The organism is Bremerella sp. TYQ1, from assembly GCF_020150455.1.
Taxonomy (GTDB): domain Bacteria; phylum Planctomycetota; class Planctomycetia; order Pirellulales; family Pirellulaceae; genus Bremerella; species Bremerella volcania_A.
In genome coordinates this window covers 922747-980417 of sequence record NZ_CP083740.1, presented here as the reverse complement: position 1 = coordinate 980417, position 57671 = coordinate 922747, and the positions used below count along the sequence as shown (strand labels likewise).

At 52.0% G+C, this 57671-nt stretch carries 48 protein-coding genes and 1 pseudogene (2 of these 49 only partly in view); 15 read left to right on the top strand and 34 right to left on the bottom strand.

Annotated elements, in window-relative coordinates:
* Positions 1-47, bottom strand: the beginning of a protein-coding gene (locus LA756_RS03620; protein ID WP_224438521.1) for a hydrolase. 592 nt of this gene lie to the left of the window's left edge; 47 of the gene's 639 nt are visible here — the first part of the coding sequence; its start codon is at positions 45-47; the stop codon falls past the left edge of the window.
* An 85-nt stretch (positions 48-132) separates the two neighbouring features.
* Here LA756_RS03620 and LA756_RS03615 point away from each other — a divergent pair, with 85 nt between their 5' ends.
* The 5 genes from LA756_RS03615 to LA756_RS03595 all read left to right on the top strand — a co-directional run bounded on the left by LA756_RS03615 (position 133) and on the right by LA756_RS03595 (position 7330).
* The gene (locus LA756_RS03615; RefSeq protein ID WP_224438520.1) at positions 133-777 is read left to right on the top strand and encodes a sigma-70 family RNA polymerase sigma factor; all 645 of its coding nucleotides are present in this window, start codon (positions 133-135) and stop codon (positions 775-777) included.
* 12 nt (positions 778-789) lie between these two features.
* Entirely contained in the window at positions 790-3681 is a 2892-nt protein-coding gene (locus LA756_RS03610; RefSeq protein ID WP_224438519.1) for a protein kinase, read from the top strand.
* Between the two features lie 540 nt (positions 3682-4221).
* Positions 4222-4800, top strand: a complete 579-nt coding sequence (locus LA756_RS03605; protein WP_224438518.1) for an integrase core domain-containing protein — start codon at positions 4222-4224, stop codon at positions 4798-4800.
* 788 nt (positions 4801-5588) lie between these two features.
* A complete protein-coding gene (locus LA756_RS03600) occupies positions 5589-6389 on the top strand; it encodes a hypothetical protein (protein ID WP_224438517.1) in 801 nt (266 codons plus the stop codon).
* An 89-nt stretch (positions 6390-6478) separates the two neighbouring features.
* Positions 6479-7330 carry a sensor histidine kinase KdpD gene (locus tag LA756_RS03595; RefSeq protein WP_224438516.1) on the top strand — a complete coding sequence of 284 codons (852 nt, stop codon included), beginning with the start codon at positions 6479-6481 and terminating at the stop codon, positions 7328-7330.
* Positions 7331-7488: 158 nt separating this feature from the next.
* On the opposite strand, the gene LA756_RS03590 is transcribed toward LA756_RS03595, so the two are convergent.
* From LA756_RS03590 to LA756_RS03565, 6 genes are all read right to left on the bottom strand, one after another.
* Positions 7489-8415, bottom strand: coding sequence for a bestrophin family protein (locus tag LA756_RS03590; RefSeq protein ID WP_224438515.1), 927 nt, complete (start codon positions 8413-8415; stop codon positions 7489-7491).
* A 123-nt stretch (positions 8416-8538) separates the two neighbouring features.
* Entirely contained in the window at positions 8539-10290 is a 1752-nt protein-coding gene (ptsP, locus tag LA756_RS03585; protein ID WP_224438514.1) for a phosphoenolpyruvate--protein phosphotransferase, read from the bottom strand.
* Positions 10291-10410: 120 nt separating this feature from the next.
* Positions 10411-10767 (bottom strand): hypothetical protein, encoded by a 357-nt coding sequence (locus LA756_RS03580; RefSeq protein ID WP_224438513.1) that lies wholly within the window; start codon positions 10765-10767, stop codon positions 10411-10413.
* A gap of 86 nt (positions 10768-10853) precedes the next feature.
* Positions 10854-11858 carry a flotillin-like FloA family protein gene (locus LA756_RS03575; RefSeq protein WP_224438512.1) on the bottom strand — a complete coding sequence of 335 codons (1005 nt, stop codon included), beginning with the start codon at positions 11856-11858 and terminating at the stop codon, positions 10854-10856.
* Between the two features lie 373 nt (positions 11859-12231).
* Positions 12232-12567 carry a hypothetical protein gene (locus LA756_RS03570; RefSeq protein ID WP_224438511.1) on the bottom strand — a complete coding sequence of 112 codons (336 nt, stop codon included), beginning with the start codon at positions 12565-12567 and terminating at the stop codon, positions 12232-12234.
* The gene (locus LA756_RS03565; protein WP_224438510.1) at positions 12567-13109 is read right to left on the bottom strand and encodes a hypothetical protein; all 543 of its coding nucleotides are present in this window, start codon (positions 13107-13109) and stop codon (positions 12567-12569) included. Before LA756_RS03565 ends, LA756_RS03570 begins: the two co-directional genes overlap by 1 nt.
* Positions 13110-13629: 520 nt before the next feature.
* Here LA756_RS03565 and LA756_RS03560 point away from each other — a divergent pair.
* Entirely contained in the window at positions 13630-13950 is a 321-nt protein-coding gene (locus LA756_RS03560) for an RNA-binding protein (protein ID WP_224438509.1), read from the top strand.
* A gap of 747 nt (positions 13951-14697) precedes the next feature.
* Here LA756_RS03560 and LA756_RS03555 read toward each other — a convergent pair.
* Positions 14698-16284 carry a terminase large subunit gene (locus LA756_RS03555; RefSeq protein ID WP_224438508.1) on the bottom strand — a complete coding sequence of 529 codons (1587 nt, stop codon included), beginning with the start codon at positions 16282-16284 and terminating at the stop codon, positions 14698-14700.
* Positions 16285-16384: 100 nt separating this feature from the next.
* Here LA756_RS03555 and LA756_RS03550 point away from each other — a divergent pair, with 100 nt between their 5' ends.
* Positions 16385-16924, top strand: coding sequence for a hypothetical protein (locus tag LA756_RS03550; RefSeq protein ID WP_224438507.1), 540 nt, complete (start codon positions 16385-16387; stop codon positions 16922-16924).
* Between the two features lie 24 nt (positions 16925-16948).
* Here the strand turns inward: LA756_RS03550 and LA756_RS03545 are convergent, their stop codons facing one another.
* The gene (locus LA756_RS03545; protein ID WP_224438506.1) at positions 16949-17413 is read right to left on the bottom strand and encodes a phage terminase small subunit P27 family; all 465 of its coding nucleotides are present in this window, start codon (positions 17411-17413) and stop codon (positions 16949-16951) included.
* On the bottom strand, positions 17400-17696 hold the full coding sequence (locus LA756_RS27295; protein ID WP_369123659.1) for a hypothetical protein: 297 nt from the start codon (positions 17694-17696) through the stop codon (positions 17400-17402). The genes LA756_RS03545 and LA756_RS27295 overlap by 14 nt, the downstream gene beginning before the upstream one ends.
* Between LA756_RS27295 and LA756_RS27110 the strand changes: the two genes are divergently transcribed.
* The 3 genes from LA756_RS27110 (at position 17607) to LA756_RS03530 (ending at position 18859) form a co-directional block, all read left to right on the top strand.
* Positions 17607-18038, top strand: a complete 432-nt coding sequence (locus LA756_RS27110; RefSeq protein WP_261362083.1) for a hypothetical protein — start codon at positions 17607-17609, stop codon at positions 18036-18038. The genes LA756_RS27295 and LA756_RS27110 overlap by 90 nt on opposite strands.
* Positions 18035-18394 (top strand): HTH domain-containing protein, encoded by a 360-nt coding sequence (locus LA756_RS03535; RefSeq protein WP_224438504.1) that lies wholly within the window; start codon positions 18035-18037, stop codon positions 18392-18394. The genes LA756_RS27110 and LA756_RS03535 overlap by 4 nt, the downstream gene beginning before the upstream one ends.
* Before the next feature lie 219 nt (positions 18395-18613).
* A complete protein-coding gene (locus tag LA756_RS03530; RefSeq protein ID WP_224438503.1) occupies positions 18614-18859 on the top strand; it encodes a hypothetical protein in 246 nt (81 codons plus the stop codon).
* Positions 18860-18864: 5 nt separating this feature from the next.
* Here the strand turns inward: LA756_RS03530 and LA756_RS03525 are convergent, their stop codons facing one another.
* From LA756_RS03525 to LA756_RS03500, 7 genes are all read right to left on the bottom strand, one after another.
* Entirely contained in the window at positions 18865-20145 is a 1281-nt protein-coding gene (locus LA756_RS03525; protein WP_224438502.1) for a DNA modification methylase, read from the bottom strand.
* Positions 20146-20161: 16 nt separating this feature from the next.
* Positions 20162-20296 carry a hypothetical protein gene (locus tag LA756_RS27105; protein ID WP_261362082.1) on the bottom strand — a complete coding sequence of 45 codons (135 nt, stop codon included), beginning with the start codon at positions 20294-20296 and terminating at the stop codon, positions 20162-20164.
* A gap of 388 nt (positions 20297-20684) precedes the next feature.
* The gene (locus LA756_RS03520) at positions 20685-23345 is read right to left on the bottom strand and encodes a hypothetical protein (RefSeq protein ID WP_224438501.1); all 2661 of its coding nucleotides are present in this window, start codon (positions 23343-23345) and stop codon (positions 20685-20687) included.
* 48 nt (positions 23346-23393) lie between these two features.
* Complete coding sequence (locus tag LA756_RS03515) at positions 23394-23687, bottom strand: hypothetical protein (RefSeq protein WP_224438500.1); 294 nt, start codon at positions 23685-23687, stop codon at positions 23394-23396.
* 60 nt (positions 23688-23747) lie between these two features.
* Entirely contained in the window at positions 23748-24380 is a 633-nt protein-coding gene (locus LA756_RS03510) for a hypothetical protein (RefSeq protein WP_224438499.1), read from the bottom strand.
* Between the two features lie 180 nt (positions 24381-24560).
* Positions 24561-25463, bottom strand: a complete 903-nt coding sequence (locus LA756_RS03505) for a hypothetical protein (RefSeq protein ID WP_224438498.1) — start codon at positions 25461-25463, stop codon at positions 24561-24563.
* A complete protein-coding gene (locus LA756_RS03500; protein ID WP_224438497.1) occupies positions 25426-26679 on the bottom strand; it encodes a hypothetical protein in 1254 nt (417 codons plus the stop codon). Before LA756_RS03500 ends, LA756_RS03505 begins: the two co-directional genes overlap by 38 nt.
* A gap of 633 nt (positions 26680-27312) precedes the next feature.
* Here LA756_RS03500 and LA756_RS03495 point away from each other — a divergent pair.
* From LA756_RS03495 to LA756_RS03485, 3 genes are read left to right on the top strand one after another with little or no spacing between them, the layout of a single operon-like run.
* Positions 27313-27804 (top strand): DUF2924 domain-containing protein, encoded by a 492-nt coding sequence (locus LA756_RS03495; RefSeq protein ID WP_224438496.1) that lies wholly within the window; start codon positions 27313-27315, stop codon positions 27802-27804.
* Positions 27801-29360, top strand: a complete 1560-nt coding sequence (locus LA756_RS03490) for a recombinase family protein (RefSeq protein WP_224438495.1) — start codon at positions 27801-27803, stop codon at positions 29358-29360. Before LA756_RS03495 ends, LA756_RS03490 begins: the two co-directional genes overlap by 4 nt.
* The gene (locus tag LA756_RS03485; RefSeq protein WP_224438494.1) at positions 29354-29746 is read left to right on the top strand and encodes a hypothetical protein; all 393 of its coding nucleotides are present in this window, start codon (positions 29354-29356) and stop codon (positions 29744-29746) included. Before LA756_RS03490 ends, LA756_RS03485 begins: the two co-directional genes overlap by 7 nt.
* A gap of 265 nt (positions 29747-30011) precedes the next feature.
* Here the strand turns inward: LA756_RS03485 and LA756_RS03480 are convergent, their stop codons facing one another.
* The 17 genes and pseudogenes from LA756_RS03480 to LA756_RS03400 all read right to left on the bottom strand — a co-directional run bounded on the left by LA756_RS03480 (position 30012) and on the right by LA756_RS03400 (position 55524).
* Entirely contained in the window at positions 30012-30470 is a 459-nt protein-coding gene (locus tag LA756_RS03480; RefSeq protein ID WP_224438493.1) for a hypothetical protein, read from the bottom strand.
* Between the two features lie 353 nt (positions 30471-30823).
* Positions 30824-32086, bottom strand: a complete 1263-nt coding sequence (locus LA756_RS03475; RefSeq protein WP_224438492.1) for a hypothetical protein — start codon at positions 32084-32086, stop codon at positions 30824-30826.
* Between the two features lie 386 nt (positions 32087-32472).
* Entirely contained in the window at positions 32473-34116 is a 1644-nt protein-coding gene (locus tag LA756_RS03470; RefSeq protein WP_224438491.1) for a DUF262 domain-containing protein, read from the bottom strand.
* An 885-nt stretch (positions 34117-35001) separates the two neighbouring features.
* The gene (locus tag LA756_RS03465) at positions 35002-36435 is read right to left on the bottom strand and encodes a sulfatase (protein WP_224438490.1); all 1434 of its coding nucleotides are present in this window, start codon (positions 36433-36435) and stop codon (positions 35002-35004) included.
* A gap of 97 nt (positions 36436-36532) precedes the next feature.
* Complete coding sequence (locus LA756_RS03460) at positions 36533-37285, bottom strand: DUF1080 domain-containing protein (RefSeq protein WP_369123639.1); 753 nt, start codon at positions 37283-37285, stop codon at positions 36533-36535.
* Positions 37286-37439: 154 nt separating this feature from the next.
* Positions 37440-40898 (bottom strand): PVC-type heme-binding CxxCH protein, encoded by a 3459-nt coding sequence (locus LA756_RS03455; RefSeq protein ID WP_224438489.1) that lies wholly within the window; start codon positions 40896-40898, stop codon positions 37440-37442.
* Between the two features lie 130 nt (positions 40899-41028).
* The gene (locus LA756_RS03450) at positions 41029-42438 is read right to left on the bottom strand and encodes a sulfatase (RefSeq protein WP_224438488.1); all 1410 of its coding nucleotides are present in this window, start codon (positions 42436-42438) and stop codon (positions 41029-41031) included.
* Positions 42439-42495: 57 nt separating this feature from the next.
* Positions 42496-43971 carry a sulfatase gene (locus LA756_RS03445; RefSeq protein WP_224438487.1) on the bottom strand — a complete coding sequence of 492 codons (1476 nt, stop codon included), beginning with the start codon at positions 43969-43971 and terminating at the stop codon, positions 42496-42498.
* Between the two features lie 24 nt (positions 43972-43995).
* Positions 43996-44934 carry a hypothetical protein gene (locus tag LA756_RS03440; protein ID WP_224438486.1) on the bottom strand — a complete coding sequence of 313 codons (939 nt, stop codon included), beginning with the start codon at positions 44932-44934 and terminating at the stop codon, positions 43996-43998.
* Positions 44935-44946: 12 nt separating this feature from the next.
* Positions 44947-45972, bottom strand: coding sequence for an aldo/keto reductase (locus LA756_RS03435; RefSeq protein WP_224438485.1), 1026 nt, complete (start codon positions 45970-45972; stop codon positions 44947-44949).
* Between the two features lie 108 nt (positions 45973-46080).
* A pseudogene (locus LA756_RS03430) lies at positions 46081-46695 on the bottom strand (DUF1501 domain-containing protein); the annotation flags it as partial.
* Positions 46696-46754: 59 nt separating this feature from the next.
* Complete coding sequence (locus tag LA756_RS03425; protein WP_224438484.1) at positions 46755-49823, bottom strand: PSD1 and planctomycete cytochrome C domain-containing protein; 3069 nt, start codon at positions 49821-49823, stop codon at positions 46755-46757.
* A gap of 211 nt (positions 49824-50034) precedes the next feature.
* The gene (locus LA756_RS03420) at positions 50035-50427 is read right to left on the bottom strand and encodes a hypothetical protein (RefSeq protein WP_224438483.1); all 393 of its coding nucleotides are present in this window, start codon (positions 50425-50427) and stop codon (positions 50035-50037) included.
* Positions 50428-50558: 131 nt separating this feature from the next.
* Positions 50559-51542, bottom strand: coding sequence for a DUF1559 domain-containing protein (locus LA756_RS03415; protein WP_224438482.1), 984 nt, complete (start codon positions 51540-51542; stop codon positions 50559-50561).
* Positions 51543-51640: 98 nt separating this feature from the next.
* Complete coding sequence (locus tag LA756_RS03410; protein ID WP_224438481.1) at positions 51641-53344, bottom strand: LamG-like jellyroll fold domain-containing protein; 1704 nt, start codon at positions 53342-53344, stop codon at positions 51641-51643.
* Positions 53345-53402: 58 nt separating this feature from the next.
* Entirely contained in the window at positions 53403-53939 is a 537-nt protein-coding gene (locus LA756_RS03405; RefSeq protein ID WP_224438480.1) for a sigma-70 family RNA polymerase sigma factor, read from the bottom strand.
* 319 nt (positions 53940-54258) lie between these two features.
* Positions 54259-55524, bottom strand: a complete 1266-nt coding sequence (locus LA756_RS03400; protein WP_224438479.1) for a substrate-binding domain-containing protein — start codon at positions 55522-55524, stop codon at positions 54259-54261.
* Positions 55525-55619: 95 nt separating this feature from the next.
* On the opposite strand from LA756_RS03400, the gene LA756_RS03395 reads away from it, so the two are divergent.
* Positions 55620-57239, top strand: a complete 1620-nt coding sequence (locus LA756_RS03395; RefSeq protein ID WP_224438478.1) for an arylsulfatase — start codon at positions 55620-55622, stop codon at positions 57237-57239.
* A 410-nt stretch (positions 57240-57649) separates the two neighbouring features.
* A protein-coding gene (locus tag LA756_RS03390) for a DUF1559 domain-containing protein (protein WP_224438477.1) crosses the window boundary here: on the top strand, positions 57650-57671 show its 5' portion. It continues 905 nt past the right edge of the window; only the first 22 of its 927 coding nucleotides appear in the window; it begins with the start codon at positions 57650-57652; the stop codon falls past the right edge of the window.

Genomic DNA, 57671 nt, shown 5'->3' with positions numbered 1-57671 from the left:
ACGCTTTCTTCGGGAGTCAGGAGGGCTTGAAGTCCAGTCTTGGTCATGGCGAGATTCCTTCGAGTAGGTGAGTTGCCGGGTCACTCGACTCCAGCTACTTATCCTGAGCGTGAGAGGTGGACATCCCTGGATTTGACACTCGCTCAGCAGCAATGGCAGGCCTATAATCCAGGCATGGACCAGGGAAACACGACGATCGAAGTTCAGAAATACTTGCGGGAACTCGGTGGAGATGCCCCGTCCGAACCGATCGTACGTGCCTTGCTAGAAAGGTCGGCCGCTCGTTTGCAAACACTATGCACTACGATGCTGGTTCGCCGGTATCCTCGCCTCATGCGCCCCCCGGTGAGTCTCCAGTCGGAAGAAATGCTGAGCGCGATCGTGGAGCGACTCCTCAAAGCCATGCAGAGCGTGCACCCGGAAACCCCCAGGCAGTTCTTCGCACTCGCGAATCGCCATATGCGATGGGAACTTAATGACCTGGCCCGACGCTTAGATCAACAGGCACAAATGCCTGTGCACTACGAGGATGCCATTGCCTCTCCGGAAACCTCAGGATCGATCCTCGGGGCAAATGCGGTCAGGATGCTGGAAGCGATCGAGAATCTCCCGGACGAAGAGCGTGAAGTTTTCGAGTTGGTTCGTATCCAAGGCATCACGCAGAGTGAGACCGCTGAGATCCTTCAGGTTTCGAGCAAGACCGTGCAGCGCCGCCTGAATCGCGGTCTCGTGATCTTGAGTGAGCAGCTTAGCGATCTTCGTCCCCCTGATGCCTAAAGGAGTGAGCCAGTGGGTGAATCGACGCCCCGTAACGATGGTCCCGCCGACAAGCCCTCGCCACGTGATGAGACTCAAATCCGTGCGCTACTTGAGGAGATACTTGAGACGAACAAATTACCTCGTGAGGCGAGTGGCGGCGACATCGAACTTGAGCGGATACTTGAAGAACGGCTGCACCGATTACGCGGAGTTCATGCCGAGATGGAGGCGATGTTTCCCACACCTGTTGCAGGCACGAGTCCGACCCGACGTTTGCTGCGGGACAGTTTCCATAGCAATGATCGCCTTCCCGAGATCCCCGGATACGAAGTTCTCGATGTCATTGGCACCGGCGGAATGGGGGTCGTATACCGCGCTCGACACCTCAAGCTAAACCGTTTGGTCGCGATCAAGATGGTGTTGCTTGGCGCATATGCATCTCGTGAGGAATTAGAATGCTTGCTGCGCGAAGCTCAGAATGTCGCGGCATTGCGTCATCCCAACATCGTACAGGTATATGACGTCGCGGAGCATGATGGCTTTCCGTTCTACGCCATGGAACTTCTCGAAGGGGGCGATCTCGCCCAAACACTTAAGGGGAAACCACGCTCAGCAACAGAGGCGGCAGAACTCGTCCGTGTGCTGGCAGATGCGATCCATGCCGCACACCTCATAGGCATCGTGCATCGCGACCTGAAGCCTGGGAACATTCTTCTCGACTCAGACCAGACCCCAAAAATCGGAGACTTCAGCCTGTCGAGATGGATTGAACTTGACTCTACGACTTTGACGAATGAACCACGCGCCGGCACCCCCAGTTATATGGCACCCGAGCAAGCCGCCGGCGGTCACAACGCGATTCAGCCAACGGTTGATATCTACTCGATAGGAGCCGTCCTATATGAGCTACTTACTGGACGCCCTCCCTTCAAGGCCGAGACTTCCACCGAAACCCTTCAGCAGGTTATCAATGATGAGCCTGTGGCACCTTCACAGTTGAACTCTCGTGTGCCATTCGATTTGCAAACCATCTGTCTCAAGTGTCTCCAGAAGGATCCTGCGAGACGATACGTAAGCGCGGCAAATCTTGCAGCCGATCTCGAACGCTTCCTGGGTGGTGAGCCAGTCCAAGCACGACCCATTAGTTTCGCAGAGCGGACACTCAAATGGTGTAGGCGCCGGCCGGCCAGTTCCGTAGCCATAGTCGTATCCGTCCTTGCTCTGACCGGAGCAATTACTGGGGGATTTTGGATTCAACAAGTTGAGCACGCGCGACAGACCGAAGAACTTGTTCGGCGTGAGGGTGCGCGAAAATTCATTGCATCTTCTTTGCCGTTGCTCTCGCAATTGGTAAAGAGCCAACAATGGTCGGACGCTAACGGCATTCTACGAACGGCGAGGACGCGTATTGAAGACGCTCAATCACCGGAACTCGAATTTCAATTGGCTGACGCGGCAGAGGAACTCGAGATAGCTGAAGAACTTGATCGTATTCGCCAGAGTTTTCCTGAACCCAATGATGCGGGTTACAACTACTTGCCCGCCCGTGACGCCTACGCAAGAGTTTTTCAGCGTATTGGTATTGGAAGCGATGTTGGAGTAAAAACAGCTGCTGTACGTGTTAGGGAGTCAGCGCTTTGCGAAGAACTCTTGATGGCTTTGGACTACGCTGCCTTTACGGAAAAATATAATGCTGACGACTCCGAACTTCAAAGGTTATTGGCCGTGGGTCGCACTGCATCGCCAAGCCCATGGCAGGACCGCTTTCGGGACTCAGCCACCTGGAAGGATCTCCTTAGTCTCAAGCGACTTGTCAACGATGCGGCAACCGCCGAACCACCTCCGTTGACTCACCAGATGGTCATGGTCGGATTTCTGCTCAGTTCGCTTGATCACAACCAGGCAGCGATCGAGATCTTGCTAGAGGCCCATCTCCGTGATCCCTCAAACTTCTGGGTAAATGTCGAGCTTGGTCATGTTCTATCACGTCAGAACAGAAGCGCCGAAGCAATCCAGTACTTTCGGGCGGCGGTTGCCCTGAAACCATCCCATTTCGTCGCATGGTGTTGGTTGGGGCACGCCCAGCTTTCAAATGGAAATGCGGAGGCGGCGATTGTGTCCCTTCGTAGAGCCATCTCTCTCCGCCCGGAGTATCCGACGAGTCGGCAGATTCTGATTAGCGCACAGGCGGCCTCTGAACGCTGGGATGAGGCACTTGCTGCAGAGCGCGATGCCCTGGCGGCAAACTCCCCAATTATGAAGCACGAGGGAACAGCCGCCGTGCTTGGCCTGTGCCGCGCCCGTTCAGCAGCCGCTAAGCAACAGTGGCCACTCGCGGTCGAGTCCTACACTGAGGTGATCGCTGGAGACTACGCCATCAATACGGAAGTGTGGTTTGAATACGCTGCGGTTCGCATTCTGGCAGGCGATGCCTCAGGCTATCGCGAGGTCTGCTCGGCGATGCTTGAGCGGTTCGAGAAAGACAACCTACGAAGATTTCTGGTCGCGCGAGCGTGTACGCTGGTGAGAGGTACAGATCAAGAGTTGGCTCGAGCCACGGAACTGGGCATGCCGGAACTGGATCTGCACGCCGAGGCCTTTTGGTCGCTAACTCAGCGGGGCGCATTGCTTTGTCGACAAAAAAAGCATCCGGAAGCAATTATCGTTCTGCAGCAGAGCCTCCAGACCAACTCGCGCCCGGAGGACTGCATCGTCACATGGGGATGGCTTTCGCGGGCGAACCTAAGCCTGGGGCAGAAGGATGCCGCGAGGATGTGGCTTGGCAAAGTCAATAATTTGCTGGATCAGAGTGCCACCAAGCCGGACGGGATTCACTTACATAATTGGCTTGAAGCACTGACACTTCGTCGCGAACTTGAAGCCACACTCGCGGACTCGGCCACGGTAATCAAATCCAATTGAGAATCGTTCGCATAAACGCGATGTTCATGGTTGCGAGCTTTCGCGTTTCATGAACACCAGGACGAATCATCTTGACTCATGTAGCCAATCAGAAATCGGGCTTCGCGATTGGCACCGGATGAAACACGACTGTTAACTCAAAATCCGATTCTAACCAGATAGCGCGAGAGTCATCGACGAGAACGGCCGATCTAGCGCACCAAGCGTTCGCTTAGTGTTAGCCCGAGAGCATCCGCAAAATCGCAACTCCTTACCAGATAACCCCAAACGAAAACACGCCCAGAGAATTCACTCTCAGCATTTATCGTTAACTGGTTAATCAGCGGAAAATCCGCTGCAACGAAAGGCTCCCCGTGCAGAACTCTCTTCGTGAATGTTCTCCGTTTTGGTTTTCGCGTTATCTGATTGCGGAGACAAGACTTAGCGATTCAGCGTCCCTTTCGGTCTACCCCTGAGCGAACCGAACCCTTTCCTGCATTGCGGAACGGACTCGACCCTGGACCCAAACGTGGCGAAGGTACCTGGGATGAATTCTTGGAGATGCACGCCGCGACGCTTTGGCAGTGTGATTTCTACTCTAAGCGAGTTCTCACCCTGAAAGGTTGGCGGGATCTGTATGTGCTGGTGTTTCTCCACGTCGATTCGCGACGAGTCTTTATCACGCCATCGACGTTTCATCCCAACGAAGAATGGACCACGCTGCAAGTCGAAACGTTTCTGGAGCACGCGAGGTTGAAAGAACTATCTATTGAAACGCTGATGCACGATCGAGATAAGAAGTTCACGGCCAGGGTTGATGAAACGTTTCAGGCCGTGGACATCCGGGTTTTGAAGTCAGTCTACCGGTCTCCGAACATGAACGCTTTTGTCGAGCGTTTCATCCAGACGCTGCAGCAGGAATGCCTGGATCACTTTGTTGTGTTTGGCCAGGAACATATGGATTATCTCGTGAGCGAATTCGTGGACTTCTATCACGAAGATCGACCGCATCAAGGAAAAGAGAACGAACTGCTCACGTCAAACGGTGAGACGACACCGGAGGTTCTATCGATCGATTCGGTTAAGTGCCACGAACGGCTCGGTGGTGTGCTGAAACACCATCATCACCAAGCCGCGTGATTGGCTTCTCCGAAATTCTTCTCTCGTTCCACGACAGGCTACAAGAAGCTGACATGCTTGTGCTGCGCTCGTGGTTGAAAGGTACTCCCGAAAGACCGACTCGCTGTCGGCAGCTCCGATTCGTGTTGCTTTAACCGATGTTTAACCAACCAAGCTTGATCGCTTTTTGTTGTATGTAAAGCGACATCTGACTTTTTGCACGGGACGGGGGCTTATTGGCTATTCTCACTTTTACCTTGCACTGAATCTCCCCATCATGCTTCTACGAAACAAAGGCGTGGCTTCTACAAATGCCATCGTTCTTCGGAGTTCCACGAATTGTTTTCCATTGTCTATATCAAGTTCACAGGTCGAGTGGTAGAATTGCGCAGAGACTAAGAAATCCAAGATGATTTCCAACCAAATTTACTTCTGTTGACTAGATAGCGGGCAAGTTAGATTCTTCAATAGGCCCAATGAAGAGTAAGCCGATGAGGTAGGTTACCTTTGGACAAATGTCCATATCGGTGTTTCCATGCGTTTCAAGGTAGTTAGCGCATGCTGGGCGTCGACTTTTCTGGCCATTGCCTTTGCCCATAGTGTAATGAGCGACCTTTGCCGAGTCTGAAAGTAAAGAGCAAAGGTCCACGCCACTTGGTGGAACACAACTCTGTTTCCAATGCCTGGGCCCGTGAGTTCAGAATCGAAAAGGATTCTCTTCACTGCTCTGGGACGTAGTCGCCATGCTTTGAGAGCACAACTCACTGCAGGAAGGTACTTCCGTCCAGCGATCATTGAGAATCGCAATCGTGCGACTGGCAAGAACTTCTCTGCCATACTTTGCAATAAAAGGCAAAACCATGACCCAAGTTTCTCACGAACCTAAAATCAGCCCCGAATGGATCAAGAGTCCTGAAAGGCCCGTGGGTGTTAGTAACAACCTGATTGGCCGACTTCAAATGGAAGTGGATGGCGCCAATGCCCGCGTTGAGTCCATAAGAGCTTCCGCTCGAAAGGCGTTCGACGTTCAACAAGCCAAATGCAAAGACCTCCGTGATGTTGCTGGCAGATTGCAACATCTTCTTCGCCAACAACTGGATGCCTTCGTGAGTGTTGAGGCATTCCAAGATTTCCATATAAACGAAAAATGGGGCGGCCAGCAGGAAACGAGACCCTGTGAATTTAGAAGAACGGTCACCCTTACGGTTCCGAATTCGGAACGCTTCCATGCGAACGTCGTGCTCGAATTTAATATTGATGCAGACCAAGACTTCGACAATTTGATCTTAGATTTCAAACTGGAAGTCATTCCGGTCTACGTCAAATTCAAAGCTCATGATCGGCTGACCATTTCAGCTGAAGGTTGTTCGCAACAATTGATTGCCGAGTGGATTGACAACAAGCTAGTAGAGTTTGCTCAAATCTACTTCGAGATTTACTTTTCGGAGTATTACCAAATCGATTCGCTGGTCCACGATCCTGTCATGAACAAAGAGTTTCCAAAGGCATTTGCCTACGGAACCAAGCAATTCAACGGAAAGACTTATTACTCGTTGACAGCCGAGTCGTACCAGGCGTTTGCGGCCCAGCCAGGGTTGTATGTCAGATGACTCGGCTAGATACGTGTTCGTTTTAGGCAAACAGAGAAATAGTTTCCGAGGCATACATTATTGTCGGATGAAGGAGAATTGTTGCATTGATGGACCTTCTTCTGCGTCATCCAGCGGAAACAAACGAGAGCTGCAATGCCCAAATAAATTTCATGCCTATTTCCAATACAAGGAATGGTGATTTCATGCTGACAACGAGTTTCAAAGATGGGGAGCAGGGTCCTTTTCTATTGAGCTATGTAGCGGAGCTAGAATTAGAAATCGATCGACTGCGTCGCCGCGACCAGTTTCTACAACACATTGCCCGCGAATACATTGAACAAACCCTTGGGCTCTGTAGCGATGAATCCGAGCCTACAAGTCTTTCAGGACGTCTGACATCTATTGAGAAAGCGTGCTCCCACTTCCGTGAGATCCTCTACGATGTCACCGAACCACCAGGTTATCATCCTGCATTTGACCAAGTGGTCGCAATCGCTATTCGTCCGCTGATTAAGCAAGTCTTTCGGTGGCAACAACGGATCAGTGGAGCCCCTAAAGCAGTCCTTCGTCTTGATTTGGATCACGAATACATCGAATGGTTCCCAGCAAGATTTCGAAATATCGTCGATAATCTTATCGTACATGCCCTCCGGCTTCGAAATGACGAAAAAGGGGAAGTACGACTCGGCATAGAGCTTACCACACTGACCAACGCCTACGAGCTTCGGTTTACTGACAATGGCAGCGGTACCCCGGCTTCCAGATGGTCAGGTGAAGATGAACTTTTCTACCGATCCGCCTCGACCAGGGCAGCGGGACTCGGTGGCGGACTAGCGGTCGTCAGATATATGGTTGAACAATGCTGCGGATCAGTTGCCGTATCCAGCGGCGAGAGCCAAGGAACCAGCGTTGTCGTCACTCTACCACGCTATGGTTTGGATGACCACTTGGAGGCTTAATCTCTTCATGGAGCTTCGAGACCAGGTCGGAGTTTCAATTTTCATGGACAGACTCAGTTTCCCTCAAACTGTGTACCGTGGTATCAGGCATAGAAATAGGGACATGACTGATCATGCCGACGGGGAGCCTGAATAGCTGAAAGTTGGCAAAGCCATCATTAGTCACGAATCTTGTTAGCGCTGTCGTCCCGTGGCATTGTCTTTAATAGCCCGAGCAAATGCTCTTCAATCCCTTCTGAGATCTCATCAAGTGGCAGATGACTGAGATTACTTTTCGAGAAGGGGTTTTCGAGTTCCACACCAATCTGATCAAGCGCTAGAAGTGGGTATGCAAGTAGCATCGTGATGATAGGAGTAAGCCACCCAGCGTCGAGTTGATGAAAGAGAGCAATCGGCAACATGAGAATAAAGAGAAGGATAAATCTCCTGATTGTTATTGAGTAAATTCTAGGAAGCGGAGTCGCTAGAATCCGCTCGCAGCCGCCCAAATGGTCGATCAATGAAGCCCTTTCTTTGTCAATCTGTAAGAAGGCAAAACGATCCATTTCAAACCGATCTTTGGCCTCAACGAGTAGTTCTGCGATTCGCAATGCTACGAAACTGGGCATATGCTCTGCAGCCATCAGGAGTGCCGCGTTATGCTGGCCGATTAATTTGGATGCTTCGTCCGAGGACACTTCATGACGTAGACTGCTGCGAACGGCATGGGGAAACACGGCGGTCCATCGCACAATGCGATCTCTCCATACCGTGTCGGATGGGCCATAGGCTAAAGCGCTAATCACTAAATTCCGTGTTTGATTGACGATGCCTCCCCAAAGTATGCGAGCCTCCCACCAGCGGTCGTATCCTGCGTTCAGCCGGATTACGAGTAATAGTCCCAAGACGACGCCTGCAAACGCAAATGGACTTATGTCAATCGAGACTGAAAGCCCCCACAAATCCTCGAGGTACCAAGTCAAGATACATGCGGCACTAGCGAAAATCCCACAGTAGACAATCGAAGGCATTACCTGAAAGGTAACGGATCCGTGAAGTGCGATCGCCTCTCGCCAAAAACCTTCTCGTGCTTGGAAGCTCGTCATGTTATGTTCCATGCCCTCAGTATTGAGCAAATCGTTTCGTGCATGCTGCTTTGAAAAACTCGTTAAAGCAACGGAATGGTCGTCAATCTACTACTTTGACCAATGTGAATTCCCATTGCTGTATTACCGTGTTATGTTTTTCGCTTGGAAACTTAGGGTTTGGGCTTCGGCGCCTTGATGGAATAATTCACGTACTTCTTGTGGTGTACGACACTTAAGAGCCAAACCCGCGATCACCTGTAAGTCACCAAGACACACCTGACGAATCGCGTGGCGCACGGCCGCAGCTCGGTTAGGAGTTACACTCAATTCGCGAACCCCTAGCCCAACAAGCAAGCGTGCAAAATCAACATCCCCAGCCTCCTCTCCGCATACACATATGGGGCACTTGTGCTCTTCAGAGGCATCGATAATCAGTTTTATTGCTCGGATCACTGCCGGGTGCATCGCGGAACAATCATCGTTGCTATCAATGAGGCTCCGGTCCACTGCTAACATGTATTGTGTTAAGTCGTTTGTGCCGATCGCCACGAAATCAGCCAGTTCTAGAATTTCATCTAAGGCAAATAACGCCGCCGGCGTCTCAATCATTGCGCCAATTCTTGGTCTTTGCTGGATCCCAACGTAGCCGGTCGCTCGTTCAACAGCACGGATTGCCAGTGAGAAATCTTCTGGCCCAATAACCATAGGAAAGAGGATACGAACGTTGGCAGTCCTAGCTACATGTAGGATGGCCCTCAATTGAGTATCCAACAGTTCAACTTCCTGAAGTGAAAACCGCAAGCCTCGCAAGTCGAGGCTGGCATTGGCATGTGATTTTTCTGAAAGAAGGAAAGGTGGCAATTTGTCGCCGCCGAGATCGAATGTCCGAATCGTTAGGGGGAGGTTACCCAAGCCGCTCGACATGCTGCTGTATATTTCGACCTGCTCCTCCAGACTGGGACGGTTGCGTGATTCAAGGAAGAGAAACTCAGTTCGAAAGAGTCCAACGCCAGAAAGGTTATGCTCGACTACATCCTTGGCTTCCATTGGCAATCCCATATTGCCAAACAACCTGATAAATACGCCATCATTAGTCACGCAAGGGAGTTCCTCTTCTCGCGCGATCTTACGCCTATGACTCTCCCGCTCTCTTGCGTGTGCGAAGTACAACGACTCCGCTTCCTTAGTCGGCGTGATTTCGGCACGTCCGGACTCGCCGTCAACGAGTATTCGAGTTCCTGGTTGAACTCTTGATACAAGTTCTGGAATTCCAGAAATCGCTGGAATTCCGAGAGATCGGGCAACGATCGCTGTATGGCTAAGAGTTCCTCCACGTTCGGTAAGGATGGCAACGACTCCGGACTTGACCAGTTCCACGGCTTCGGATGGCATTAGCTCACGCGTGATGACAACGGAGCCTGGGGGCAATGGTTCACGCGAGCAAGGAGAGGGAGTGATGAGATGTTTTAGAATTCGACGTCCAACGTCACGAACATCCTGCTCACGTTCGCGGATATAGTTGTTCTCAAGTTTCTCGAAACGTCCTACGAACTCCTGAACGACCCCATCTAAGGCCTCTTCAGCATTTATTCGATCCGTCGTAATTCTCTTACGTACAAGAGCCGCGATCTCTTGAGCTATCGACGCGTGAACTGACAGGAGTTCGGCTGAGCCCATCAGTCTTGGTTCGTTTAGGGCAAACGTTTCGGCGGACTTCAGTTCCTGTGTTGATTGAGCTAGAGCATCATCGAGTCTGGTTTCCTGATTTTCAACGTCCGTATCAGAAATTGGCCGATTGGGTAGTTCGAGTCTTCGTTCGACTTCATAGTCGTAGATGATAGCAAGTCCGTCCGCCATACCTGGTGACAAGGGAATTCCCTGTAAAGTGATCATAGTAATTAGCCACCTTCCGTTGTAATATTTTGTCGATCAAGTTCTTGGGCATTGCGACAATCCTTCATTCCCACTCCACGAGAAATCCTTCGCAAAAAAAGTATCTCACGTCCAGAAAAACTAGCCTTCTCCACCAATCTCAAACTCGAATGAGTTGGAAGAATCGAGGTGGTCGGTCAAATCTTCTAGATCTTCTGCCGACTCACCATGATCTCGCTTTGCCTCATTGAACATTGCTTTGAGCCCGTCTAGATCGAGGATGCTGTGTGCCAAGAGCGCACATTGAATGAATCCAATCCAGCGATGCAGTTTCGTTGCGGGCGTATCTTCGGAGTGCTCTTCGATTTGATTGCACATCCAGACTAAATGCGCCGGTTGTAGTGCGGAAGGAAGCGAGGACTGCGTAGCATTTCTTTGTTGAATCAATTGCTTACACTGCCGCGCCATCGCACCAATTAAGAGATATGAGTTGTCCATAAGACGACTCCTTCGATTAAGTTCGCTTAGTAAAAAACGTTAGCGACGTTTCCGACCGTCTTGGCTGAAATGTCACGTACCCAATCTCAATTGGGTACGATTGCCGTGTTCGATGTGGCTAGATTCGCTATCAAGGGGAATCGGTGACTTGTCCGTTGCTGTGAGACCGGTACGTTCTGTGTCTGAATATTTCCGTCACGAAAAGCCTGACCTAAGGAAGCGGGAATCTCGGCTTCGGCGTGTACGACGTTCGCACGACTCTTGGCATGCTTTGCCCGCATCTCTTGATGTTTTGCGATCGCCATTGCACGTCGTTTTTCGGCCAATGCCAGAGCAATGCGAAAATCTGCGCTGGCCTGGTCTATCTGCAACTTCGCACCAATGTTTCGGCCCACATCGATGTCGGCAATGTCGATGGAGACAATTGCATAGGCAGTATCCGCATCCAATCCCTTATCTAGAACCTTGCGAGTAATGAGCATCGGATCACGAAGTGCTTCCTGGTAACAATTGCAAGAACCAATTGCCGAGATAACCCCCTGGCCAACACGCGCCACGACAGTCGATTCCGTTGCACCTCCAATAAGCTGCAGCAGATTTGTTCGGACGGTTACTCGTACCATGACCTTAAGTTGGACACCATCTTTCGCGACACCGTATAACACGTCGCTTCGAGCATCGTCGGGATCGGGGATAAGGATGACCTTGGGAAGGATGCTCGTCTTGACCGCATCCAGAATATCTCGTCCGGCAAGATCAATCGCGGCTGCCGTATCCCAATCCAAGCGAATGCCTGCCCGATCGGCCGCGATCACAGCTAGTGTCACGCGACGGATATCACCTCGGGCCAGGTATAATGCTTCGATAACGCGAGTCTCCACGATGGCCAATCTTGACTGAACCGCCATGATCTTGCATTCAACCACGGCGTGGGGATTGACTCCTCGCAATGACATGAAAATTAGATTGACAAAGCCAATACTTGTTCCGGTTGAATAGGCCTGCAACCATAGTCGGAAGTACCAGATCAAGAGCATGGCTACAACGGCCAGGATGCCCCCGGCTAGAACTAAGCTCAAATATGCGATCATGTTCGTTCGCTTTCGCACATCGTTGACGTGCATGCAATTGCATCGCTGCACGCTTCGATGAGACAAGAAATCCGTGCAAGGAAGCAGAACTCGAATAGCTTGAGTCACGCGTGCCAGCATCACGGAAAGTGTTGCCCACGTGAGAAATGACCGGTCTCGTGCTTCAAGCTCGATACATCAGCCTAGCGTACGACTCAGGATCGGTTCTTCTAGAGATCTGCCTACCCGCCAATGAGGCTAAGTCAGACCCAAACGCGATAGCACTCAGAAGTGGATATTTCCAAGTCACCACCGTTGTGGTTTGTACGCGGGCATTCTAGTCAAATACGCAAATGCTTCCGATCTTATGAGCCGACTTCGGATACCTGTGAAATTAAGCAATCCGCTTGCTTTTTCGAGCTTTAATCCGACTAAGCTTCCTCTCTGCGGCTGTTCTTACATTTGGCGCAACTTCGTCCATCGCCAATACCGCGTTCAAGTCATCGGCTCCCTCAGCGGCCATTCCTGCAGCGACATGGACAAGTCCACGATTGTAAAGAATCATGGCCCTCATTTCGGACGGCGTGTCCGGTACACCAAGGGCCATTGTATAGTCCTCAATTGCCCCTTGATGATTGTGCTTGTTGGCCTTGCTCATACCTCTTCGGTACAAAGAATTTGCTTTGTTGCGGTCCGATAAGTAACTGATCATCCATTCCAATAGTGTCACTAGGCCGTCCTTTCTGTGACGCGTTTGCGTCCTTTTGACGAACGTTTGCGGGCGACTGTCGCCGGAAACTCCAAGCAACGTTCCTGCACCGTAAGGAATCGTTTGCCATCGGTGCGCTCGTATCGCTCGGCTCGAACGAACCAAAATGCCAGACCTCCGCTATTATGCTTCGGAGTTTCGTCAGAGGTCGCAGCGCGAACACCTAACGAACCTTTCTTTCCCGTTTTCTGCCAGCCTCGACGCTCCATGATCATTCGAACGATGACCCCAATCGCTTGGCGCAAACGCGTTGTACGTTTCACATGAACCCCGGCCAGAAATTGATTGATCTCTGGTTGCGCTTCAAGTTCACGCACGACACCGGCAAGCGGTGCTCGATCGTGATGGGTTTCCGACTCTTCCATTCGTCGCTGCCGATCCGCATCGCTAAAGAACTTGAGCACCGCATCGAAAGGTTGTTCTCGATCGTTCACGACATCGGCAAACTTATTACCTTGCCGGTCAGCCAAGAATGCATTGCGTGTGATTTGTATACGCGACATTTGGTTCTCCTGTGCCTCTTCTTCCGAGACCTTTTATTAGATCCCCTTTCTTAACGTACAAATATTGTATCTCTTATTTCGTGCTGCGGAAATGGAAAAACTTTGAACAAGGTCGACTATTCATGCTATCGGTTCTGCTATCACATCTTGCACGTCGGAATGAGCGTGACTGGATCTGATGGTTAGCACAGTGGTTACATCACTTAGAGCAGAGTTTCGAGGGCCACATTTTGCGTCCGAAATAGATGCTGGACGAGCGTCCGCACTGAGGCGAATGCCCAATGCCGCTGCGTTGTTTGCCGATAACTTTGTGATTTGCCCTATCCTGTTCCATGAATGGGGCGTAGACTACTTGCGGTTGGTCAGTCGATCGTGACTACGCTTTCACCCCTTCTCTGAGGGTTGGTCCCCGACGCTCTTTCGCCCGTCCCGCCTGGTAGGTCGTATTATCGATCACCCTCATTCTTCTTTTGGGACACGGCTGTTTGCCATTCCCTCCTACTCAATTGGGAGATCTGTGTTGAGTAAAAAACTGTATTGCGGCAATCTTAATTACGATGTTACCACATTCGACCTGGAACAATTGTTCAGTGCTTTCGGCCAGGTCGAAAACGCCCAGGTTGTTATCGATCGCGACACAGGCCGCAGCAAGGGCTTTGGTTTCGTGGAAATGAATTCCGATTCCGAAGCGGAAGCAGCCATAAATGGCCTGAACGAATCGATACAAGGAGGCAGAAGTCTGACGGTCAATGAAGCCAAGCCGCGTGAAAGTCGTAGTGGCAGTGGCGGCGGATATGGCGGTGGACGTGGTCACGGCGGCGATCGTGGACGTCGTTATTAATCGCGACAAACGTGATTTCTAAATCTGGATCCAAGGGTTCAATTAGGTAACGCGTGTGCATATGTATCAGCACGTGCGCATGCGCTATCTTTTCTTCTACTGCCACGGGGAAGTCATGGCCAAGAATACGAACACGATTGAAAAGCATCGCCGCGAGGTAGAAAAGAAACGGAAAGCCGAAGAAAAACGCAAACGGAAACGCATCCGTAAGGAATCAACCTAGCAATTCTTCGTGATCAACGATGACGCCCCAACGCGCGTTAACTTGGGAATAGATTCTACCGCGCGTCGTTTCCCAATTCTATCGCGAGCCACAAATCATGCTCTCCTCTACCGAGATAACCGTCCTGCAATCATTTCGCAAGTTTTATATGGAACCTGGCGAAATGCTCTGCTTCAACGGCGCGGACTTGATTGCCAAGACGCCCGCCTTGAACAGTTTGGTCACCAAACGATTCCTCGTTCGGGAAAAATTCGCTGGTGCATTCTCGTTAACTCGTAGCGGATATGCTGAAATGCGAAGCTCTACCTGAATCGGGTCGTCTTCAAGTATGTCGTCCTAATGGCATAGATCCGCATATTTGGGCCAATGGTAAACACCATGAACAGCCTGAAGACAGCGTCTCAGGTTTCGGAGTCAGATCGTCCGTCTCGATATTTCGTGCATGCGCGACTCCAAGAATATGTCCATTTGCGTCTGACGTGTCTGGTGGCAGAGTGAAAAAGGAACGGCAAGTTCTTGTGCAACTACAAAAACAACATCCCCCGCTCCGAGTAAATACTCTTGTACTCCACATGCCGAGTCGCCAAATCCACCGCCATCACTAGTGCAACGATCCCATCAATCCGCTCCTGACTCTTCTTCTTAGACGGCTTCCAGTTATCGGCCGCGTCCTGTTCGATCGCCACGTTCCCAGCCATCCAGCGCAGAACCGGGTGCCCGGCGTGACGCAGCTTTCGTGAGAGCACGAGTTCTTCCAACTTTTTCGTCGGCGCCGACATACTCGCGTAGCCCTGGCCAAACGACACAATCTCAAAACCATCATCGTCGAGTTGCGTAGCCAACTGCGTCGCGTTCCAACGGTCGATCGCGATCTGCTCGATCTTAAATCGCTTTCCCAGCTCGTTGATTCGCGCCCGGATGCGTTCGTAGTCGACGACTTCCCCTGGTGACGCTTCGATGTACCGTTGCTGAATCCACGGCACGTAGGGAGCGTGATCCCGCTTCTCACGTCGCTTAGCACCTTCCTCCGGCACCCAAAAGAACGGCAGCACGTCGTACTGGTCATCTTGTTCGAATACGAGTACCAGAGCGGAGATGTCCGTAGTGGATGATAGATCGAGACCGGCGAAGCACGTGCGACCATCCAGATCCGCAAGAGCATCATCACACGCATCCCACTTCTCCATGTTCAGCCAACGCGATTCTTGCTGCGTCCACTGGTTCAGCCGATACCGACGGAATGAGTTTTCCTTGGCAGGCGATTCCTGCGCTTCGCGGCAGTCTTCCGCGAACTGTTCCGCGTCGATTGTGATACCGAAACTTGGGTTCGCCTTCTGCCACACCTCGGGCGTGGTCCAGTCTTCGTCGAAATCGGCTGCTGAGATGTAAGGGAAGAACGCTGTGTCCTCAACGGTCCCCTCCAGCACCTGGCGAGCGTATTCGTGCTGTTCCCAACAGATGCTCAGTCGATCGAACCCCGCGGTCGTAATCGCCAGCATGAGTGGTTGTCTACGCGAGGCACCGGCGTACCGGAGCGTGTCCCACAGTTCCCGTGACTTCTGGGCGTGCAGTTCATCCATGAGCACCGCATGGGCATTGAGGCCTTCTTTCGTGGGCACCTCAGCTGATAGAGCTCGGTAGATGGAACGGCTACGATGGTCCACGATCCGCTTGGTCGAACGAACGACTTTCAGACGCGACGCCAGGTGCGGGGAGTAGTCCACCATATTGGCCGCTTCGTTGAACACGATGGAAGCTTGGTCGCGGTCCGACGCCGCACTGTATATTTCGGCACCAGGTTCCCCATCACACGTCAGCAGATACAAGCTCAGTCCCGCAAAAAGCGTACTCTTACCATTCTTCTTGGGCACTTCGATGTAGCCGCGGCGAAAGCGACGAGTCCCGTCAGCCCGCTTCCAACCGAACAGAGGAGCCACCACATCCGTCCATTGCCAATCTAACAGCTCGAACCGTTTACCGGCCCATTGACCTTTGGAGTGCTTTAGGAAACGCAAGAAGAATTCACGCACGCGCCGGGCCGCTTCTTCATCGAACCAACAGCCATTCTCTACGGCACGCTCGTCGTTGGTATTTTGAATCCACTGGTCCACTACCTGGCTCCCATTTACAAAGCAGACTCACTCAGTGATAGTACGATCGAAGTTCGCCGAGACGATGCGTATATAATCGTCCCGTAGGAGAAGTGACGAGATGCCGTTTACAGCCACTATCGATGCAGAACGATTTGTCCTGAATGGTCAATGCTTCAGAGAGGCAGTTCCGCCAGAGCGACTCTACAGTGTTTTGGGACTCCCCGACCGCATTGAAGCCACTAGCCAACCTGCCCCTATTGGCCATCGAAACAATCAGATTCATTTGTATGACGATCTTGGGCTTTATTTGATCGAGCACCATTTCACCTTCCTCGTTGAGGGAATTGTTTTCGTTCTGTGGCGAGAGGAAGCAGCGTTTCGGCCTAAGGCTGAGATTGAAGGTGAGTTGCGGGTTGGAGACATCGTTCTGTCACCGGGGATAGCTGAATCCGACATGGGAGAATCGAATCTTCCTTTCGTCAGCCAACTTCGCGGAAGCTGGCATTTCAAAACCGATGACATGTGGGTTGGTTTTGACAGCAAAGGAGAACGGAACTCAACTGGCCGACGGTCGCAACGACGAAGGGTTGTCTCAGTGGCCGTGTGCCTAAAACATGATCCTTGGGACGCTCGCTTTCGCCAAGAACCTGTTGGTTGAGTAGTCCCCATGTAATCTTGCACACTACCCTGCCCCCACAAATGCGTCGAACTCATCCTCGGCAGACTTCTTTGTTTCCACGCGGATGCGACTGCGGCTCGATGGCGTCAGACCAAATTCCACCAGAAACTTCCGCATCGATTCCATCGCTTGGTCGGCCACCGTCAAATACGGTGACTTCATCGGGAAGCCTTTTTCGGGCGACTTCACGATGGTGCCGAACTTTTTGACTTGTTCTTCGGCATGAACCCAGCGGCTGTACACCGTGCAATATGCGGACAGCGCGGCTCGATCGGCAGTGCTGAGTAGGCCCATTTCTGTGAGAATAACTGAGATGCGATCCCACTCGTCTTGGGCTACTTCGTCCAGGAATTCAGGGCATTTGGGCACATCGCTAGGCGCATTCGGTTCCGCTTTGTTCAGCGAACGCTTGCCAGGATTGCCCTCGCGAATCTTAAGTACGGTTGGCTTTGGTTTACGACCTCTCATCTGTCACCCCCCGGGTTCTAAATTCGCGGGCGCAAGTGTGTTTGGGGGCACGCGTTCCAGGTTGGCACCTCGTCACTATCAGACCGCCCCCCGCCCCTCTCGGTGGCTCCTGGAGCCTTCTAGCGGCATCTCTGCGGGTTTGCTGAATGGCACTCACATTCCCCTCCGTACTCGACCCGAAAAGCTGATTATCTTGTTCTGTTTTAGTTCGATGATGCATGCGGCAGAGCACCTGTGTGTTACCTATCTCGAGTCGCCAATCGATCCGGACGTGAAGCGGAATGATGTGGTCGACGTCCTTGGCCGAGGTGGTCAGCCCACGCTTCAAACACTCCTGGCACAAGTAGTAATCCAGTTGGCGCCGACGCTTGGCGATCCGTTCCCAGTCGGTGTCGTAGCCTTGCGAAGAAGACGAACCGCGCCGTACCTCGTAGATGTTCCGACCGACTCGTCGCTTCGTATCGCTCCGCCGTTTCAAACGCTTAGGCATGGCACGACCTCCATCGAAAAAGAATCTTCCGAATTGGTGCTGGCCGCGCTTGATGTGTTCCCCATTGCATGGCTCATGTGTGTCAACGCGACACGGTTCGCGACCAACCAATTACCATTTGGAGACGACCCATGACCACGAAGAAGACCACTCGCAAGACCACCGCTACGAAGAAGGCCAGCACCAAGGGTACGACGAAAGGACGATCCGCAAAGGCATCGAAGCCAGCCGAAGCCAAGCCCGCTAAACAACCTGCCACCAAACGCCTGTCCGCCCTCGACGCCGCAGCCAAGGTACTGACCGAATCGAAGGAGCCGCTCAACACCAAGCAGATGATCGACGCGATGGCCGATAAGAAGTACTGGTCCAGCCCAGGCAGGAAGACGCCACACGCCACGCTCTACTCGGCGATCCTGCGGGAAATCAACACCAAGGGCAAAGACGCCCGATTCAAGAAGACCGAACGAGGCAAGTTCACGACCAACGGCTAGGCCAACCGGCAACTCGCCACACAACGCCCGACGTTCGCCACGCTTGGGCGTTTTTTCGTTCTGGGCGTCGTTAGGCCAGTTGTCTGTTCCTATGTCACACGGCCCAACCTCGCGGCCTGATGAAAAGCTGCTGAATTGTGCCGAACCAAGCTTGATGTTTTCAGCTTTCAATGGCTCATGTGTGTCATACGAAACGCAACCCAAACCGGAGACCGAACCATGTCCGCCGATGCCCACGAAACCAAACTTCGCGACGCCTTCCAGAAGATGGAGCCACACCAGTACCAGGAGATTCGCGACGCCTACTACAAGGCGGTCGAAGGCCTGCAGACCTTGGCCCAGTCGCTCGAGTTCGCCGACATCGGGGTGGGAGAGGCCAACGACCACGTACTGATTCAGGAGCACCTGACTGCGGTCGAGGCGATCCACGTGATGAACAAGAGCTTGCTGGGCAAGATTCTGTAGAACGCTCACGCCACTACCTCCGCCGAGACACGTTCAGCCTTCTTCCCAGTGAACGATTCCCATCTTTCAACAATGACGTCCGCGTAGGCCTGATCCAGTTCCATCAAATACGCCCTACGACCAGTCTGCTCACAGGCAATCAACGTTGAGCCGCTCCCACCAAACAGGTCGAGCACGTTCTCACCTTCTCGCGACGAGCATTGAATCGCTCGAACAGCCAACTCCACAGGCTTTTCCGTCAAATGCACCATTGCCTGCGGATTCACCTTCTTCACGTGCCATAGGTCGGTGGCGTTGTTGGGACCAAAGAACTGGTGGGCCGCACCTTCCTTCCAGCCGTAAAAGCACCATTCGTGCGCGCCCATGTAGTCCTTACGCGTCAGGACGGGATGCTGTTTGTCCCAGATAATCGCCTGCGAGAAGTAGAGGCCGTGCTTCTTCAGGAACGGCGGATAGTTGCCACAGTTGCTAAAGCCACCCCAGATGTAGATGGCTCGTCCAGGCGCCAACACTCGGGCCATGTTGCCGAACCAGGCGTCGAGCAATCGATCGAACTCCTCATCCGACACGAAGTCGTTGGCCAATGGTCGATCTTTGGCCCGCATTTTCTTCGGAGCACCGTTTGACTTGTGTTTGCTCGAGTCCGCAAAGCTGCTGTTCCCCGCAGTGATGGCGTTTCGACTGCGAGGTTCTACTTTCACGTTGTACGGTGGATCGGTATTCACAAGATGAATTACAGCACCATCAAGTAACCGATCAACGTCTTTGGCCTTCGAGCTATCACCACACAACAAGCGATGGTCGCCGAGGATCCACAGGTCGCCTGGCTGAGTAACGGGATCATCTGGTGGTTCAGGCACATCGTCTGGATCGTTTAGACCTTCCTTCACGTCGCCACTGAGCATCTTGGCCAGTTCGTCGTCCTTGAACCCGAGCAAGGCCAAGTCGTAGTCGGCGTCCTTGAGGGCACTCAGTTCGATCGGTAAGAGATCCAAGTCCCATTCGGCAATGGTCGCCGTTTGGTTATCCGCAATCCGGTACGCACGAATCTGTTCGTCCGACAACCCTTCGGCAACGTGAACCGGCACATGGGACATACCCAGCTTCTGCGCGCCCTTAAGCCTCGTATGGCCAACGACAACCACGCCAGCTTCATCCACAACAATCGGTTGACGAAATCCAAACTCCTCAAGCGACTTCGCCACGGCATCGACGGCCCCGTCATTCACACGCGGGTTGCTAGGGTACGGTGTAACATCCGCGATATTCCACTGTTCGATCTTCATGAGTACCTCCGTGAGTTCACAGGTTGATAAAGAACTGAATCCAAATTACGGCGGACGAGATCGCCATGAATACGAGGAACGCGTCTAGCGTTAGAACAACACCGCCACGGCGCGTGACCAATCGTTCGAGTCGTTTCTTCCATTGCCACATGATTTGCCTCCATTCCTTTCAGATAATCAGCTGCCGAACGTTTGCCGAACCTTGAGCGTGCACATAGGTCGTTACAGATACACGACTTAAGATGGGTGACACATGCATGGTGCCGAACCCTTGCCGAACGTTATGCCGAACCTTTGCGTCGACACAAGTGGTTGGCACACAGGTACTTAGATGGTCTTGCCGAACCTTGCCGAACCTTTTTCCAGTACACCCTATACACGTATACGTGTAATGCATGATGTTATTTACTCGCGTATTGCTCTGGGTTGCTTTTAAGGTTCGGCAGGTTCGGCAGTCTGTTTGCATCTCTTTACTATCTTTGTACTTAAGTGTGCCGAACCTTCGTCAATTCAACGTTCGGCGGAGGTTCGGCAAAGCCTTAAAGGTTCGGCACTTTCTCCTCGATTCCGACGCGATAGACGTTTCCCTTTCGATCTTCAGAACGGATGAACGTAGCTGTGCGGCCGTCGGTAAGCTCAAAACGTTCCGCAACGAAACGCCCGGCCAGCATTCCGAGCTTGGTCGTCTTCGAGCGAACGGACCCGTCTCCTAGTTCTTCACTCAGAAATCCGTTCGTGTCGCAGTGCTCGACCAGCTCTTTGGGCGCCCACATGCCTTGGGGATGATCGGCCAACGATGCGACGAGGTCACTGAACTCACGATGTGTGTCATCGAGTTGCACTGCGGCCTCTTCACTGTTGAGCAGAAAGTCGGGTTCACCGTTGGCTTCGAGGATACCGCCGACAACATTGCCCCAGCCCCGCTTGTTGAACCGTGAGTGCGTTGTGGCCAGGGTTTTCCCGGACGCCTTCCAATGCTCCACCATGCCGATCAGCTCACCGAGGATCTCCAGGCGATGTTCCATGGCATAACCTTCGGGATCATCGATCGAGAACGTGCGTCGCTCAGGATTCCCCTCGTGAAAGAGATTGACGACGATGCTACGTGTGACCAAGTCCCGGCTCACGTCAGGCGAGTTGGCAGTCAAACAGAAGATGTGTGCATTCTCGGCGCGTATATCCTGGGAATGACCGAGGAGTCGAAAGGAAAGAATCGGGTCCGTGATCGACCGCTCCAGGCAAGCCGAGTCGATTCGTGGGCTACGCCCTTTACCCTTCGCGTTGTCCACAATGATCGTGGTGGCACCGCGCCGTACGATGGATCCTAGGCGTTTCTCGAACTCTTCGTCGTTGGCGTTGTACGAAGCCGTCTCGACCGCTTTGCCGTCCCGGAGGATGGAGATGATCTGTCCGAGGACCGTCTTACCTAGCCCCGGCTGGTTCCCGTTAAAAAGGACCGCAGGCTTCGATCCGATGAAGTGTGGGGTCAACACGGTTGTTAGGAGCATCCCGATGTAGTTGGTTCGGTCGCCCGGCGTCTTGAAGCAAAAGTCCCGCAACAAAGCGTCCAGATGACGTGTCCCGCGACGTGAAGTTACCTCGGGTCCGGCATAGAAGATCTTCGACTTAGGATCATATCCAGGAGCCACCAATCGCCAATCGTGGGAATAGACCGGATTGCGGGTAAACAAGTCGATCGCCGGTAAGCGAGAACGTTCCCCATGATGGTTCAGCCAAGTGCTGCCGTAATTCGGTGGCAAAGGCTTGTAGCTGTACCGCTTGTGCTCTACGAAGAGAAACTCGACGTATTGATTCAAAAGGCCCGATAGTTCGGCTGACGAAAGGATGGGAATGATCTCCTCGCCGCTGACGAACACAACTTGATCAGCTCGGACGTAACTGCCACCGACCTCCAGCAATAGATCGGTGATACGCGACATCGTTTTGGCAACAGGCGTATAGGATGTTTTCACGCAGATCGTCGAATACGTTTCCTCAGGCGGCTTGCCTGGGAGATGTACGTCCTCTTCGTTGAGTCCATCGCCATCGGTTGGTCGATTGAACCCAGCCTGGAATTCCAGTTTCTCGAGCGTCTTGGCGCGAACGAGCTCTTCCGCCTTATCCCAAGTACGGTCGAAGTACCGTTCACCCTCTTCGGCGAATTTGCCAACGCTTTCTACGCGTCGCCAGACGTCGTCTTTGTGGATGCCGTTCTGGATAGCGAAGCAACACACCGAAAAGTCCGCTTCAGAACGCCTGCCTGGCTCCGTCAGTTCGCTGATCGCAATCAGTTCTGATAGTTTGTCTGCCTTTCCAGCCGACATGCGACGGGGCTGTGGCAGAGGCATGCTGGCAATCTTCTTGGCTCGATTCTCTTCCGCGGATGCTCGTTTGAACGACTCGAAGTCTGTGAGCGAATACTTTCGCGCGGCATCGCATTCAATTAGCGCTGTGGGCACAGGCTTTCGGCCCGATCGTTCGTCTTTTCGGTTTAGAGAACCTGGTATCCGCAGCAGGCGCGACAAATCGGTCGTGTGGTCACCACCCACGGCATTCGCGATACCAGCCAAGATGTCCTGGACGTGTTGGGCCTTGGGACTTAGCGTAGGCAGCTTCTGTCGTTGCTCGAGATAGATCTTTTCCTGATCTTGAAAGATGTACTTGCGAGGCTTTTTGATTCCCTCTTGCCATTCAAGTTGTACCGCTGGCGGCTCACCAACGTCATCAATGAGATACGGCTGTTCGAGTAGCCAATAGAGATGAACTCCATTTCCAGAGTGAACCACGATAGACGGCTCAGGCAGCGATGACTCTTTCAAACGTGCGCGAACCTCGTCAACGGTGGCATGATCGATATCACACCAGAACGACCGAACGGTCCTGATTTGCCAAGCCAGATCGTACTTACCGTCACCGCCTAATCGTGGACAAACTCCGAAGAACAAGTTCAAACGGTTCGCCGCAGACTTGTGAAATAGCTGCAGCAAGGTTTCTTTCAACTGAGAGGGATCAGCCAATCGATAGCACGTGTTGTGAAAATCGACGCTGCTGCGTTTCTTTCCCTCTTCAGTCCAGGTCTCAATCGGCCGGAACAGAATCTTGTCTTGCTCGCCAAATAGTGTGGTCAGAAATCCACTGGCGATTTCGACGTTTTCGAGCATGTCGCCTGGAGGATGATCTCCCTGCGTATTTGACTCCATTCAATCGGCCCTCCTGAACCTGGCATCCGAGCGTTGATTAAGGCGATACTAGACTGCAACAGCCTCCGCAGGCTTCTTCACCCGTTCGATACGAAACGCATCTGGCCCCATCTCGCGGGTAAGAAACCCGACGAACAGCCGATTGAAATCCATGCCGATGTCCGTCCCTGCATCGATAACGCAGCTCATCTCATCGGTGTCGAAGAAATGCGTGGCATCCATTCGGGTTTGCGACTCACCGCGGAGAGACTCACACGCCCAGATCGATAGCAGAATCGCGGCCTCAACATCGTCACTAGAAACGTCTTTGGCAAAACGGTATCGATACACTTCAGTCTTCATAGTTCGTTCCTTACTTACGTATTAATCCCTATCTATTAACAACCCAACTCCATCGCGAAATTACGAAGGAAATTGCAAATATTCCGAAAGTCCCATCTCCTCAAACCGATGACGGATCTTGGGGAGCCATGCGTCAATGGTTGATCGTGGAACATCCATGTTTCGCGCAGCTTCAGCGATGGTCCCATTCATCAGATGTCTGCAAAGTTCACGGAAACGAGGATCACTCAATCGTTCAATACAGGTAGCCACATCTTCCCGGAGCTCAGCAAGTTCCTGTTCACAGCGAAGCTCTTGGCTACGGCGCGAGGGCGTGTCGTTGTCCTGCAGCACGTTGGCCAGCTCCATCGGTCCTACTTCGTCGGTCGTTACTTGAACGTGAATCGAGATCGTACGACGGTGATCCCGCTTGGGAGCCTTCCGATCCCGAATCACGCTTGCGATGTGACGACTGACCGTCTTCGCCACGAATGCCTTCCAATGCGGATCGTCGGGATTGGCTTGGTCGAACTTCCCAGCCAGTTTCAGAAAGAGTGTCTGCTCGAGTTCAGCACGATCTGAGTCGGTGAAGCCGTGGCGACCAATCAGCTGGCGAGCACATTTCTGTATGTAGCCCTGCGTGAACGAATCGAGCGGCTTGGGCTCCGAGGTGATGGACTCCGATAAGTCCGCGGACGTGGGTCGGTCCTTCATTTCTGCAATCTCCGTATTGAGGGTGATTGCCACCGCGAAACTTGCGATGACAACCCCCGGCGGAATTGCAGCAAATCAAACAAAAAAACCTGCGGGTCGACCTAAGTCGCTATACCGCAGGCATTTGCAGTTTCAGATTATTCGAATTGCAGTTGCACGAAATCAAGCAAACTGCAATTTCTAGGTTTTGCGTCCTCGAGTAATGGGTCCTTTGAACGACATGATCTGGTCCACATCCAATGCAAGTTCCCAGTAGATTCTGAGCTCTACCGCATCATCATCCTTTAGGGCTCGATTGACATCTGACGTCGTCATGTCGAGCTGTTTGGCGAGTTCCTTCTGCTGAGGACGTGGCAGCAACCTTGGCGTCCCGGTAATTTCCTTCGTGGAATATGCGTGCTCCCGAGCGTTCAAAACGTGCTCAATCAAGGCCTTTCGCAACTTGGCGATACTATTGAGACGGGATCCTCGTCTTTTGGGTGTTGCGTTCTTCGACTCTTTCGACGCTGGACAAGTGTCTTTGACCCACCCCTCAATCTCCTCGACATTGAGCACCGGCTTGGCAGCCTTGATCGAAGCTATGCTATCGAGTGGGATAACCAAACTGCCTGCAACTTCATGCCACTGGGTTGAACCGATCTGAGTCGGCGCAAACACGATCGCCTTCTTGTTTCTCTTCAAGATCTCTACCGCATCACTGTGGTCACCAGGAAGAGACCGAACGAACCACACATGGCGAGAATAACCCGCCCAATTTGCTCGTCCGACCTTCCAAAGGCAGTCCGGTATCTGCTCATCCAGCGACAGTTTTAGACCATCGAAGAAGGCGCGCAGCATGGCAGTCGTATCAATCTCCCATCGCTTGAGCCTACCTGGTTCGACACGTTCCAGCCCGCAGTCTTCGCAGTTGATGTAGCCATTGAGACCGCCACCGCGTTCGGAGATGTACTCCACCTCGTAGCGGCGACTACAGTCACTGCAATTGGTCGAACCAGCTGACTCGATTTCGCGAAGAAGCTGATGTTTCTCAACGAACGCCCAGTCTTCACTCTTCCAGTGGATCGTCTCCAAGGCCTGGAACACTGGAGTCACACTCTCCCACCGAGACAGCAGCGTATTTAGGAGGATCTGCAAGGTCGATATCCCACTTCTTGAGGTACTTCTGAATCAATTCGACGCGTTCGGGACGGGCGTTGCGAAGCGAACAGGATCGTGGATATCCCACATCGAAGCTCTGTCGGCCTTGCTTGCGACCATCTAAGGGATGAAAGATGAAGCAGAACGAGGCCCGTGTCACCTGCCACTGAGCAAGTGGTCTCTCCTCAATCCGGATAACCTCTTGGATTGCCTTGCCAATGGTGTCGTTCGGGTCAGCGTCATCGATCTTGATTTCGACTTCCCTCCCATCGACGAGGCTAGAGAGACGCAGCTTGCGGATTCGTACACTGACCTTATCCGCGGGCTCAACGTTCAAGCCATCAAATACATACTTCAGCCGATCGAGATCGTATGCGGCGTCCGGGTCATAGTCATTGAGCTTCCAGTGCAAGATCGACTGGGCGAAGATCTTCTCCAGACGCTCCTTAACCGGTTTGGGCAGCCCCTTCGCAAATAGCTCGAGCGACTCGTGTTTCGGATCGTACGCGAACACGATCGATAAGGTTGTCCGGATCGACTTAGGTGCGAGATGCCCTTCCTTATCGTGCACTAACACGCTCGATACGAAGTCGTCTGGATAGGCGAAGAAATAAAACACGTCGCCGCGTCTGAGCCAGTCAATCGTGCAGTCTTTGCCGCGGCCCTGTTCGCGAAGTAGGTCCGTGATCTCTTCCTTCAGATTTTCGAGCGCCGGATCGGAAGTGTCTGGTGAATCATTGTTGGGCAAGTCTGTTCGCTTCCGCCAAAACGACATCTGATCGATTTGGAAAAGGATCTGCCCTTTGTCGAAGATGCCGGGATAGTGCAACCAGATCCACATCGTCCGGCCCCAGATCCCGAGTTCCTCAGGTGCTTCATTCACCAATTCAGTCAGACTGTAGTCTCTAGCCGCCTGGAAGAGAACGGTCAGTCCCGCATCCGACGCGAGATCGGACACGCTGTGCAAACCGCTCTCAAACTCATCGCGCTCGATATCGGAAAGCATCTGTGCGTAATTGAACAGCTGGTCAATTTGTTTCTCTTTGGGCTCATTCCATTCCGACGCGAACTCTACGTGCCCGAGCTTTACTAGATACTCACGCAGCAAGCGATTCGGGATCATCCGTAGAGACGTTTTAAGTTCAAAGGGTCGTGTAGCCATCGTGCATATTACCCTCATTCCATCGACACAGGCGTTTTCTTGCCCGAGCGCGCGTAACGTCCCAGTGCGCAACCATGATGCCCTCAAGAACATCACGTACGCAGTGCGACTAAATCAAATTGATCAGGCAAAGAAAGCAGCGCAGAAGCACGTGCCATGGATGCGTGCGGCTTTGAAACGGGGAGAGCCGCAGATATCCCCGGAGCCCGTTCGTCCCGGCACCGGATAACCTCTAGAGTGGACAACTGTCCATGTATCGAGTCCTATCATATCAACGCCGCTAGCAGGCACAACCCTTTTTGCCCGAAAAGTTCCGCGTCGATTTTTTTGGTGCCTTCTTTCGTCATCTCGAACCGCGACTGGGTTGTTAAGAGGGTAGAGGAATCCTTCCCTTTACCTTGTCAGCTCTGAAATGGAGGTCATCGTGCGGTCGCACATTTTGACGGAAGTCTCAACACCAGAACAGCGTCGAGAAGAGCTCGTTTGCCTCTTCGCCTGTGGCGTCTTGCGATACCTAAACTCTCTGCGCACAAATCCCCACACTTCTCCCCATGACCGCTTGAGTTCCTCGCCAGAACCTTGCTCTCTGGACACACGTGTTAAACCCACGAGTCTCAACCCAGGAGAAGATGAATGTCGTTAAACATCGACCAAGAGGTCGCCACGATGGAGCTAATGACCGTCAATGAGCTTCGCGAGAAGTTTGCCGCGGTATTCGGCGAAGCGACCAACGGACGTAACAAGCGCTGGCTGATCCGAAGAATTGCCTGGCGGCTACAAGCCAATGAATTCGGAGGGCTGTCGCAACGTGCCAAGGACCGAGCGGCCGAACTGGTGAACGTCGCCGATATTCGTGTTACGCCACCGAGGGATTCAAAGCTAGAAAAGCCTACCGCGACCAACACCAAGACGAAGCGGATCATGCCTCCCACCGACCCCCGTTTGCCACCAGCCGGTACCTCAATCATCCGCACCTACAAGGGCAAGTCGCTTGAGGTTCGCGTCTTGGAAGACGGATTGGAATACGAAGGGGAGCGTTACAAATCACTCTCCGCCGTGGCCAAGGCAATCACAGGCAGCCACTGCAACGGATACCGCTTCTTTCGATTGGAGGACCACCTATGAGTTCGAAAAAACACAACACCGACACCATTCGATGTGCAATCTATACCCGCAAATCCTCCGAGGAAGGACTCGACTCAGAATTCAATTCGTTGGATGCACAACGCGAGTCGGCTGAATCATTCATCGTCAGTCAGAAATCGGCCGGGTGGGTCTGCCTGCCTGAACAATACAACGACGGGGGATTCTCAGGCGGGAACGTCGAACGCCCCGGGCTGAAACGGCTCATCGCGGACATCGAGGCGGGCAAGATCGATTGTGTGGTCGTTTATAAAGTCGACCGTCTATCTCGTTCCTTGATGGACTTCGCCCGGATGATGGAGACCTTCGAGCAGTACGACATTTCTTTCGTTTCCGTCACTCAGCAATTTAATACGACCCACTCGATGGGCCGTTTGACCCTCAATATCCTGCTTAGCTTTGCCCAATTCGAGCGAGAAATCATTGGCGAACGCATCCGGGATAAGATCGCCGCCCAGCGACGGAAAGGCAAATGGGCCGGGGGCACGCCGGTACTTGGGTACGACGTCGATCGCTCTGGTGGGAGCCCCAAACTCATCGTCAACCAGTGCGAAGCCATCCAGGTCAGACAGATCTACGAACTCTATCTCGAACTTGGCTCCCTGCTTCCGGTCGTAGACGAATTGAAAGCCCTCGGATTACCCAACAAAACTTGGCACACGAGGCGCGGCAAACCCAAAGGTGGAAAGCCATTCGACAAGTGCAGTCTGCACGCCCTGCTCACCAACCCAATCTACATTGGCAAGGTGAAGCATAAGAGTGACGTGTTCGACGGTGAGCACGAACCAATAGTTGATGCAGACTTGTTCGACGATGTGCAGACCCAGCTAAAAGCGAATGGCCGTACACCTAATGGCCAGATTCGTAACAAGCACAACGCCTTCATCCGGGGCCTGCTGTTCTGTAAACACTGCAATAGCGCGATGGTCCACACGTTTACCAATAAACGGAATCGGCGCTACCGGTACTATCGCTGTGCTCAACTCATAAAGAAGGGACGGAGCTCCTGCCCTACCCCTTCTTTGCCCGCCACCGAGATCGAACGCGCCGTCATCGATGAGATTCGGATGATCGCCCAGGACCAGGATCTTCAGAGGGAGGTGTTCAATCGAGTCAAGTCCCTCCTGGAAGAAGACCGGGAAGGCATTACGCGGTCAATTACCAATCTCACCCGTCAACTCAGCAAAGACCACAACGAACTGCAGCGGCTGTCGGATTCACCTGATCCTTCGAATGCGATCGCCAACTGTATTGCAGGACTCCATGAGCGTATTCATCAGAACGAGACGGAGTTGAATCGGCTAAGAGGCAAAGTAGCCGAGCAAACTGAGCGATCGATTGAAAAGGACGAGGTTATCGCCGCATTGAATGACTTTGACCAACTATGGGATACGCTCCGCCCCCGCGAGCAACAACGTGTCCTCGCCCTACTCGTCAGCCGGATTGAGTTCAATGCCGCTGATAATTCGATCAAGATCGACTTTATCAATAGCAAACCTGTCACCAACGTCCCAGATCAGAGCCTAGCCCCATGCTGAGCACGAAAAGAGTTCTCCACTTCAATACCGATAGCCGCGGCCGGAAGCGACTCGAGCGAGAACCACAACCTGAAGTGGCCATTCCCCATGGTCGTATTCCACGCGTCTCCAAGCTAATGGCACTTGCGATTCACTTCCAAGAGCTGCTCCAGAATGGGGTCGTGGAAGACCAGTCCGACCTCGCCCGACTTTCACACGTCACGCAACCGCGGATCACCCAGATCATGAACTTGCTCTTGCTGTCCCCGGAGATTCAGGAAGAGATTCTTCACTTGCCGAAGATTTCGGAAGGTAAAGATCCAATTCATGAGAAATTGCTTCGACCGGTTGCGGCTGAGGTTTGTTTTCAGAAACAACGAGACACGTGGGATGCAATACGCATATAAGACCTGACAACGGATTGAAAGCTCTCGAATTCATTTCTGCCTCAGACCACCGGCCTCAAACCCCTTATTCATTCCACCAACAAGGAATCGGAACGTCGGTGACAGAACTAACTAGATCGTTCTCTCCTAAGGCATAAAATGACCATCGGCCCGAGGTTTTTGGTGGACATAACTTTGCCCCTGTCAAGGCGATCTTTTCAATGTTACAGTCGCTCATGCCTGCTAAATATTTGAACAATGAATGAGTTTAAGCATAACACGATTGTCATAATGATTTTCCTCGGTCCGCGCCAAGCTTGCCGATAAATGCCTTTTCCCGATCGGTATCGATTGCCTTCCTGCCGAAGCCAAGTTCTTTTCTCACAGCATTTCTTAGATCAAGAATCGAATCGGGACTTACTTCTCCAAATAGAATTCTCTTAAACGTTGCCAAAACATCCGGACTTTTACAGGTGCAAGCTAATGTATCCATGCAGCGTCGAGCTTGAATCGTATCTACTTGTTCCTTCACGATATCTCCCTCGGGAACATTGGCGTACTGGTAATTGCTAAGTACCCCATTAGCGATGTTCAACGCCTGAATGCATGCCTCTCGTTTCATTTTCCAGCGATCTTCACTTCTCTTGCTTTTCTCGTTCAGTAGCCATGCAAGAATCGCTAAACAAGCTGGAGCAAATAGCTTCCAGAAGTCAACCGAAGTCACAATCTGTTTGAGAACATCCATGGTCATGTCTTTATCTCGGAATAGATCGCGAGGCTTTTCCAACCCAAGTGGCGTACACAAGTGAGCCAAATATAGACCTGCATTTTCATCATGTCCCGGAGCTAGGCAATCACTTAGATTGCAAAGATTCGCTTACATGTTGCTTTTGATACTTCCATAATTCAGGGTTCCTTGACTTTGCAGTTCCATAACTCAAAGATTCGCACGATTGTTTTTTTTAACTGTGCCACCTATCACTTCCAATAAATAACTCGGTCGCTACAACGTCGCACAACTGGCAGGTTCTGATTTCCATTGACAGGGAATGAGCGCAGAGTTCTTTGGCTCAGTGAGATGCGTTAGGCCCTCCAATACTATGGACTGCTCCATCCACTGTTCTTTAGCAATACCCACCAAGTACCGTAGTAGCACTGGACTTCTTCTGCGGTTTCCAATCGATAGCGTTCGCTCTCGCCCTTTGGATTCCAGTGGGCTTTGCCCGCGAAGATTCTGTGCCCAGTCAAAGCCTCGACGTAACTACTAAGGACCTCTTGTAGCGTATTGAATTCGGGGGGTGCCAATGGCACGTTGTCCCAAAGACTTTCTAGTTCTTCCATCTCTGCAATCACCTCCGCTGTCCAAAACTCCTTTCCCCGTTCTCCATCCGCTTCAGCGGCTAGGAGTTTGCGGGCGAATTCATCAAACTTCGGCGCGACCAGCTTAACTTGACCCACGAAGACTGAGGCATCGGCGGCCATCGACTCGACAAACACTCTGTACTCGGGGAGCGTTTCGACGTACTCGATGGTAGGGTTTTGGCGATCTACAGCCCGTGCGGCTAGTGCGAATCTCGGATGGAGATCGTCAATCCAGTGCACCCTCGCAACTGCCATGTTGTGAGTCATATCGTATTGCGAGCGATAAATATGAAAAGATACGTAGGCGGGCGCATTCAGGTCCGCGTATGTTTGATGTGCTTCGCGAAAGAGTTCGGCGATCATGGCAGCAAAATAGGCTGGTCTACGTCTCGAAGACCATATTACCTTCCATGATACATGTCTTGCCATTTGGCCAAGTGGGTCAGGTTTGCCCCTTCGCACAATTTCAAAGTGCTCGTTCCGCTTGTCTGATGTTGAAAGTGCAGCCAGATCTGCATCCACCGCTCGGTGGAAATCTTCAATCTTGTTGATTAGCCAATTGGCGATGTCTTCCGTATGGCGGGCCGTGACCGTAAGGGTTTCTCTTGCTATATCCCGAATTTCAACACCGGAAAAGTTCTCCTCCAGAAACTCATCAACAGCTTTAACGTAAAATCTAGGGGTTCGTGTCGAGAATCCTGGAACGGCAACAACAAAGACAGGGAGTTGCTGGGAACTCCACCTCATCAACTTGGTCTTTTTGATGCCAGACACCTTGATTTCATCGGACTTGCACTCTTGGAAGCAGGCCTTTACCTGGACGAGCGCTGCCTTAGCATGACTGCCGGTTGCGGACGCTTCGCGACCGGCAACTTCGATTAGAAGGTCTTCACCTAGGTCAGGGTCCAACGAAGCTGAAGTGATTCGTCCACCAGATAACGCGGCCTTGACGATGCCCTCGCCCCAGTCTCCCGCCTCTTGGTTCTCCCATCCGGACACTCAATCACTCCGATATCTGTCTATTCGCTGCATCCAAACATTAAGGGATCAACTGGTCGCCACGGGCGGTTGTCAACGGGCCTGACATCGCGACCCGGATACATTCGTCTTACGACTATTTGCTTCCATACGCCCAGAAGTATTTTGGACACCGACTTTCCCTTTTGGTATCGCGACCATTCGACCATCGTTCCCCTGAAGTCCCGTTTCCCCGGTTGGAATATCTATCTCAACGCCATCGTTACCACGGAGTTTCATATAACGTGTGATCCTTGTGCAATTACTTATCGCAGAACTTCCCGCATCACTGGGCCACCGAGAATAATGCTCCACTTAAAAATAGCGCGATCGGCCGCCGCGCGTTCATACGCTTGTTCTATCGCACGTCACCAGTCGGTAAGTTGGGAAACGCGCTCATCGATTGTCTGCGATCGTTCTTCGATAAATGTCTGATAGTCATCGGCCATCGCGGCCTTGAATGCTGCATCGGAAATCAAATTAGATGCGAGCCATCGGTCAAGATTGGTACTCCCCGCTCTCTGTACGTCTTTCAGATAATCTGACGGGGGGCGATTGGTAATACGTTTGTTGCTGACCGACGTGAGCATGACAATATTTGCCAAGCAGTTCGACAGGTTCGCCGAAACACCAACAGTTTTCAAATAGTCACGAGGAAAGAAGTGGTGATATTCTTTGGCATTCGTCCACGACAGCGATTTGGACACGTCAATATGTTGACCAGTCAATAAGTCAACGGGTGCATTGTGTGCCAAAATGATCGCAAGAGTTTTAGCATGAGCATTATCAGCACGAAACACTTTTTGCTGCCAAATCATATGGTTCGGCTTGTACGCGGTAACCTCCATTTCAGAAGTCTTTCCCGCTAGGAAATCCACAACCGCCTGTTTGTCGCGCGACATATTTCCGGTATTCCACCCTGAGAAGTACCCACTGATAGCGGAACGCCAAAACCACTTCGTGATTGCACTGTACTGCGCGGCGGAAGGCTTCGGACATTGCCGGAAAAGTTCTGCAAGTACCACAACTTGATTTGCGTAGGGAACAATTGAATCGCTCGGTATGCGTATTTGAGTTACCAAAAAGTCTACCGCCTTCTCAAACGCGGCTTGGGAAGCATCCATGGCCGCCTTAAGGACATCCGAATCGTAATTCCGCAGGGCGTCGATGCTTTCAACGGAGAAGCCGCCACCAGCAGCAGCCGACATTACACGGAGAACAACTTTGCGGTCGATTCCGCCGAAATCCTTAGATTCAAGTACTGCGAGGACGTCGTCAATCGAGTCGATCAGGTCAAAGTCTTGGCTCCATGTCGCGGCACGCATAAGGTCGACGATTGTAAGCCGAGTTCCAGTACTGTTGATTCGCTCGAAAATCGGCGCAACGTCTTGAATGGACATGTCACCCAGTGTGACGGTGGCCACTTTGTAATCCTTAAACCGGTTGAACAGCAGGTCGGCGTTTTCTTTGAGCGTGTCTTTATCTGGTGCACTGAGCGAGTCCAGAGTTGCGCAGTACTTGTAGAACCCTGCGCCATCAGCCAACTTGTTCATCCTTACAAAGTGTTGAGGTGGATCGTCCAAGGAATCGAGATGCACGAACTGGCGATGGCGAAGATCGTACGCGATGTTCCAAACACTGTTGGGATCGTCGCCATTCCAATGGAGAGCACCACAAATCGTTGACAATCGCTGCTGGCCATCAAGGAGATAGTTGACCGGATAGTCTGGCTTGGGAAGTTGAATCTCCAAATCTGCGATGCAGTTCTCGCTGCGCAATTCTTGACGGCTTTGCCATAGAAGCAAACTACCAATTGGATAGTTCAGCCCCACGGAGTCGAGAAGGTCGAGAATCTGTTGACGCTTCCACACTAAATCGCGTTGGAACTTTGGCAGCAGGATGTCGCCGATGAGAACTCGCCGCGCCAAATCGTCAATCCTATCAACACTGGGCTGCGGATCTTTTGGTGGAGCGGCTGAAGGGCCGGATGGTGGTTGAGCCTTCTTAGCCATGAAGTATTGTCATTCCATAATTCTGGTCGAACGGTTTTTTAAGAGAGCTCTCTGTATAAGCCCGGTTCGCGCCGAAATATTTCTCTGAGTCCGCTTGATACCATGTCCCCAAGACGCTGCGAGGACATGTATAACACGTGCCCATGTGTTGCGGTACAAATATGGGGGTATACTACCCAACTTCCGAACGACTAGCAAACACCGAGTCCCTCGCTGATTGCAAGCCAGTCTCCGACGAATTATTGTTCAGCGCTAAGGAAGCCTCGGTTCGCGTCTGCCTAGCTCTACCGAAACCAACAACCTATTAACCCGGCGGTAGTGTCTCTGAGAAATTGGTGAGACAAACGTGAAATTGAGCCGTTCATTGGCCTCGGTGAGAACTGCCAGGTTATGTCTCTCTTAGACAGAGACACTTGCGAAGAAAAATCACGTCCTCGCAACTCATTGCGTGTCCATGGGATAAAACGTCGAACTTCTACCACAGCCTAAGCGAAGGCACGAAAAAACCCTGGTTGAGCTTTATTTGCTAAACCAGGGTTTAAGTGGCGGGGGCCGGATTTGAACCGACGACCTCGAGGTTATGAGGCCGCCTAGGAAGCCCTGCCCTTTAAGCCTGAAACCGTGTCACAGAAGTAGTTTGCGAAGATTTGTAAAACATTGCAAATCTTCGTATTTCATCGTATCAACTCTCGGGAAAAGCGCGTATTCACAGTGCAAAGTGTGTAGTCTCGTGTAGTGCATTTTTTGAACACAAAGCGTCCCTTCGTTTCCATGAGTTTCGCAAATAAAACGTCCACGCGGGCTACGAGGCAAGGCAGCGGAACTGCTTGAAATCGTCGGAACCATCAAATCAGCTGCGGCAATGGATTCTCAACGACAAAAGTGTTATCGAGACGGATTGAACTGAAAGAGCGGCTTGACTTCCAGGGGCAGCGGGCCTGCTCTGCGGTCGCGATACTTGGAGAAACACTCCGCATTGGATTTTTCCGGAAGCGTCGCATGCCAGGCTAGAAGTTTCTTCAGCAACTTGCCGGCAACTTCTGGCTGCGTTGACTTCAAATTGTTTTTTTCCAGAGGATCCTGCTCCACGTTGTAAAGCTCGAGTACCTCGAAGTCCATACTGGTCAATAGTCGCCAATTCCCGTCAAGTACCGAATAGACGGGACCATTGCGACTTGGAATTCCCTTCCAAAACAGCGGCTTGTCGCGCATTGCAAGTTCGGCCCCCTGCAACGTCGCTAATTGGCTCATGCCGTCAGGCACGTACCCGTTGGGGAGGTTTGCACCTGCGATCTCGCAGAAAGTCGGCAACAGATCGACCGCGGAGAGCCACGAGACGTCGTTGATGGCGCCGGCCTTGATCCTCCCTGGCCAGCGTGCAATGAATGGGACGCCAATCCCGCCTAGTAGAATTGACTTCTTACGGCCGTTTCGACCGCCGGTCGTTCCGACGCTGCATCCACCTCCAAATCCCTCTCCAGTCGCGGAATCGTACATCGTTGTTAGTTTGCCGCCACGACCGCTACCTGCGGGACCATTGTCCGAGCTAAAAATCACCAGCGTGTTTTCGGTCAGCTTCAATCGATCCAGTGTGGCAAGGAGTTCGCCGATGCGGTCATCGGCGTGTGAAAGGACTGACGCATAAACATTGTCCGTATCCTCCAGTTCGGGAAAACGCCTACGATATTTGGGCAAAGTGTGAAATGGTGTGTGTGGCTCGTGCATCCACAAGTTGATAAAAAACGGCTTCTTCGCAGCGGCGTGTTTTTCGATGAATGCGATCGCATGAGCGGAGTCTTCATGTACCGGCATCTGCTGACCAGCGCAGTTGAATGCTCCGTATTCGTCGTAACCGTAGTCTTTCGGTAGAGGCGAGTCCGGAATCATGTTGTTCGCAAGATGCCACTTTCCAAAGTGTGCCGTCGCGTAGCCGGCTGACTGTAACATCTTGGGAAGTGTCGGCGCCTTCGGGTCGAGCCAATCAGGCATCCCGCGTTTAGCGTTACTTTGTACCGCGGCGAAGTGACCGTCGATGTTGTAACGTGCTGGAAAATGCCCGGTCATCACGGCCGTACGGCTCGGTGAACAAACACCACTAGCGACGGTGAATCTCGTGAAATCCGTTCCTTCTCTCGCCAGCCGATCGATATTGGGTGTCTTCAGATACGGATGCCCATGACAGCTGAGATCGCCCCAACCCCAGTCGTCGGCAAAAATGAACAGAATGTTTGGCTTGGCAGCAGCATCGGTTTGCTCGGCAGCAAAGGCCGTGCTGGCAAAGAGGAGAAGGTAGCTCAGAAATAGAAGAGGTAGTTTCATGAGTTGACTATTCACATTCGGGGTTCAATCTGAGTGTCTTGAAAGCACTGGAATTAACCTGCTCTGTTAGCCCGTCCAGGCCGCCAAGCGTGTTCGACTATGGAAGGGGCTTCTTCTCTTCCACCCAGATATTTCTAAATCGAACCTTGGAACCATGATCCTGTAGAACGATCGGCGAGGTCGGTTCCTCGGGGTACGCGGCATACTTGTTGCGACGAAGCGACAATTTGAAGTCGTCATGGATCAGCTTTCCGTTCAGCCACACCGTGACGCGTGCAGCACCTTTTTCGGTCATGAAACCATTCTTACCGATCTGAGCCGCTTGGTATTCCAGATCGATCGTTTGCCACTCGCCTGGTAGCAGCGCTGCGTTTACGTCCGGAGAGCGGATTTGGTAGATCGCGCCGCAGTCGCCGAGTCCTGGGCTCTTCTTGCCGGCGCTGTTGAGGATTTGCAGTTCGTACAGTGGTCCAAAGAACAATCCACTGTTTCCGCTCCCCTCTTGCGGCAACTGAAACTCCAGGTGCAAGCGATAGTTACCGAACTTCTGCTTTGAGCACAGAGATTGCAAACGCCGTTTCCCGTTGAACTCAGGCGAGATCTCCATCACCCCGCCATCCACGATCTGCCACTGCACTTCCTTCTGGTCATCGTTAGGGTTGATCCAATGCCACGAGAACGGCTTCCAGGCATCGAAGTCCGAACCATCGAACAAGACCACGGCATCATCTGGCGCAGCAAGTCCCAGTGTCGATGAGGAAAGGTCACCCGCTGAAATGCGAGCAATTGGAAAAGCACAATTGACAGCCATCAAGGCAATCGCACCAATTAGCACATTCCTATGACTCATTTCTCTCATCTTTGAAAAACCCACTTGCGTTCTCTGCTATTGTTTAACTTTCCGATTGCCGTTCAGGACGTGGCCAATAATACGAAGGAAGCCCCGTCGTACTTCAAGATTGGAATTTCCCTCTGCGTCGAGCCAAAACGCTTCACGGAGCCTTCTACTCCGCTCCTGCTTTTGTCTCGAGGCTAAGAAGGTATGCCATCAGGTCATCAAATTCCTGGCGGTTGTTCATTGACCGCACCAGCCCACTTGGCATCATTGAGCTCTTAGATTCAACGACCTCTTCGATCGTTTCCTTGGGGATCCGAATCGGCTTAGGCTCTGCGACATTTCGCACGACAATGCCATCTTTGTCCTCTGAAATCCGGATCCCGGAAATCACTCGTCCATCATCCGTCAGAACATTGATCTGAGCGAACTCCTTATCGATCTGTTTCGAAGGATGCAGCACCGATTCAATCCAATTGCTCGGCGGCATCGGCTTGGCGAGTTTCGTCAAATCGGGCCCCAGCTTCAGTGCATTCCCCGGTGGATCATGACAAGCAAAGCACGAGGCAGCCGAAGTGTAGAATAATCGCTTGCCGCGATTCTTGTTTCCATTCTCCAACGCGGCCTGGGCTAACTCTTCCAGTGTCTGTTCCAGCAATTCCTTTTCTAATTCCACGTTATTGATAGCGACAGGAGCTTCCAAATCCGCTTTAGCCATGAGTTCCTTCTCAAGCGGATGCAGTGCCTCTAACTCCTCAGGCTTCCAAAACGTGGTTCGATCGGACGACTCCGCGCGAACTCGCGCGACAGTGGCCTTATCAATCGGCGATGCCTTGTTGCCCCAGGTATTGCGGACGAACGTCAATACATCGGCCATCTCTTGATCATTCAATAGATCCCGAAATGCGGTCATTGGAGGTACGCCACGGGCCGGGTCATAAACCTTGCCACCGACTTGCATTCTTCCCCACATGCCGTGCAGCGCCAGTTTGATCAAACGATCCTCACTGCCATTGACCCAAGGGCTTTTGACCAGTGGCGGATAAACGGCTCCGTTGCCCAGTCCGCTGGTCTGATGGCATGTCGCACAGTGGGATTCGCGTTGAAAAATCTCGCTTCCTCGTTTGTAGGAGTTTTGCGCCGCTCGATCTAAATGACGCGGAACGCGGTAGTTAACAACATGGAGTTCCGGAGGTGCTACGAAATCGGCCGCCAATTTTGCATCGAACTTCGTCCAGAAGTGCTGAACCGTCCTGGCCGCGACCGCGGCATGCGGTACCGTTGAATTCAACAGCTTGTCCAATATCTCGCGGTTAACGACGTTGTGCTGTTGGTGCAGCCACAATGCTTCCAAAAGATGGTGTGCTTCGACTTCATCATTCGGATCAAAATTCTTTGCCCAAGTTTGGGCCGCAGCAATCACCGCGTCCGAGTTACGGGCACTTAGTTCAACGCGTGTTCGCTGCCGCACGCCGTCGACTGGGTGCTTCAAGTTCTCAAGTAATTGCTCGATCGACTGACCATGAATCGGAACAGGTTCCTGTAGCGGTCGATTCTTAACCGCCAATCGTAGAATACGCCCGTGTTTGTGGTCGCGACTCGGGTCACGAATATTGTGTTGCATGTGACCGATGATCATGTTGTGCCAGTCAGCGACATAGAGCGCCCCATCTTCTCCCACAATCGCGTCACTCGGCCGAAAGTTACGATCCCCTCCACTAAGCAACTCTTGTACTGGCGTGCCCCAAACATGACCATATTCGCGCCGGCCGCCGTCACCTCGATTCAAGTCGTATTGCTTGACACCGAGGAAACCGATCACGTTCAAGATCAAGAAGTCTTGCTGCATGTCCTCCGGGAAATGCATCGAAGACAGAATCGCATTTGCGGGAACTGGGCGAAACTCTTTTTCCAGGAGCGAATGCATCTGGAAACCATTACCCGTCGGGCGAACTTGGTATGACTTTCCACCAGTTCCGTCGTTTGCGTAAAGATAACCCCATCGGTCGAAGCTAATACCGTGTGGGTTCGGGCTATTAGCGGCGATCGGAGTGATTGCGAACGTTCGCGGATCGAATCGATACATGCCTGATCCGCCGGTATTTAAGTTCTGCTTCCACGGCGTTTCGTGGTTGTGCACCAGAAAGATACCGCTTTGCCAATAGATGCCGCCGTCGGGGCCGTAGATCAAATTGTTTGCAGCGTGATGCGTATCCGACGTGCCAAGCCCCTGCAGAATCGGGAATCGTACATCTGCCTTGTCATCTCCGTCGGTATCCTTCAGGAATATTAAGTCGGGCCCTGAGGTTACCACGACACCGCCACCCCAGAACTCGAATCCCAATGGGTTATGCACGTGTGCAAAGATCTTTCGCTCATCGGCAACACCGTCGCCATCGGTGTCCTCGAAGATCATCAAGCTGTCTTTCAGTTCATCGCCCGGTTGCCACTTCGGATACGAATTCCAACTGGCCGCCCACAGTCGACCCTTAGCGTCAACTTGCAGCTGCACGGGGTTGGCCAAATCGGGGAACATCTCTTCGGATGCGAAAATGTTTAACTCAAAGCCTTCTGGAACTTTGATTTGTGCCAGGCTGTCTGCGGGGCTGAGGTACTCCGAGCTACCTTCTTTGGCGGCACTGGAACTACGACTGCCTCCTCCGACATTGGTTTTCACCGAGACTGGGGCGGGAACGTTTGTGTCGTTGGGCTCGATAGATTTGCCTCGGGCTGCTGCCCAGATTACGCTATCACGATTCGCGGTCATGATATCCAGCATCTTCAGTTCGTGAACCAGAACTTCGGCATTCGTTTGACCGTCGACAAAACTAAGTGTTGAGCGCGAACCCCAAATGTCGTTCCCGTCCGTTGCACGGTACCTATTGTGCCAGTGCCAATTCTTGTCTTTTATCGCCTTGTAAACCAATTCAAGTGAGTCGTCGTCAGTCGCCGACTCGCCGACCAGTTGTTTGGCAATTACGTTGGCCAGTAGACGATACCCTTGGGCATTCAAGTGAATACCGTTCAGCGTCAAAGGATCGTCGGTCGTTTCATAAAGCGCAAGGGTCGGCGAGAAAAGATCAACAAACGTGGCGTCAGACGCATCAGCGGCGTTCTTGGTCGCTTCGGTGATTGCCTTTAGATTCGCGTTCAGCTCTTTGCCGTCGGGCAGATTGCGATTACCAGTATTTTGGTATGCAATTGGACTGAACAAAACGAATCGCGCTTTTGTGCCTGCTTCCTTGCGTAATGTTCGGTACTTCTCAACAAGTTCGACCAATTCCTTCTCATAGGTCGAAGCTCCCTCCGGGCCAGCAAAAGCCTCGTTGTATCCGTACATGATCCAAACGACCGAGGGTGCGACATGCTGCAAATACTCGGTATCATTGGTAAAACCCTTGTTTCTAGGACGCTTGTTGACCAAGTCACCTGAAAAACTCATGTTGCGGAATCGAACCTTCTTGCCTTTCAAATTGGACTGCAGAAGGGTTTCGACCCAGGGAGAATGCTGCATTCGGTCGGCTAGTCCATTCCCAAAGATCGCTACGACATCGTCTTTCTCAAATTGAAAGGGAACGTCAGCTCGGACGAGCGAGTAAGGAAACAGGGAGAATACCGCTACCAACATCCAAAGAACGGATACCGGAACGAATCGAAGAATAGAAGACGGAATCTTAATTGGCTGATGGTGCATTGCGAATCTCAAACCAGGTGGTCCGGAAGGGAGATGTTTCGTGGGTAGACCTGTTGGGGGTGAGTTACCTGGTCGTCCGCGGCGCGTTTAGCCACTGGATGAGTTCAGCTTTCAGGGAAGCGACCACATCAGGATGGTCTCCCAGGACGTTCTGATTCTCGTTTGGATCAGTGTCTAAGTCAAAAAGCTCCACAGGCTTACCTTCGAGAGCAAGCAATTTCCACTTACCCCGCATGGCAACTTCGGTTGCATAGGGTTTGGGTTTCGGATAGTGGCGTTGGATACTCTTGTAGAGGTTGAGCTGCCAGAAGACAGTTCCTCTCGCCTCTTTTCTTGGCGTGGCCTCACCCTTCAAGTGAGACAATAAGCTCAGTCCATCAATTGGCAATTCGCTCGGAAGTTGGATACCTGCGGCGTCGCAGAACGTGGGCAGAAGATCGTTCGTATGACCAAACGCGTCGGACATTTGCCCCGGCGGAATCGCCGCTGGCCAACGAACAACCATCGGTACGCGAATTCCACCGTCATGCAGATCGGTCTTGCCACCTTTCAAGTCATGTATGAAACCTTCGTAGGCGGCGCCATTATCGCTTGTGAAGAGGACGATCGTGTTGTCCGCAATTTTCAATTCGTCAAGCTTTTCAAGGATCTCCCCAACTTTGGCGTCCATATGCTGCACCATCGATCGAAAGCGATGCTGATCGTCGCTGATATCCTCGGCATCGGTGCCCGACCAATGCGGCTGGGGAGCAGGCTCGTAAGGTTTGTGAGGAACGAGCCACCACACATTGATAAAGAATGGCTTTTGCTCGGCTGAAAACTTCTCGATCATCTCAATCGCAAAGTCGCCATTGGCGTCCGTGAAATGCTTGGAATAGTACGGATCATCCTCACCGACCCGTTGGTCGTTTCGCAGGAGGACCGTTCCTCCCTGCCGGAAAAGCGTTCGCTCTCGGCCCATCCGTCCTCGAATTGGTTGCTGCTCAATCTGCGTCTGATAGAAATCAAAACCGTGCTGACGGGGGCCAGGCTGATCAGTCATCCGCTTGCCATTTTGGTCGACATGAAGGCCGCCCAAATGCCATTTACCAACATGTGCCGTGTTGTAACCCGCCTTTTTTAGGAGCTCGGCCACCGTCGTCGCCGATTCTGGCAACCATTGATCCCGGTCATTGAAATGTCTTGTGATCCCAAATCGCAGAGGATAACGGCCGGTCAGCACTGAAGCCCGCGTGGGAGAGCAAACGGCGGAGCCAGCGTAAAACCGATTGCACAGCAAACCCTCATCCGCAAGGCGATCAAGATTAGGCGTCTTCACGGCTGGGCTACCAAAGCAGGAGAGATCTCCATAGCCGAGGTCGTCGGCCAGCAGCAAAATGATGTTAGGGCGATCGTCGCCATAGACTTTGCTTGAACTGCCCATTAACGGCACAGTAATGATTGCGATGACCACCGAGTAAACGACTTGTTTCATATGTGTTATGCCTGATCAAAGATGAGTGTTCTGGAATAGCATGCAGCAACTACGGAGTCATTTGCTATGTTGCGACGAAATTCCCTTTCGTGCGGGAAACGATGGAACAGGTGGTTTGACGGGGCGAACCTCCAACGGATCAAAGAACCGCATGTTCGTTCCAACGTGATCATAGTCACCCAGATCTTTACGCATCGACTCAGCCAGTTGAGTCAGTCTCTCAACTACCTCCGGATTCTCCGCAGCCAAGTTGGTTGATTCATCAAGATCGTTCTCCAGATCAACTAGAAATGGCTCTTCAAAGCCAACTCGATCCACCGGAGCAATATGGGTGTTGCGACTAAACGGAGCAGCTCCAATGGGTTCTTTTTCTCTTGGCAAATGAAGCTTCCACTTGCCCTGGCGTACCGCTTGAAGATGGACTCGCAGATAGTAGAAGAACGCCTTATCGGCGTTTGCCTTATCGAAGTCACCGTGAAAGAGATGGCGAATATCCTCACCGTCGATCACTCGATCCGCTGGCAACTCGGCACCCGCCAGCGCTGCAAACGTCGGCATAACGTCCATCGTCGTGGCAATCGAATCACAAACGGTTCCCGCGGGTACCTTGCGCGGTGCCCAAAGAATCGCTGGTACCCGAACACCCCCTTCAAATGTTGACACTTTGCCACTTCGCAGCGATCCGGCCGATCCTCCATGGTCACCTTTCAGATGACCGTCTGCATGATGCTTGTTCTTGATCAGCCAGGGGCCATTGTCGCTCGTGAAGAGAACATAGGTTTTATCCGCCAAACTCATCTCATCGATCGCGTCCAGGATTCTGCCAACGTTGAAGTCGATCTCTTCTATCACGTCACCATAGAGGCCACGCTTGCTCTTACCCTTAAACTCAGCGGACGCGGCCAGCCGAGTGTGTGGCATTGAATGAGGGAGATAGACGAAGAACGGCTGATCCTTGTTCTTTCGCATGAAGGCAATGGCTTCATCAGTGTAACGCTTAGTCAACGTTGCCAAATCGGTTGCAGGTTCAATCAGTTCTTCATTGCGGTAAAGGTCCGCGATGCGGTCATTGCTGGTAGGCGTTCCATAAAAGTAGTCGAATCCCTGTCGGGTCGGAAAAAGATCCATGAAGAAATCTGCCTGAGAATGTTTCGCCAAATCCCACTTTCCAAAGCAGGCGGTCGCATAGCCTTTCGCTCTCAACACTTCAGCGATCGTGATTTCGTCTTCATGTAGGATCGGATGCACCTGTTTGATGTTGCCACGTTCGGCGACTCGTAGCGGATAGCAGCCGGTCATGAGAGCGGCCCGAGAGGGTCCACAAATAGGCTGAGCGTAGAAGCTGGTAAACTTCATTCCGTCTTCTGCCATGGCATCCAGACGGGGAGTGCGAATATCGGGCGAACCAAAGCAGCCTACATCCTGATAGCCCTGGTCATCAGTGAAAATGATGACAAAATTGGGTTGATCAGCGACCGCCAGCAGCGGGACCAACTGAAGACTCGCGAAAGCAATGATGTATGAAAGTTTCATTTGATTACACAACGGGCTTTTCATTTACTTGAGTGCAGGCTCTTCCAGCTTCTTTCCGTTGGTTGAGATCACTTGGAAGTGATGAATTCCGACCTTTTGTCCGTCTGCATAGCTCCATACAACTTTCTTGTCGGGTGTCACTTCGAACATCTTAGGAGCGTTCGGATCTGCACGGCCAGCGGCGTAGCTCGTGATGACAATATTGCCACTTGGCAACACCTGCCCGCCGCAGGGATCTTGAAGCCATTCTCCGGGCAAATCATCGTTATTGAGAGTCCAAACGATATTGCCGTCGCTATCAAAATCAACAACGCGGTTACCGTGTGTACAGCAGACGAGCGTGTGACCATCACCATGTCGGATCGCTGTAAAAGGCCAAGTGTGGATTTTGTGATCGCTATCGCCTGGCACGGTTGTATCTAGCTTGCTGAGGACCTTCCCTTCCCTGTCATAATGGAAGACGGCAAAGTCAAGCAAATGTGGCACGAGGTAAGTTCCATCAGGGAGCTTCCGCGCCATCCGTGTCTGCATATGATGATTCTGCTTCTGACAAGCCAACGGAAACTCCAGAACAATCTCGCCATCAGGACTGATTTCGACGAGACGCGGATTGTTCCCCGCTTCAGTAATAACCAGGTTTCCTTCAGGAGTTGGATGCGCACTGTTGACTTCGCTTTGTGTGCCTTTCCAAAGGAGCGTTTCGTTTTTTTCCGGGCTGATCTTGATGACCGCCCCACCCTTGTATTGCTTTGATTTGCTAAGTGTCAGGATGACCGTTCCGTCGCCAAGAACATATCCGTCTCGCGTGGCAGCCGGATACGTCCAGCTTGCCTTACCATCCGCTCCCATAAGATAGGTTTTTTGACCACATGCCAGAAAACCGTGTGTTACTTCTTGTGCGCTGATGCAAGTTGACCAGGAAAGGAAGGCGATTAGATACACCCATAATAGTGCCGATTTCATGATGACTCTCATCTATTTGTTCGCCAGTTCTAGTTTTCCTACTTGAACAGCCGCTCCCATGTTGGCGATGCCTGGACCGATGTAGTTCTTTTCCAGGGGAAGTATCATTGGCTCTTCGTAGGGTCGGTAGGGAAGCATCGCAGCAATCTCATTGAGCCGGTTCAGAATGTCTTTGGGCAATGGCCCCTTTTCAACGGCTACGACACACGATTCAAGATGCTCGATCGTTTTGCAACCGATTGGAACAGTGGAGATGTCTGAGTTACCAACAGCGAATCGCAAGCATAGCTCATACGCCGGTATTCCTGACTCATCTAGCAGATCATAGTAGGCTTGCAGCTGTTCGGCACGCTTTTCAGACAGCCAGATTGGACGTTGCTTGACATTGGCACTTCGTGTCAGGAAGCCCTGGCCGAATGTCGAGCCCACTACAATCCCAATGTCTTGTTCTTTGGCCACAGGGAACACGGTCGACTCTGCTTCGCGGAAAAGGGCGTTGTAGTTAAATGCCGTAAGCACAACATCAAATCGCCCCGTAGCGACGAGTGCCGACATTTCGGTGACAGTTGTTCCGGCCAGTCCGGTGTAACGAATCTTTCCTGCGGATTTTAGCTCGTCCATCAGTTCTAAGGCCGGACCTTCAAGCGGATCGTAACTGGTCCACCACGGATATTGCTGCGGACGATCAGGTTCATGGACCATGAGAATGTCGATGTGATCACGTCCCAGCAATCGCAGACTTTCGTCTACGGAATACCTTAGACCATCAATGTTTTGTGGGTCAAACGGCTGAGGTCTTCCCCCGAGTTTCGTTGTGACGATCAACGGCGCGTCGATATCGACGATTGCATTACCAACTGTTTTTTCACTGTCGGCATAAGCCGGGGCAGTATCAATTGAATTGATGCCCAGCTCAATCGCACGGCGCATGATTCGCCGCGTTTCGGCGACACCACCTGCGAGCGATGACGTATAAAGACCTCCTATTGAAAGCACACTGATTTCGAGGTTCGTGCGTCCGAGTCGTCTTGTTTCCACGTTTTCTTACCTTTGAGTACTCGGTCTATCTGAAGAGCCAGTAGAGAATCACCATAACTACAACCAGTAGGGCACTGAGTAGTCGCGGATCACCTAACCGGCTCTTACCTGGAATCGAAAGGGCTTCCAGGGGTGTTGACCAGGACAGTCGGGCGCCCGCCAGTTCGGCGGAATCAATCCGCCGTTGAGCACGACGAATCCCGGCAGGTTCTGGCATTCACTGCCAAGGCCATAGTTCACCCAGGCTCCCATGCTGGGGCGCCCCTGGAGTCCGCTGCCTGTATGCAGGAAATAGTTCGCGAACGTATGTTCGGGAAATTCGGAAGTCATGGAGCGAACCACTGCCAACTCGTCCACACACTTCGCTACGTGTGGAAACAGACCGCTCACGGGAATACCAGATTCGCCATGCCGTTTGAACTTCCACGGACTGGCCAAAACCGTGCCGTTGTTATTGAACTGCGTCGGTTCGACGTCGAATAGTTGGCCGGGATCCTTACCGTTGTGCCTATCCAGCATCGGCTTTGGATCGAATGTATCTACCTGTGATGGGCCCCCGTCCATGTAGAGGAAGATCACATTCTTGGCGCGGATTTTGTGATGAGGACCATGACCGGCATGTCCGGGGACTGCTGGTGAGTTCTTTGTGCCAGCAAATGCGGCGTCCGATTGCAGCCCAGCCAGTGCGACTGCACCAAAGCCACCCAGGCAACTCGCAAGCATCTCGCGACGCGTTGTAGGCTTCGATTGATAACGCTGGCACGGATATACGCTGTGATTGTTCATCGGAGAAAAATGAACTCCTTGGTATTCACCAATATATGCGCGAAACTCGCCCAGAGCTCAGGATCGTCCTTTGAGACGTTCCGCTGCGAGGCTTGCGTCTGCAAATAGTCCGCTGCGGCCTCAATTTCCTGATTCGTTGGATACCTTCCGAATCCAGAGACGTACATCCACTCGATTCGTTCCTTCATCTTGTTGTTGCCGCCAGCGACATTTTGTAACGCGTGCTCGCCCCACTTGTACGCCAACTCAGCGACAAGCGGATCATTTAATAGAGTCAAAGCCTGAGCTGGAACGTTCGACACGTTGCGTCGCCCCATCGAACTGAACGGAACAGGCGTATCAAACGTCAGCATGAACGGCGAGAGAAAGTTTCGCCGCACTGCGATGTAGATGGAACGCCGACCATCGCCATCGAGTGGTCCGCTCTTGCTTGGCCGGCCTCGACCATCCATAAATGATGTCAGGTGAATCGGAACAGGCGGACCGTAGAATTCTGGATCGAGTCGTCCAGACAGCGCTAACATCGAATCGCGAATCACTTCCCCCTGCAGACGTCGCGGGGGGCGATGATGCCAAAGCAGATTCTTGGGATCTGCTTCCAGTGATTCAGGACTGGCATAGCTTGACTGCTGATAGGTCCGAGAAAGCACAATGTATTTGATCATTTGCTTAATGCTACGCCCGTCGGCAACGAAGCGAGTTGCCAAATGATCTAGCAATTCCGGATGAGTCGGCCGCTGGCCCAAATAACCCAAGTCGTCGACAGTCGGTACAATTCCACGACCCATCAGATGGTGCCAGATTCGGTTGACAATGACGCGTGACGTCAGCGGATTAGTTGTATCATTTATGAGGTCCGCAAGTTCTAGTCGACCGCTTCCTTCTTGAACGGGAAGTGGCGAGTTGCCAGAGACCGCGGTCAGGAAATGCCGTGGTTCAATGTCACCCGGTTTCGAGGAATTACCTCGAATGAGTATTCGGTCATCCTCACCAGTGCCGTCCATCATCGCCGGAGCGACTCGCGAACTGCGAACAATTTTCGACGCAAGCTCTGCTCGCTCCCGTTTCCAGGCTTGAACAATGCCGCGTAAACTGGCACCGCTCAAAATGGCTTCGGCCGCATGAGCATACTCAATATTCGGCTTATCCAACGCAGCCAGACGCCGATCAAGATCCGCGAGTCCGTCAGCGTCAAGACCTTGCGTCACAAGGCGAACGGACATCTGCTTGTCGATAGCCGGAACGAACTCAAGATGAAGGCGATGACCAACGTATCGATCCAAATGCAGCGTTACCCACCGCTGCCCTTCCTTAACTGGAACAATAGTCTCCTTATGAAGTGGGCCTGCAACAAGGCGATGAGAATCTACGCACGCGACAACCGTACCAACTCCGCTGGCAAGGCAACTCACCCGGCCGTCTTTCAGTTCAAAGGTTGGTGATCGCAGTGTCCGACCGCTTTTGGGAAGTTTTGCAATCGCACTTCTATTCTGAACGGCTCCTTCGGTAATTGAATCCAATCCAGACCAGATTGGATCGGTAGCGGCGGCACCAAATGTGGCAACCTTCACCGTACCTGCGTCAGATGCCAGATAGGGAAGCCCAACACGTCTGGGGGAACTCCCAAAGATGAACCCATCTTGCATGAATTGGCTATGCGTAACGTTCGCATAATCCACAACAATTGCTTCATCATTGAGTTCGCCCGCTTGCGCCGGCAGCTGAATGCCATGATGGTCTAAGAGACCCAGAATTTGTTGCTGATACTTATCATCAACTCGGGCAATTTGTTGGGCCACACGCCGATTCTGTTCAATCGATTCGAAGCGAATCTGACGATAATCGCTACTTTGTAAAAAACCGGAGAGTGAATAATAGTCAGCCGTCGAAATGGCATCGAACTTGTGGTCGTGACATCGAGCGCACGCGACGGTGACTCCCAGAAATGTCTTGGACATCATGTCGAGCATGTTGTCAAAGCGATCTGCTTCGTCTTTACGAATATCAACTGGGGAATGAGCCCCTTCGCCCAGAAACCAGAAACCTGTACCGAGAACGGACTCATTGAACCCCTCGGTCGGATGCAAACGCGGCTGGGGAAGCAGATCACCTGAAATATGTTCGCGGACGAACTGGTCGTAAGGCACATCGGCATTAAGAGCACGAATCACGTAGTCACGATATTGGTATGCGTTAGGAACATCGATGTCGAATTCGTGCCCGTGAGACTCGGCATACCGTACAAGATCGAGCCAGTGACGTCCCCAGCGCTCTCCGAAATGCGGCGATTCAAGCAACTGGTCGACGACTCGCTCGACAGCCTGAGGATCATGGTCACTGAGAAATGCTTTGATCTCTTCCGGCGTCGGTGGTAATCCAATTAGGTCAAAGTAAAGTCGACGGAGAATAGCTGTACGATCCGCGTCACGTGACGGCTTTAGTCCTGCTTCTTCGAGACGAGCAAGCGTGTAGCGATCAATCTCATTGTGAGGCCAAGCATCATCCTTGTTAACAGGAGCCTTGGTATCGGCAATCGGTTGCCATACCCAGAACTCAGACTTCCGCTTCTCAAGATCAAACTTGTATTGCTGGGAATTCGAGGTGGGAGCTTCTTCTTCGGGCCACGGTGCCCCCATCTCGATCCAACGCTCGAGCACTTCGATATCGCGGTCGGGCAGTTTGCCTTTGGGTGGCATTTCGTATGATTCGTAGCGTACTGCTTCGATCAATAGGCTGCCATCAACATCACGCGGAACGATAGCCGGACCTGAGTCACCTCCACGCAAGTGTGCCTTGCGACTATCTAGCAGCAGACTTCCTTCGACACGCTTCGCCTTAGCACTGTGACACTGGTAGCAACGCGTTGCCAACAGGGGCCGAACCTCACGCTCAAAAAACTCTAACTGATCCGCTGTCGGTGCTAGGTCTCCGGCTTGGATCGCGGCACCGCTGACGAACAGCCCGGCATGGATCAAGGCAAATAGAAGAAAGGGGCGAATTCTGGTCATCACGGTGATAGCTGAGGAAACTGCGACATTTGACGATCCGAGCCATAGATTCGTCATTTATGTCTGATTTTCGTTCGTACAGCCGGCTTGTCTAGGAAAGAATGCGACACAGCATTAAGAATTTGCGACATGCCAAGTGGGTAGGATTGACGTACGATTAACTAATCCAGAAGGTTTCTCCTTCGGATTATCGAATCCAACATCGCCACGTTTGCGACCACCGAAATTTGGAAAGTCACCTGGATTTGCTGCTGCCAGCCGCGACTCGCTACTCAGATGTCAAGTTAAACGTGAATTGAGTATTCTCTACATCGACGTTCGCCGTTAGCGTCGACTTTTTGTTGTATTTGACCGGCACAAGATCTTTGAACTCCTCACGCGGGTCAGTCGATTGAACTATTGAGTGAATAACAATCGTTTTCTCGCCAGGCGGCACCTTTGCCGAAAACTGCCCTTCTTTAATATCAGCCGAAGCGACCATTCCGTCGGCAATATCCTTTTCTGAACGAAAGGAAATAGAGCCCGTCTCCAAGGGCTTACCATCGAGAGTAACGCTTCCACTTACGTCGAATCGCGTTGGAAGCTTGCGTTCAGAATTGCAGCCAATTGCAGATAACCCGACCGAGATAATAACCAATAGAGTAGTAGAGAAAGCTTTCATAGGGCCGATTCCGTGTGGGATAGTTTGGCATGTGCCGGGCAACAATCTGTAAGTCTCGTCAAATGGGGCGAAAGGTCGAACGCCCCATTTGAATTAATCAATACTTTGTTGTTGTCGAAGTTATTTCGGACTTAGAAGGAGGACAAGACTTCGCCATCAGACCTATTAGCCAAACGGGCCATGGTGCTTGTATCGATCGTTTCAGGAATGAAACGCACCGAGGCATCGCCGACCAGTGCCAAGACACCTCCTGGATGGGCTGATCGAAGTGGACTGTTATAACCTAAGCCACTCACACCGTCGGAAGAATCTGAAGTGTATTCAAAGGATTTGCCAGGGTTGATGATATACCTCAGGGTTACGCAATTGTGCACGCGTTTCGAGCCGGTATTCCGCTGATAGCCCGCCGCGAAACCATGCGTTGTGCCTGAACGGACATCTGCACGATTTCCGCCGGAGGTGTAAACATAATTACCGATTTCGCTCACGACGATCGTGTTACTGCTTCCATCGGAAATCGAGGCGAACGTGTTTTGCGACTTCCTCGTGAGAACGCCATTATTGGCACTGACACCAAACGCGGTATCAGTCGTGTCATCCTGACCGGTCACGCCACCAAATCCATCGACGTGCCCAGCGATAGCAATATAGTCAGCGACCATCGTCTTAGGAGTCGAATTGGAAAACTCTTGCTCCATTGGAGAAGATGGGCAACGAAAAACGTCAAACGTAGTATTTCCAATCGCGTTTTCGATCGTGCTCGAATAAAAGCTCGTATTCGGGAAATTACAGCTATCGTAGGCATTGCCTAACTCTAGAAATGGCATGCTGTGTGCCATCCACGAATGCCCACCAGGACCTGTGTATCCGTTGCCGAAGGGTCGCGTGTTATCACATGCGCCTGGAGGAAAACGACCAAATGTATCGTGAAAGTTATGCAGAGCGAGGCCCATCTGCTTCAGATTGTTGGTGCACTGGGTGCGGCGTGCCGCTTCACGAGCCTGTTGTACAGCCGGCAAAAGTAGCGCGATCAGAACACCAATAATGGCGATAACAACCAACAGTTCAACAAGGGTAAAACCCTGTCGAGAACCGGAATTGGAAACGTGAGGCATGAGAGTCTCCCAATTAATGAAATGAGAATGAGGCTTGATAATGAAAAGTGGAACAGACCGTGAAACGAGAAGTAAGGAAGGCTCAGGTTACTTTGCCGTTAGGGACGTCCCTTCTGGAAAAGCTCTCCCACCTGATCTTCCGTCAATGGCACACCATAGATGGTCATCTCATCGATGCGCCCATTGAGATTGCGGATTTTCTGCCAACCCGTTTCGTTTGCCGGGCTCCAGTTACCGATCGTTGCGAATTCGAGTGTCAAGTCGCCGCGTGCCGCATTATCGATTGACTGATTCGAGATAAGTTCGCCATTTAGAAAATGACGAACGCGAGAATCCACCGAATCGTAGACAGTCGCTACATGAGCCCACTGCCCGACATCCTGCAGACTGAAGACATTCGGGGAACGATAGTGAGCGGTGTCTGATGCACCCTCTATCCACATGCCTAGCAACAGGTGCCCTTCCTGGTGAATTTGCCAGTGTGGCATGTTGTTGTTGAATTCATCGGTAAGCAACAAGGAACTGAAACGTCGATCTAGTCCGTCCAGCCGCACCCAGGCCGAAAAGGTCATCGACAGGTAACTTCCTGGAATATTCAGACGTACTCGATCGCCTGGCCGCTTGAATTCCAGGCTCGATTTATCAGGCCAGCGACCAGTTGCCCATTTAGCTCCAACGATAGCGCCTTGAATGATCTCGCCGTCAGCTCCGTAGCCCAGCAAAGTGCGATCATTCGCGGGGTCTCGCTCAAATGGAAAGTACGCCGCGATGCGAGGATCAGAGATAACGACATCACGATGTTCCTGCCATTTCTCATAACGCTCAATTGAGTGACTACTGGTCAGACTGGCCAACTCATGAGAAGACACAAAACTAAGCTGGCTAGTATCAGCCGGTTCGCTCAGCCCCTCGGCGGTGATCGAAATAGCCTTCCCCTTGGTAAGCTCGCGCCGGGTTTCTTCGTTACGACTAGACTTCGGTTCGTAAAGTTCGACTTTGCCGTCAAAGACTTGCACGTCCACAGAGCCATCGTCCCCAACAGCCATGCCGAATTCTGTCCCCAGATCGACCAGTTCCAAAGTAGGCGCCAGAATCGTAAAGCCCTGAGCAGGCTTGGGAATGTTCGCTCGCAACTTACCGTAGTGCAGATAGAGGTTCTTAGCATCGACGATTTCGACAGAGGCTGGCCCTTCTGCCACGACCGTTGCACCGCTATAAAACTCTAATTGGATGAGCCCACTGTCCCAGTTCAGACGCTTTGGAGAAACAGTTTCTCCTTCCCTCCAAGAGACGGTTTCAGCACCTCGAATGCCCACAATGCGAGTGAGCAAGGCAACTCCCGGGTCGTGCAATTCTTGACTCTTGGGTGCCACTGCGATCGGGGAAACGTCGCGGGCAGAGTCTGGCACTTTGTCAAATGAAAAACTGAAAACGGCGATCAAAACGGTAGCGGCGATCGCAGCAATAGCCAGCACCCATGGCCGCCAATCCGTCGCCCTTGTCCGTTCAACAGGAGGAACTGATTTTGGTTCATGGCTGGCCTTAAGCACCGATCGGATAAAGTCCGTAGAGTTGTCTTCAGCAGCGATTCGCGTCTGAAGAGACTCAAGGTACTTTTCTTCCGTTCGGCGAAGATCTTCGTACTGCGATAGTCGATCGCTAACAACCAAATGATCTTTTAGCGTCTGCAGGTTCTGGTCATTTTCGCGTGCCAATGCGACGAGTTCGTCCAGCTCCTTCTCTGACGCGGCGTCGTCCAGCACGAGCGCAATCAATTCATTAAAGCGCTGTTGATACGCCAACGTATTCTCCTGACATTTCGAGGTTGTAGTACTATGACCGAGTTTTTACGCGAACAACTCAGACTGGATCGATCGTTTGCTGTTCAACGCAGACTTTCAACTGTTGCCGAATTCTCATGAGGGCTTGCCGGACGGCTGCAGCAGTCATGCTTAAATGATCGGCCAAATCCGTTGCATTCCAGCCATCGGAGTACCGACCGGTCACAATCTCACGACTCTTAGGAGGTAGTTGCTCGACACAATCTCGCAAATGCGACAAGCGTGCACGCTGCCAATAGGGATCGTCGTCGTGACAATCAGCGTCCTGCAAGAGCAGTTCTGCGAATCCTTCATGCAGGATCCGTCTTCTCCGAGCATCCTTGCGGATTTCGTTTCTCACCAAATTGCGAGCGATTCCACGCAACCACTTACCAACGTCTTGCTGCTGCTCGAACAATTCAGGGTCGCGCAACGCAACCAAAAATGCTTCCTGAGCCAAGTCATCCACCCAATCAGGGTCGACCCCAAGCATTCGCACGAATGAGCGCAGCTGTACGTGATTCTCGGCGACCATCCGCTCGAATGATTCGTCGGCACGACCGTTTTGATTGTTCATTTGCACTTACTATGTCGTGATGAAGCCGAGTGTGAGGCAGATAATGCAAAAAGTGGCAGAAAAGATGATTCGAGGAAACTTTGAGAAATGTCTGTTACACATTCCCTCCACACGACAAGGTAATAGGCGACACCCTTGCGCGTGCGGATTGCATTCCTAACGCGTGCCCATTCCGAATTAAATTCCTATTGAGATGCTGTAATTTGGGGGCAGATAGCAACTCGCTACCAAGATGATTATTCGGTCACTCATCGTTTTCTGGAGTTATTCTGTCGTGGTTTTCATCTGTTTGCCGGAGCACTTTAGCAAAGGGCGAAGGTCATACCGAATCGCTTTCACCTCTGAGGGCCGCACTTCGGTATTCTCGAGGAGAGCATCCGACGACACGAATGAACGCATCATTCAGAGTACGCAAGCTACTAAAACCACTACGTTTTGCAATTTCCTTAACAATCAGTTCCGTTCCTAATAGTTCACGTTTTACCCGTTCAATCCGCAGGCGCTGAATCTCGCCAGCTACAGTTCGCTTCAGATGCTTTCTGAATTCAGAGGTTAACTTCCTGCGCGAAATGAGTAAGGCGTTGGCTACATCGTCAACCGAAATTACCCGATGAAGATTTGTATCAATAAACCGCAAGGCTTGTCGCATCAAGTCGTTGTCGATCGCGATAAAGTCCGTGGAACGACGAGCGACTACACCAGTTGGTGCGAGGAACAATTTAGTGGCAGGTTCTTTTTCACGACTCTTAGAGGACTTCCTTTGCCCGTCCATAAGCTTGTCGAGAAGTCGAGCCGCTTCATATCCGATATTCTCGTATGGTATTTCCAGGCTCGTCAGACTTGGTTCCGGATGCAGGCACAGTTCCTCTTCGTTCGTCCCGGCAATAATGGCGACGTCTTCCGGCACACTCCAACCTCGGTCGTAGCAGCTTTCAATGATCACGCGAGTGATATCGACATCCGCGATGAAAAGGCCGATGGGAATTCGCAAATCGTCGAGCCAAGACTCGATCTCCTTCCGGGCACGTTTCCAACGACGATAGTTGGCTTCGGTGTCTCCGATTACCGTCCATGGTCCTTGCAAATATAGCCCCTTACACGGGTATCCTACCGATCGGACTGTCGTGGCGAATGAACTCGCTTCTATATTCTGCGCAGCTGAGTTGTAGGAAGTGAGTGTGCCAAAACTTCGAAAGCCGCGGGAAAGAAGATGCTCCGCCCTGAGCCTTCCACAGGCAGCATAATCGGCGAACACGCCCGAGGTATTCGTTTCATCCGTTTCGTAAAGTACGTTAACTACAGGCAACTGTCGACGATGAGCGCGGACAATATCTTCGGCCGAAAGACGACCAATGATGCCGTCGAAAGGTATCGGCCGGTCTGCTTGAACGAGAATCGAACGGCTTGCCCAATCATCAACGATCAGATGCCAATCATTTACCTCACGCGCAAACTTGTGCACCCCGGCAAACACGCTGACGTGTCGCTTGTAGGGCTGATCGATTTCCATCTGCACGCCGATTCGCTTTTTCCCTTCCATCTTACCTGCCCTCGCATTGCCCTTTATCGCTACGAATTTGCCCATTTTCGCTATCAACCAAGTGTATCCTAGAGATGACCTCCATTAAAGAGTCATGCGAAACAGCAACATGCCTTCCCGGGAATGGTTGGAGAGGAAAGATGCTTCACAGCCACTTACTTCGATCCCACCCTATTACTGACTTAGGGAAGTACACAGAAGCCATCTGCAATGTTCAATTCGTTGTCGCATTGATTCTCAGCACGTTCGTCCCATTGGCAACCAATCAGGCACATGCTGCTGAATTGCCGAACATTCTTCTCATCATGGCGGATGACCTCGGATACGGTGACGTGGGCTGCTACAACCCGGAATCAAAGGTCGAAACACCGAACATTGATCGACTGGCATCCGAAGGCATGCGATTCACCGATGCCCATAGTCCTTGCTCTGTCTGCACGCCTACGCGGTACAGTCTCATGACGGGACAAATGGCCTTTCGTATTCCCAACGGCGGACGTGTTTTCAGCGGAGCAGGTGGACCATCTTTGATTACTCCAGATCGCTTGACGCTTCCGAAGATACTGCAGCGTCAAGGCTATCACACTGCCTGTGTCGGAAAGTGGCATGTAGGACTGACCTTTCTTGACCATGCAGGCGAGCCAATTCATGAAGGTGGCCTAAATGGTGTTCGCAAAATCGACTTTTCCCGAGAGATTCTCGGAGGGCCATGTGACTGTGGATTTGACGAGTTCTTTGGAACGGCCTGCTGTCCAACCACCGACTGGCTATATGCGTTTATTGAGGGCAAACGAATCCCAGTCCCCCCTGCTAAACAACTAGACAAAAAGAGTCTGCCCAAACATCCGTATTCCCATGACAATCGGCCGGGTCTGGTTGCCCCAAATTTCGATCTTGAGGAAGTCGATGTTACATTCCTTGAGAAGAGTAAGCAGTTTCTACTAAATCACATGAGAGACGAGCCAAACCGCCCATTCTTCCTTTTTCACTCGACTCAGGCGGTTCATCTTCCTTCCTTTCCCAGCAAGACATTCCAAGGAAGCACCAACGCGGGACCTCATGGTGACTTCATTTTCGAGCTTGACTACATCGTTGGAGAGCTTCTTCGGACGCTCGAAGACTTGGACCTCAGCGAGAACACGATTGTCATGTTCACCAGTGACAATGGCCCAGAGGTGACTTCGGTTTACCACATGCGGAAAGATTACCAGCACGATGGCGCGCGGCCTTGGCGCGGGGTGAAACGCGACAACTGGGAGGGCGGTCATCGCGTTCCCTTTATCGTGCGTTGGCCAGGCAAGATTCCTGCGGAAACGACCTGTTCACAAATGATGTCATTGACGGACGTCATGGCAACTTTTGCCGATGTCGTAGCAGCTCAGCTACCCAACGACGCAGCCGAAGACAGTTTTAGTATGATGCCGGCCATGCTGCAGCAGGAAAGAGGAGCGCCAATACGACCTTACATCTTGCATCAAGGCTTCTTCGGCGAAATGAAACTCGCTATACGCCGAGGTAATTGGAAGTACCTAAATCACCAGGGTTCCGGTGGAAATCGGTATGACAATAATCGAATGCTCGAACTATATCAGTTGCCTTCCACGAATGCGGATAACGCCCCAGACCAACTCTATAACCTGGCAATCGATCCCGGCGAGAAGCACAATCTCGTTGATGTACATCCGGAAATCGCCAAGGAGTTAAAGAAGCTGTTAGCCGAATCGATTGAAAGAGGGCGCACACGTCCCAGCCAAAACTAATTGTGCTTTTTGGCTGACAGATATTGAACTAATCCGTCTTCAATGACGGTTTCCCATGCATGCGATCCCTGATCAGGCCATTCTAAGCGAAGACGAAACTATTGCTGACTTCCGGTTGTGCTGACATCGTGCGCAAGAATTATTCTGGTGCTCGAAATACCAGCACGTTTCGGTTCTACAAGTGCCCGATTCCGCGAGTATTTTACGGCTACGAACAAGTTCTTGTTTTGTTTTTTTGATCTAAAACAATAAACAAGAGTTAAACACTTGCAGCCATGAGACTTACTCGGACTGACCTCGCTTCAGTCAGACATCCGGCACGCCAATTGCAAAATACGAGTTGCGGTGCTTTGGTCGCCTTGGATCGATCCATCAAGTGCATTATTTCATCTATTTACTTGAGGTCTTTTATGTCGGGTGCATTCAAACAAC

What these genes read in the sequence shown, in the direction of transcription:
- LA756_RS03495 (WP_224438496.1), top strand. Translation starts at nt 27,313, where the DNA reads ATGTCGTTAAACATCGACCAAGAGGTCGCCACGATGGAGCTAATGACC.
- LA756_RS03400 (WP_224438479.1), bottom strand. Translation starts at nt 55,524, where the DNA reads ATGGGCAAATTCGTAGCGATAAAGGGCAATGCGAGGGCAGGTAAGATG.
- LA756_RS03470 (WP_224438491.1), bottom strand. Translation starts at nt 34,116, where the DNA reads ATGGCTAAGAAGGCTCAACCACCATCCGGCCCTTCAGCCGCTCCACCA.
- LA756_RS03440 (WP_224438486.1), bottom strand. Translation starts at nt 44,934, where the DNA reads ATGAAATCGGCACTATTATGGGTGTATCTAATCGCCTTCCTTTCCTGG.
- LA756_RS03420 (WP_224438483.1), bottom strand. Translation starts at nt 50,427, where the DNA reads ATGAAAGCTTTCTCTACTACTCTATTGGTTATTATCTCGGTCGGGTTA.
- LA756_RS03520 (WP_224438501.1), bottom strand. Translation starts at nt 23,345, where the DNA reads ATGGAGTCAAATACGCAGGGAGATCATCCTCCAGGCGACATGCTCGAA.
- LA756_RS03445 (WP_224438487.1), bottom strand. Translation starts at nt 43,971, where the DNA reads ATGAAACTTTCATACATCATTGCTTTCGCGAGTCTTCAGTTGGTCCCG.
- LA756_RS03525 (WP_224438502.1), bottom strand. Translation starts at nt 20,145, where the DNA reads ATGAAGATCGAACAGTGGAATATCGCGGATGTTACACCGTACCCTAGC.
- LA756_RS03535 (WP_224438504.1), top strand. Translation starts at nt 18,035, where the DNA reads ATGACCACGAAGAAGACCACTCGCAAGACCACCGCTACGAAGAAGGCC.
- LA756_RS03580 (WP_224438513.1), bottom strand. Translation starts at nt 10,767, where the DNA reads ATGGACAACTCATATCTCTTAATTGGTGCGATGGCGCGGCAGTGTAAG.
- LA756_RS03415 (WP_224438482.1), bottom strand. Translation starts at nt 51,542, where the DNA reads ATGCCTCACGTTTCCAATTCCGGTTCTCGACAGGGTTTTACCCTTGTT.
- LA756_RS27105 (WP_261362082.1), bottom strand. Translation starts at nt 20,296, where the DNA reads ATGTGGCAATGGAAGAAACGACTCGAACGATTGGTCACGCGCCGTGGC.
- LA756_RS03465 (WP_224438490.1), bottom strand. Translation starts at nt 36,435, where the DNA reads ATGAAACTACCTCTTCTATTTCTGAGCTACCTTCTCCTCTTTGCCAGC.
- LA756_RS03510 (WP_224438499.1), bottom strand. Translation starts at nt 24,380, where the DNA reads ATGAAGGACCGACCCACGTCCGCGGACTTATCGGAGTCCATCACCTCG.
- LA756_RS03485 (WP_224438494.1), top strand. Translation starts at nt 29,354, where the DNA reads ATGCTGAGCACGAAAAGAGTTCTCCACTTCAATACCGATAGCCGCGGC.
- LA756_RS03575 (WP_224438512.1), bottom strand. Translation starts at nt 11,858, where the DNA reads ATGATCGCATATTTGAGCTTAGTTCTAGCCGGGGGCATCCTGGCCGTT.
- LA756_RS03545 (WP_224438506.1), bottom strand. Translation starts at nt 17,413, where the DNA reads ATGAGAGGTCGTAAACCAAAGCCAACCGTACTTAAGATTCGCGAGGGC.
- LA756_RS03565 (WP_224438510.1), bottom strand. Translation starts at nt 13,109, where the DNA reads ATGTCGCGTATACAAATCACACGCAATGCATTCTTGGCTGACCGGCAA.
- LA756_RS03550 (WP_224438507.1), top strand. Translation starts at nt 16,385, where the DNA reads ATGCCGTTTACAGCCACTATCGATGCAGAACGATTTGTCCTGAATGGT.
- LA756_RS03500 (WP_224438497.1), bottom strand. Translation starts at nt 26,679, where the DNA reads ATGGCTACACGACCCTTTGAACTTAAAACGTCTCTACGGATGATCCCG.
- LA756_RS03425 (WP_224438484.1), bottom strand. Translation starts at nt 49,823, where the DNA reads ATGACGAATCTATGGCTCGGATCGTCAAATGTCGCAGTTTCCTCAGCT.
- LA756_RS03455 (WP_224438489.1), bottom strand. Translation starts at nt 40,898, where the DNA reads ATGTTGGTAGCGGTATTCTCCCTGTTTCCTTACTCGCTCGTCCGAGCT.
- LA756_RS03515 (WP_224438500.1), bottom strand. Translation starts at nt 23,687, where the DNA reads ATGAAGACTGAAGTGTATCGATACCGTTTTGCCAAAGACGTTTCTAGT.
- LA756_RS03490 (WP_224438495.1), top strand. Translation starts at nt 27,801, where the DNA reads ATGAGTTCGAAAAAACACAACACCGACACCATTCGATGTGCAATCTAT.
- LA756_RS03590 (WP_224438515.1), bottom strand. Translation starts at nt 8,415, where the DNA reads ATGACGAGCTTCCAAGCACGAGAAGGTTTTTGGCGAGAGGCGATCGCA.
- LA756_RS03405 (WP_224438480.1), bottom strand. Translation starts at nt 53,939, where the DNA reads ATGAACAATCAAAACGGTCGTGCCGACGAATCATTCGAGCGGATGGTC.
- LA756_RS03460 (WP_369123639.1), bottom strand. Translation starts at nt 37,285, where the DNA reads ATGAGTCATAGGAATGTGCTAATTGGTGCGATTGCCTTGATGGCTGTC.
- LA756_RS03395 (WP_224438478.1), top strand. Translation starts at nt 55,620, where the DNA reads ATGCTTCACAGCCACTTACTTCGATCCCACCCTATTACTGACTTAGGG.
- LA756_RS03480 (WP_224438493.1), bottom strand. Translation starts at nt 30,470, where the DNA reads ATGGATGTTCTCAAACAGATTGTGACTTCGGTTGACTTCTGGAAGCTA.
- LA756_RS03530 (WP_224438503.1), top strand. Translation starts at nt 18,614, where the DNA reads ATGTCCGCCGATGCCCACGAAACCAAACTTCGCGACGCCTTCCAGAAG.
- LA756_RS03605 (WP_224438518.1), top strand. Translation starts at nt 4,222, where the DNA reads ATGCACGCCGCGACGCTTTGGCAGTGTGATTTCTACTCTAAGCGAGTT.
- LA756_RS03450 (WP_224438488.1), bottom strand. Translation starts at nt 42,438, where the DNA reads ATGAAACAAGTCGTTTACTCGGTGGTCATCGCAATCATTACTGTGCCG.
- LA756_RS03595 (WP_224438516.1), top strand. Translation starts at nt 6,479, where the DNA reads ATGGACCTTCTTCTGCGTCATCCAGCGGAAACAAACGAGAGCTGCAAT.
- ptsP (WP_224438514.1), bottom strand. Translation starts at nt 10,290, where the DNA reads ATGATCACTTTACAGGGAATTCCCTTGTCACCAGGTATGGCGGACGGA.